Source organism: Reticulibacter mediterranei, from assembly GCF_016587455.1.
The window spans coordinates 230,533-286,780 of the sequence record NZ_BNJK01000002.1; the positions used below are offsets into that span (position 1 = coordinate 230,533).

General features: G+C 54.1%; 57 protein-coding genes (1 of these 57 cut by a window edge). 25 read left to right on the top strand and 32 right to left on the bottom strand.

Annotated features, from left to right (window positions below; translation table 11 throughout):
* The 4 genes from K3T83_RS39200 to K3T83_RS39215 form a co-directional block, all read left to right on the top strand.
* Nucleotides 1–1,815, top strand: partial view of an ATP-binding protein gene (locus K3T83_RS39200; RefSeq protein ID WP_220208581.1) — the 3' portion only. It extends 750 nt beyond the left edge of the window; the window shows 1,815 of its 2,565 coding nt (coding positions 751–2,565); its start codon lies beyond the left edge, outside the window; it ends in the stop codon at nt 1,813–1,815.
* A 76-nt stretch (nt 1,816–1,891) separates the two neighbouring features.
* Nucleotides 1,892–2,416, top strand: coding sequence for a tetratricopeptide repeat protein (locus K3T83_RS39205; RefSeq protein ID WP_220208582.1), 525 nt, complete (start codon nt 1,892–1,894; stop codon nt 2,414–2,416).
* A gap of 176 nt (nt 2,417–2,592) precedes the next feature.
* A complete protein-coding gene (locus K3T83_RS39210) occupies nt 2,593–2,745 on the top strand; it encodes an AsnC family transcriptional regulator (RefSeq protein ID WP_220208583.1) in 153 nt (50 codons plus the stop codon).
* Complete coding sequence (locus K3T83_RS39215; protein ID WP_220208584.1) at nt 2,742–2,909, top strand: hypothetical protein; 168 nt, start codon at nt 2,742–2,744, stop codon at nt 2,907–2,909. Before K3T83_RS39210 ends, K3T83_RS39215 begins: the two co-directional genes overlap by 4 nt.
* A gap of 45 nt (nt 2,910–2,954) precedes the next feature.
* Here the strand turns inward: K3T83_RS39215 and K3T83_RS39220 are convergent, their stop codons facing one another.
* Nucleotides 2,955–3,572 (bottom strand): TetR/AcrR family transcriptional regulator, encoded by a 618-nt coding sequence (locus tag K3T83_RS39220; RefSeq protein WP_220208585.1) that lies wholly within the window; start codon nt 3,570–3,572, stop codon nt 2,955–2,957.
* 372 nt (nt 3,573–3,944) lie between these two features.
* Here K3T83_RS39220 and K3T83_RS39225 point away from each other — a divergent pair, with 372 nt between their 5' ends.
* Entirely contained in the window at nt 3,945–4,541 is a 597-nt protein-coding gene (locus tag K3T83_RS39225) for a class I SAM-dependent methyltransferase (protein ID WP_220208586.1), read from the top strand.
* 36 nt (nt 4,542–4,577) lie between these two features.
* Here K3T83_RS39225 and K3T83_RS39230 read toward each other — a convergent pair whose 3' ends face one another.
* Nucleotides 4,578–5,450 (bottom strand): LLM class flavin-dependent oxidoreductase, encoded by an 873-nt coding sequence (locus K3T83_RS39230; protein ID WP_220208587.1) that lies wholly within the window; start codon nt 5,448–5,450, stop codon nt 4,578–4,580.
* A 104-nt stretch (nt 5,451–5,554) separates the two neighbouring features.
* Nucleotides 5,555–6,262, bottom strand: a complete 708-nt coding sequence (locus tag K3T83_RS39235; RefSeq protein ID WP_220208588.1) for a B3/B4 domain-containing protein — start codon at nt 6,260–6,262, stop codon at nt 5,555–5,557.
* A 118-nt stretch (nt 6,263–6,380) separates the two neighbouring features.
* Here K3T83_RS39235 and K3T83_RS39240 point away from each other — a divergent pair, with 118 nt between their 5' ends.
* The 3 genes from K3T83_RS39240 (at nt 6,381) to K3T83_RS39250 (ending at nt 9,268) form a co-directional block, all read left to right on the top strand.
* Entirely contained in the window at nt 6,381–6,863 is a 483-nt protein-coding gene (locus K3T83_RS39240) for an Lrp/AsnC family transcriptional regulator (RefSeq protein WP_220208589.1), read from the top strand.
* Between the two features lie 104 nt (nt 6,864–6,967).
* Entirely contained in the window at nt 6,968–7,858 is an 891-nt protein-coding gene (locus K3T83_RS39245; RefSeq protein WP_220208590.1) for a DNA-3-methyladenine glycosylase family protein, read from the top strand.
* A gap of 192 nt (nt 7,859–8,050) precedes the next feature.
* A complete protein-coding gene (locus K3T83_RS39250; RefSeq protein ID WP_220208591.1) occupies nt 8,051–9,268 on the top strand; it encodes a double zinc ribbon and FHA domain-containing protein in 1,218 nt (405 codons plus the stop codon).
* Between the two features lie 13 nt (nt 9,269–9,281).
* Here the strand turns inward: K3T83_RS39250 and K3T83_RS39255 are convergent, their stop codons facing one another.
* Together K3T83_RS39255 and K3T83_RS39260 are read right to left on the bottom strand one after the other, a co-directional pair.
* Complete coding sequence (locus tag K3T83_RS39255) at nt 9,282–9,614, bottom strand: hypothetical protein (RefSeq protein ID WP_220208592.1); 333 nt, start codon at nt 9,612–9,614, stop codon at nt 9,282–9,284.
* A gap of 229 nt (nt 9,615–9,843) precedes the next feature.
* A complete protein-coding gene (locus K3T83_RS39260) occupies nt 9,844–10,206 on the bottom strand; it encodes a nucleoside triphosphate pyrophosphohydrolase family protein (RefSeq protein WP_220208593.1) in 363 nt (120 codons plus the stop codon).
* Between the two features lie 211 nt (nt 10,207–10,417).
* On the opposite strand from K3T83_RS39260, the gene K3T83_RS39265 reads away from it, so the two are divergent.
* Both K3T83_RS39265 and K3T83_RS39270 read left to right on the top strand, forming a co-directional pair.
* Nucleotides 10,418–11,014, top strand: a complete 597-nt coding sequence (locus K3T83_RS39265) for a TetR/AcrR family transcriptional regulator (RefSeq protein ID WP_220208594.1) — start codon at nt 10,418–10,420, stop codon at nt 11,012–11,014.
* Between the two features lie 84 nt (nt 11,015–11,098).
* Nucleotides 11,099–11,971, top strand: coding sequence for an LLM class flavin-dependent oxidoreductase (locus K3T83_RS39270; RefSeq protein WP_220208595.1), 873 nt, complete (start codon nt 11,099–11,101; stop codon nt 11,969–11,971).
* A 164-nt stretch (nt 11,972–12,135) separates the two neighbouring features.
* On the opposite strand, the gene K3T83_RS39275 is transcribed toward K3T83_RS39270, so the two are convergent.
* Nucleotides 12,136–13,062 carry a dihydrodipicolinate synthase family protein gene (locus K3T83_RS39275; protein WP_220208596.1) on the bottom strand — a complete coding sequence of 309 codons (927 nt, stop codon included), beginning with the start codon at nt 13,060–13,062 and terminating at the stop codon, nt 12,136–12,138.
* A 296-nt stretch (nt 13,063–13,358) separates the two neighbouring features.
* Nucleotides 13,359–14,666, bottom strand: a complete 1,308-nt coding sequence (locus K3T83_RS39280) for an MFS transporter (RefSeq protein ID WP_220208597.1) — start codon at nt 14,664–14,666, stop codon at nt 13,359–13,361.
* Nucleotides 14,667–14,683: 17 nt separating this feature from the next.
* Here K3T83_RS39280 and K3T83_RS39285 point away from each other — a divergent pair, with 17 nt between their 5' ends.
* The 3 genes from K3T83_RS39285 (at nt 14,684) to K3T83_RS39295 (ending at nt 16,662) form a co-directional block, all read left to right on the top strand.
* Entirely contained in the window at nt 14,684–14,908 is a 225-nt protein-coding gene (locus K3T83_RS39285) for a hypothetical protein (protein WP_220208598.1), read from the top strand.
* Nucleotides 14,909–14,985: 77 nt separating this feature from the next.
* Nucleotides 14,986–15,723, top strand: coding sequence for a FadR/GntR family transcriptional regulator (locus tag K3T83_RS39290; RefSeq protein ID WP_220208599.1), 738 nt, complete (start codon nt 14,986–14,988; stop codon nt 15,721–15,723).
* A gap of 246 nt (nt 15,724–15,969) precedes the next feature.
* Nucleotides 15,970–16,662, top strand: coding sequence for a potassium channel family protein (locus K3T83_RS39295; RefSeq protein WP_220208600.1), 693 nt, complete (start codon nt 15,970–15,972; stop codon nt 16,660–16,662).
* Nucleotides 16,663–16,719: 57 nt separating this feature from the next.
* On the opposite strand, the gene K3T83_RS39300 is transcribed toward K3T83_RS39295, so the two are convergent.
* From K3T83_RS39300 to K3T83_RS39320, 5 genes are all read right to left on the bottom strand, one after another.
* The gene (locus tag K3T83_RS39300) at nt 16,720–17,691 is read right to left on the bottom strand and encodes an alpha/beta fold hydrolase (RefSeq protein WP_220208601.1); all 972 of its coding nucleotides are present in this window, start codon (nt 17,689–17,691) and stop codon (nt 16,720–16,722) included.
* Nucleotides 17,692–18,052: 361 nt separating this feature from the next.
* Nucleotides 18,053–18,664, bottom strand: coding sequence for an HD domain-containing protein (locus tag K3T83_RS39305; RefSeq protein WP_220208602.1), 612 nt, complete (start codon nt 18,662–18,664; stop codon nt 18,053–18,055).
* An 86-nt stretch (nt 18,665–18,750) separates the two neighbouring features.
* Nucleotides 18,751–19,425: a hypothetical protein gene (locus K3T83_RS39310; protein WP_220208603.1), complete on the bottom strand. Its 675-nt coding sequence runs from the start codon at nt 19,423–19,425 to the stop codon at nt 18,751–18,753.
* 236 nt (nt 19,426–19,661) lie between these two features.
* Entirely contained in the window at nt 19,662–20,024 is a 363-nt protein-coding gene (locus K3T83_RS39315) for a hypothetical protein (RefSeq protein ID WP_220208604.1), read from the bottom strand.
* Nucleotides 20,025–20,597: 573 nt separating this feature from the next.
* Nucleotides 20,598–21,047, bottom strand: a complete 450-nt coding sequence (locus K3T83_RS39320) for a nitroreductase/quinone reductase family protein (protein WP_220208605.1) — start codon at nt 21,045–21,047, stop codon at nt 20,598–20,600.
* 219 nt (nt 21,048–21,266) lie between these two features.
* On the opposite strand from K3T83_RS39320, the gene K3T83_RS39325 reads away from it, so the two are divergent.
* Both K3T83_RS39325 and K3T83_RS39330 read left to right on the top strand, forming a co-directional pair.
* On the top strand, nt 21,267–21,866 hold the full coding sequence (locus tag K3T83_RS39325) for a TetR/AcrR family transcriptional regulator (protein WP_220208606.1): 600 nt from the start codon (nt 21,267–21,269) through the stop codon (nt 21,864–21,866).
* Nucleotides 21,867–21,972: 106 nt separating this feature from the next.
* A complete protein-coding gene (locus tag K3T83_RS39330; RefSeq protein ID WP_220208607.1) occupies nt 21,973–23,523 on the top strand; it encodes a hypothetical protein in 1,551 nt (516 codons plus the stop codon).
* A gap of 169 nt (nt 23,524–23,692) precedes the next feature.
* On the opposite strand, the gene K3T83_RS39335 is transcribed toward K3T83_RS39330, so the two are convergent.
* Nucleotides 23,693–25,165, bottom strand: coding sequence for a DNA-3-methyladenine glycosylase 2 (locus K3T83_RS39335; RefSeq protein WP_236065166.1), 1,473 nt, complete (start codon nt 25,163–25,165; stop codon nt 23,693–23,695).
* A 164-nt stretch (nt 25,166–25,329) separates the two neighbouring features.
* Here K3T83_RS39335 and K3T83_RS39340 point away from each other — a divergent pair, with 164 nt between their 5' ends.
* The 3 genes from K3T83_RS39340 to K3T83_RS39350 all read left to right on the top strand — a co-directional run bounded on the left by K3T83_RS39340 (nt 25,330) and on the right by K3T83_RS39350 (nt 27,220).
* Nucleotides 25,330–25,845 carry a methylated-DNA--[protein]-cysteine S-methyltransferase gene (locus K3T83_RS39340; protein WP_220208608.1) on the top strand — a complete coding sequence of 172 codons (516 nt, stop codon included), beginning with the start codon at nt 25,330–25,332 and terminating at the stop codon, nt 25,843–25,845.
* A gap of 13 nt (nt 25,846–25,858) precedes the next feature.
* On the top strand, nt 25,859–26,170 hold the full coding sequence (locus K3T83_RS39345; protein ID WP_236065167.1) for an Ada metal-binding domain-containing protein: 312 nt from the start codon (nt 25,859–25,861) through the stop codon (nt 26,168–26,170).
* An 894-nt stretch (nt 26,171–27,064) separates the two neighbouring features.
* Nucleotides 27,065–27,220: a hypothetical protein gene (locus K3T83_RS39350; protein WP_220208609.1), complete on the top strand. Its 156-nt coding sequence runs from the start codon at nt 27,065–27,067 to the stop codon at nt 27,218–27,220.
* 64 nt (nt 27,221–27,284) lie between these two features.
* Here the strand turns inward: K3T83_RS39350 and K3T83_RS39355 are convergent, their stop codons facing one another.
* On the bottom strand, nt 27,285–27,881 hold the full coding sequence (locus tag K3T83_RS39355; protein ID WP_220208610.1) for an HAD family hydrolase: 597 nt from the start codon (nt 27,879–27,881) through the stop codon (nt 27,285–27,287).
* Complete coding sequence (locus K3T83_RS39360; RefSeq protein WP_220208611.1) at nt 27,871–28,533, bottom strand: TetR/AcrR family transcriptional regulator; 663 nt, start codon at nt 28,531–28,533, stop codon at nt 27,871–27,873. Before K3T83_RS39360 ends, K3T83_RS39355 begins: the two co-directional genes overlap by 11 nt.
* A gap of 148 nt (nt 28,534–28,681) precedes the next feature.
* Here K3T83_RS39360 and K3T83_RS39365 point away from each other — a divergent pair, with 148 nt between their 5' ends.
* Complete coding sequence (locus tag K3T83_RS39365; RefSeq protein ID WP_220208612.1) at nt 28,682–29,896, top strand: cytochrome P450 family protein; 1,215 nt, start codon at nt 28,682–28,684, stop codon at nt 29,894–29,896.
* A gap of 95 nt (nt 29,897–29,991) precedes the next feature.
* Here K3T83_RS39365 and K3T83_RS39370 read toward each other — a convergent pair whose 3' ends face one another.
* The 3 genes from K3T83_RS39370 to K3T83_RS39380 form a co-directional block, all read right to left on the bottom strand.
* Nucleotides 29,992–31,113, bottom strand: a complete 1,122-nt coding sequence (locus tag K3T83_RS39370; RefSeq protein WP_220208613.1) for a trans-sulfuration enzyme family protein — start codon at nt 31,111–31,113, stop codon at nt 29,992–29,994.
* A 260-nt stretch (nt 31,114–31,373) separates the two neighbouring features.
* Entirely contained in the window at nt 31,374–32,744 is a 1,371-nt protein-coding gene (locus K3T83_RS39375; RefSeq protein WP_220208614.1) for an FAD-binding oxidoreductase, read from the bottom strand.
* Between the two features lie 121 nt (nt 32,745–32,865).
* Nucleotides 32,866–33,723, bottom strand: coding sequence for an AraC family transcriptional regulator (locus K3T83_RS39380; protein ID WP_220208615.1), 858 nt, complete (start codon nt 33,721–33,723; stop codon nt 32,866–32,868).
* A gap of 316 nt (nt 33,724–34,039) precedes the next feature.
* Between K3T83_RS39380 and recD2 the strand changes: the two genes are divergently transcribed.
* Nucleotides 34,040–36,262 (top strand): SF1B family DNA helicase RecD2, encoded by a 2,223-nt coding sequence (gene recD2, locus K3T83_RS39385; protein ID WP_220208616.1) that lies wholly within the window; start codon nt 34,040–34,042, stop codon nt 36,260–36,262.
* Nucleotides 36,263–36,265: 3 nt separating this feature from the next.
* Here recD2 and K3T83_RS56630 read toward each other — a convergent pair whose 3' ends face one another.
* From K3T83_RS56630 to K3T83_RS39405, 5 genes are all read right to left on the bottom strand, one after another.
* The gene (locus K3T83_RS56630) at nt 36,266–36,538 is read right to left on the bottom strand and encodes a TetR-like C-terminal domain-containing protein (protein WP_236065168.1); all 273 of its coding nucleotides are present in this window, start codon (nt 36,536–36,538) and stop codon (nt 36,266–36,268) included.
* Nucleotides 36,454–36,873: a TetR/AcrR family transcriptional regulator gene (locus K3T83_RS39390; protein WP_236065169.1), complete on the bottom strand. Its 420-nt coding sequence runs from the start codon at nt 36,871–36,873 to the stop codon at nt 36,454–36,456. The genes K3T83_RS56630 and K3T83_RS39390 overlap by 85 nt, the downstream gene beginning before the upstream one ends.
* 178 nt (nt 36,874–37,051) lie before the next feature.
* A complete protein-coding gene (locus K3T83_RS39395; protein WP_220208617.1) occupies nt 37,052–37,738 on the bottom strand; it encodes an O-methyltransferase in 687 nt (228 codons plus the stop codon).
* Between the two features lie 305 nt (nt 37,739–38,043).
* A complete protein-coding gene (locus K3T83_RS39400; protein ID WP_220208618.1) occupies nt 38,044–38,706 on the bottom strand; it encodes a GNAT family N-acetyltransferase in 663 nt (220 codons plus the stop codon).
* Between the two features lie 235 nt (nt 38,707–38,941).
* On the bottom strand, nt 38,942–39,724 hold the full coding sequence (locus tag K3T83_RS39405) for a hypothetical protein (protein ID WP_220208619.1): 783 nt from the start codon (nt 39,722–39,724) through the stop codon (nt 38,942–38,944).
* 336 nt (nt 39,725–40,060) lie between these two features.
* Between K3T83_RS39405 and K3T83_RS39410 the strand changes: the two genes are divergently transcribed.
* Nucleotides 40,061–41,398: an MFS transporter gene (locus K3T83_RS39410; protein WP_220208620.1), complete on the top strand. Its 1,338-nt coding sequence runs from the start codon at nt 40,061–40,063 to the stop codon at nt 41,396–41,398.
* 69 nt (nt 41,399–41,467) lie between these two features.
* Here K3T83_RS39410 and K3T83_RS39415 read toward each other — a convergent pair whose 3' ends face one another.
* The 3 genes from K3T83_RS39415 to K3T83_RS39425 form a co-directional block, all read right to left on the bottom strand.
* The gene (locus K3T83_RS39415; RefSeq protein WP_220208621.1) at nt 41,468–42,418 is read right to left on the bottom strand and encodes an NADP-dependent oxidoreductase; all 951 of its coding nucleotides are present in this window, start codon (nt 42,416–42,418) and stop codon (nt 41,468–41,470) included.
* A 16-nt stretch (nt 42,419–42,434) separates the two neighbouring features.
* On the bottom strand, nt 42,435–43,406 hold the full coding sequence (locus K3T83_RS39420; RefSeq protein WP_220208622.1) for an LLM class flavin-dependent oxidoreductase: 972 nt from the start codon (nt 43,404–43,406) through the stop codon (nt 42,435–42,437).
* Between the two features lie 315 nt (nt 43,407–43,721).
* Nucleotides 43,722–44,156 carry an RrF2 family transcriptional regulator gene (locus K3T83_RS39425; RefSeq protein ID WP_220208623.1) on the bottom strand — a complete coding sequence of 145 codons (435 nt, stop codon included), beginning with the start codon at nt 44,154–44,156 and terminating at the stop codon, nt 43,722–43,724.
* Between the two features lie 801 nt (nt 44,157–44,957).
* On the opposite strand from K3T83_RS39425, the gene K3T83_RS39430 reads away from it, so the two are divergent.
* Both K3T83_RS39430 and K3T83_RS39435 read left to right on the top strand, forming a co-directional pair.
* Entirely contained in the window at nt 44,958–47,855 is a 2,898-nt protein-coding gene (locus K3T83_RS39430) for an ATP-binding protein (protein WP_220208624.1), read from the top strand.
* Nucleotides 47,856–47,996: 141 nt separating this feature from the next.
* Nucleotides 47,997–49,067 (top strand): Gfo/Idh/MocA family protein, encoded by a 1,071-nt coding sequence (locus K3T83_RS39435; protein ID WP_220208625.1) that lies wholly within the window; start codon nt 47,997–47,999, stop codon nt 49,065–49,067.
* 62 nt (nt 49,068–49,129) lie between these two features.
* Here the strand turns inward: K3T83_RS39435 and K3T83_RS39440 are convergent, their stop codons facing one another.
* Together K3T83_RS39440 and K3T83_RS39445 are read right to left on the bottom strand one after the other, a co-directional pair.
* Complete coding sequence (locus K3T83_RS39440; protein ID WP_220208626.1) at nt 49,130–49,549, bottom strand: nitroreductase family deazaflavin-dependent oxidoreductase; 420 nt, start codon at nt 49,547–49,549, stop codon at nt 49,130–49,132.
* Between the two features lie 211 nt (nt 49,550–49,760).
* A complete protein-coding gene (locus K3T83_RS39445; RefSeq protein WP_220208627.1) occupies nt 49,761–50,666 on the bottom strand; it encodes a class I SAM-dependent methyltransferase in 906 nt (301 codons plus the stop codon).
* Nucleotides 50,667–51,141: 475 nt separating this feature from the next.
* On the opposite strand from K3T83_RS39445, the gene K3T83_RS39450 reads away from it, so the two are divergent.
* The gene (locus K3T83_RS39450) at nt 51,142–51,792 is read left to right on the top strand and encodes a hypothetical protein (RefSeq protein WP_220208628.1); all 651 of its coding nucleotides are present in this window, start codon (nt 51,142–51,144) and stop codon (nt 51,790–51,792) included.
* 29 nt (nt 51,793–51,821) lie between these two features.
* On the opposite strand, the gene K3T83_RS39455 is transcribed toward K3T83_RS39450, so the two are convergent.
* Nucleotides 51,822–52,163 carry an ArsR/SmtB family transcription factor gene (locus tag K3T83_RS39455; RefSeq protein ID WP_220208629.1) on the bottom strand — a complete coding sequence of 114 codons (342 nt, stop codon included), beginning with the start codon at nt 52,161–52,163 and terminating at the stop codon, nt 51,822–51,824.
* Nucleotides 52,164–52,256: 93 nt separating this feature from the next.
* Between K3T83_RS39455 and K3T83_RS39460 the strand changes: the two genes are divergently transcribed.
* On the top strand, nt 52,257–53,015 hold the full coding sequence (locus tag K3T83_RS39460) for a glucose 1-dehydrogenase (protein WP_220208630.1): 759 nt from the start codon (nt 52,257–52,259) through the stop codon (nt 53,013–53,015).
* 7 nt (nt 53,016–53,022) lie between these two features.
* Here the strand turns inward: K3T83_RS39460 and K3T83_RS39465 are convergent, their stop codons facing one another.
* The 3 genes from K3T83_RS39465 to K3T83_RS39475 form a co-directional block, all read right to left on the bottom strand.
* Nucleotides 53,023–54,204, bottom strand: a complete 1,182-nt coding sequence (locus K3T83_RS39465; protein ID WP_220208631.1) for a Vgb family protein — start codon at nt 54,202–54,204, stop codon at nt 53,023–53,025.
* 125 nt (nt 54,205–54,329) lie between these two features.
* Entirely contained in the window at nt 54,330–55,217 is an 888-nt protein-coding gene (locus K3T83_RS39470) for a class I SAM-dependent methyltransferase (RefSeq protein ID WP_220208632.1), read from the bottom strand.
* Between the two features lie 26 nt (nt 55,218–55,243).
* Nucleotides 55,244–56,218: a GAF domain-containing protein gene (locus tag K3T83_RS39475; protein ID WP_220208633.1), complete on the bottom strand. Its 975-nt coding sequence runs from the start codon at nt 56,216–56,218 to the stop codon at nt 55,244–55,246.
* Nucleotides 56,219–56,248 lie beyond the last annotated feature (30 nt).

The following is a 56,248-nucleotide window of genomic DNA, read 5'->3' on the forward strand; positions in this document are numbered from 1 at the left end:
CATGGCGACATAGAGGGAGCCGTCACCGTCACGCGCGACCTCTCCGATCTAAGAAAGGCAGAGTGGGAGGCAGCCGAACGAGCCAGCCTGCTGGAAACAACCTTTAGCACGATGACCGACGCCGTGACCGTCTACGATTTAGAGGGCGAGATCATCCACATTAACCCGGTTGCCCAGGCGCTCTACCAGGAATTTGCTGGCGAGGACATCTCCCACCTTTCGCTCACTGAACAGGTCGCCCGCATTATTGTCCACGACGAACACGGCGAGCCGCTCATGCTTGAGCAGATCCCGTCTGTACGCATATTACGCGGCGAACATCTGGTCGGGAAGCAGGCAGTCACAATACGCGTCACCACGCCAACCGGGAGAGAGATCTGGCTGCACGTCAGCGGTGCGCCCATCGCAACCTCTCAGGGCGTGCGGCTGGGGGTCGTCATCATATTACGCGATGAGACAGAACGCTATGCATTGGAGCAGCGCACACGTAGAGCACTCGATGCTCTGCTGACGATGGCGCAAACAGTCGTTTTTCACCCCTTTAAAAAGGAAGATCCCTCGCCTGAACAGGGATTAGAGGTACTGCAACACACAGTTCAACATCTGGCGAATCTGGCGGAACCGGTCCTCAACAGCAAGCGCATGAGTATTTCACTTATAGACGAACAGACGGAACATAATACTCCTCTTGCAGCAACCGGTCTGCTGGCCGAACAATTAGAGCATTGGTGGAGTGAGCTTTCCTCTTCTTCCGCGAACGATTATCTGACGCCTGCACTATTGCAACAACTCCAGGCAGGAGAGACGCTGATTCTGGATTTAGCCAACCAGCCACCAACCAGCCGCGACTATTACGGCTTTGGTCTTACGCTGGCAATTCCGTTATTAAGCAATAATCGCTTAATCGGTCTGATTGCCATCGATAATGGACAAAGAAGCCAGGGCTATACAAAAGAAGATATAGCGGTCGCACACGCAGTTGCTCAGCTTACCACGCTGGTTATCGAGCGAGAGCGATTGGAGGTTGAGCGCACAGAGGCCCGTGCAAGTGTGCTGGCGCTACAAGAGACCAACCGGCTGATGAACGAATTTCTAAGCATTGCCGCGCACGAAATCCGCACGCCACTAACGACCATTCGCGCCAGCCTTCAACTCTCGCAACGCCAGCTCAAGCGGATCTTGAACGATGAGACCAGCCCTTCCAGCACCGTGAAAAATCGTCTCACCACCATCTCTGAACTGACAGAGCGCGCTGTACATCAGGCCAGCCGCCAGACCCGGTTGGTACGCGATTTGCTTGATGTGTCGCGCATTCAGGCAGGGCACCTGAATCTCCATCCCGAACAGATCGATCTGACAACACTGGTCGGCAGCGCCGTGATCGATCAGCGCACCCAGACGCCCAATCGCACGGTCTTGCTGGAAGTGCCAGAGGGAGAGCTAGCAGTGCAGGCCGATCGAGACCGCATCGAACAGGTAATCGATAATTACCTGTCCAACGCCCTGAAATATTCGGAGGCCGACAAACCCGTGCTGGTGAAGGCCGAGCGCACAGAGTCGGGACAGGCACGCGTGCTGGTACGTGACGAGGGGCCGGGACTGCCTTTCGCAGAACAGCAAGCAATCTGGGAACGCTTTTATCGCGTGCCAGATGTGGAGGTCAAAAGCGGCTCCGGCATTGGTCTTGGGCTGGGATTGCACATCAGCCGGACCATTATCGAACAACTAGGAGGTAGAGTTGGGATTGAGAGCGAACCGGGGCAAGGGTCAACCTTCTGGTTTACACTCCCGCTGCTCATACATGAAACAGATTAATCAACGACATGCAAGAGATTATCTCGCATATGCGAGAATATTACCGGATTAGAGCTTCTTCATGAAAGCAGGGGTTATGCCTGAAGAACATACATTCTTCCAACGCTATCAGTCGCCGGACCCGGTGGCGCTCGCCCAGAAAATCGAGCGAGACAGCGCCGCATTAGTGCTGGCCAAAGACGAGGAGGCGCGGCTCGAACTCATCAGTCGCATCGGCTCTAATTATACCAATCTTTGGCAGGAAGAGAGGGCCGTGCCCATCCTGGAGCGAGCGCTGGCCCTGGCGCAACAACTGGGCAACAATCGCATTGAAATCGTTAATCTCATTAGTCTGGCAACCGCACAGCAATATTGCGGCAACCGCGATCAAGCCGAGATCCTGTTTCAAGAGGCACTACAAAAGATGCAGGAATACAACCAGCCTTCTTATAAGGATGTCGCCTTGCACCACCTGGGACGCTGTCTGGTTGAGCAGGGAAAATTGAGCGAGGCGCTGGATTGCTTCGAGCGAGCGCTTATTCTGCGCAAAGAGAAGGGTGACAGGCTTTTCATCGCCTCCACGCAGCGAGCCATTGATGCGGTCCGGGCCATGCTCTCATAGCAACAAGAGCCAACGATCCGTCAGTTCACGCGCCTCATTTCACCTCCAAAGCTACCTTTCCCGACGATTTGTTTGTCTTTTTATAGATATATAGACAAATCGTATCCGTCAATTCTATACTTAGCAACGAAAGGTCACTTTTTCACATCAGGTGAGACAAGACCAGGGAGGGAGCAATGGACGAGATAGATCGAGCGATTGTACGGCTGCTGTTGAGCAACGGGCGGTTGAGTCAGGAGCAGATTGCGCGTGTGGTGCATCTGTCCAGACCAGCGGTTCATGAGCGGATGAAGCGCCTGGAAGCACGGCAGCAGGTGTACGCATCATGACTGGTTGGAAACGTGTGATGGCTGCAATTGCTCTGCTTCTATGTGGTGCTATCTTTCCCTTTGCCGGAGCCTCTATCCTGCTCCCGGTGGGACTCGCTATCGCCGCCTTCAGTTATCAACGCATAGCGCGCAACAGTAAGAATGCTCGAATTATACGGACCTGATAAATCAAGTCTGTACAACACTTTCTGCTCTTTTTATATATATTTCTACTCAGGCGGGTGAATACCATCAAAAATAAGCGTGGTGAGCACTTCAGGCAGCTCATCCCGACGCTCGCTGATCTGCGTATCGCCTAACAGGGAGAAGATCAGCAATCCCAGCACCGTGCCAGCGATAGAGCGCACTATCAGGGGTGGATCGATGTTGCGTATTTGCCCTTGCTCGATCATGCTTTGATAGTAGTGCTCTCCCAGCGCCACTGTCGGTTCGATAATCTGTTGAAGGTAGATTTCGCGCAATTCAGCATTCACCAGCATCTCCGGCAACACAGCGCGCATCATTTCAGCGTTGTCAAAAATGAAATTCAAGCGTTGCCGGAGATAAGCAATCATAAAACTGCGCGTATCCTGCAATGCTCCCTGCTCAAAATGCATTGCGCGCTGCTCCGTCTCATTTAAGCGATTGAGCAGTCCGACTAATACAGCGGTTTTGTTGGCGAAATAGGTATAAATAGTACCATCAGCGATACCAGCGGTACGGGCAATATCTTTAACAGTGGCGCGATGAAAGCCTTTTTCGGCAAAGACTTTCGTAGCAGCATCAAGGATCTGTGTCTTCCTGGCGTTAATGAGCAACGCCTGAATCGGATCTTGTGTTTCGCTCATCTCTCTCCCTACATGAACCAGGCATCAATTGATTGAATATTTGTTCATGATAGCATGGGCTGGGAAACGCTGTCAAGAGTCCCCTTCATCCAACAGGGCTTTCCAATTCTCCCATCTAGCAGGAGTGCAGAGGGCGGCAGCCCTTTGCTGGGGTGCGGGGTGTCCCCGCAAAAACCTTTTTTCTTCTCTTTTGCGCGCCGCCTGCGGCGGCGCGCGAAGGAGGGAAGGAAACTGGGGACGCCCCAGGCCCCGGCAGGGAGACCCCTGCACCCCTTTGAGCGGAGAACTGGAAAGCCCTGTTCATCCAACCAGTCGGGAGCAATATTCGTATAGTTTAAAGAAGAATTCATACAAAACTACAAGAAGGAGCAAATGATGAAGCTGCTCGATAACGCGTTTGCCCATCCACGTGGGCTGCTGGGACAGTTGGGTGGTGCGATCATGGCGCGCTCCACCCGATCGCGCAATGAGTGGACGCTCTCTCTGCTTACAATTCAGCCGAATGAGCAGATTTTGGAGGTCGGTTTTGGGCCGGGCGCACTGATTGAGGGAATGGCGACAAAGATCACAAAGGGGCAGATCGTCGGTGTTGATATGTCGCCGCTCATGCTTGAACAGGCCAGCAAGCGCAATGCCATTGCCATTCGCGAGGGGCGCGTGAGCTTACAGCATGGCTCGGCCCTGGTCCTGCCTTTTTCGGACGACACCTTTGATAAAGCGCTCTCGGCTAATTCAATCCACATCTGGCCCGATCAACTGGCTGGCATTAAAGAGATGCGGCGGGTACTCAAACCGGGAGGCGAGATTGCGATCGTTCTGCAACCCGTGTGGGCCAGAACGGATGATGAGGTAAAGCACATCGGCGAGGATCTGACGCAGCTGCTTACACAGGCAGGTTTGCACCATACACGCCTGGAATTCAAATCCATGAAGCCGAAGAGCAGTGTGTGCGCGCTAGGTATCAAATAGTATCCGGCGCACACCACTCTAAGTTTGTGTAACAGGCTAACGTTTCGGCGGTCCCTGGCGAATACGCTCTTCGATCTCCTCCTTCGGCCACACATACGGCTCCAGCCACGAATTCCAGGCTTTGAAGCGCCACATGCTCACATCTTCCATCCACCAGTTCGCGCCAACCTCGGCATAGCGGGCAACGATCTCCTCACCACGCGCCGGATCGTCGCCGGGCGTGGCACCAGCTACGACTACATCGAATGGAGCATCGGTTTCGCGATGTTGTCGAATATATGAGACGGTCTCACGTAGCATATCCGGGGTAAAATTGGCGTTGTCACTGATGGGAAAGATACCATCGAAGCGCGCCGCACGACGAAGAGGACGCTTGTGAGGCCAGGTGGCGGCAACCCAGATGGGTACATGAGTTTGTACTGGCTGCGGCAAAAAGACCGTTTCTTCGATCTGGTAATGCTCTCCCTGATAACCAAACTTTTGCCCACTCAGCAGCCCGGTCAGCACGTCCAGCCCTTCATCGAGCTTCGCAGCACGCACTTTATCGTTGCTCTCTTCGCCCAGGAACTCAAACTCTTCATGGGCCGGTGCCCCGAGTCCAACGCCCAGAATCAGTCGACCGTTGGACAGATGATCTATGGAGACAACCTCGCGCGCCAATTTCCAGGGGCGACGGCGCGGCAGAGGCGTTACCATCGGTCCGATACGGATGCGCTGAGTATTCAGGACAATCGCAGCCAGAGCGACCCAGGGATCGGATATCGCCAGACCTTTGTAGGGATTAAACAGTATATGATCCCAGATAAAAAAGCCATCCCAACCAGCATCCTCCGCCTCTCGCGCCAGTTGCGCCAGAGCACGGGGGTGCCAATGCTCATCAAAGTTCGGGAGGCTGACCGCATACAACATGAGCATCTCCTTTCGCCGCAAAAACATTTGAGCCACCCACCATCCTCCACACTCCCTCAACCGCTACTATCGTACCATCCTATTCCTGCCGTCCACTGTCAGGATTATTGCCAGGGCGTGGTGAGATGCTGAGAATCGAGCAGGCAAGAGAGAGCTGTCACACCGAAATAGCGCTGTAGGCCGCTATGGAGAGCATTGCGCACGGTCTCCGCAAGCTCTGCCCCAGCCGTTCCAGGCACCTCGGCCACCAGTACGGCTGAACGGGTGTGAGCGGTGAGCAGGCCCGTCCTTGCTTGCCGCCACATCAGATGGCGCGTCAAGACAGTCTGACCGCTAGCATAGGCAACTTCGCCGACCGGCACCGCATATGGCTCCTCCTCATCAAGCGCCTGAAACTGATCGCCCTCTCTGGTCAACCGTAATTCCAACGGGGAGTGCAAAGCATCGAGATCGAATCCACCGACCGGGACAATATATCCCAATGAGACCGTATGGTAGAAATCGACCAGCGAATTGATAGTAACTGGCTCGTCGCCGCGCAGCACGCGCCGCAGCAAAGCTTCAATTGCGCTGGGATATTTCTTGCTCGAAACGCCCATTGCACGAAACTGCTCACGCCAGGGCTGAATATGTGGGTGGGATTGAGCATTGCCGTAGGGCTGCGCGTCTCTTGCCGCCTGGCTCCAGACGCTACATAGATGGTCAGATAGTTCGGGCAATATGCGACTAGCATCGATATCATGGGCCAGCACCACCACGACTTGCATTCCTGGGAAACGCTCAAAGATCACAGGGGAAACGCAAACAGACATAGGATTGCCTCTTTCTCACATTATTCGTAGATATAATAGCGAGAAAAAGAGAAGCTGTACAGAACAATTGGCAGGTGATATAGTAATAATACTTTACAAATGGAAAGGGAAAATGAATATGACCATCGATAGTCACGCTCTGTTGGACGATATCGGCTGGAGCATTCTTCGTGAGCTACAACTGGATGCGCGGCTCTCTTTTCACGAACTGGGCCGGCGCGTGGGATTGAGCGCGCCAGCTACCGCCGAGCGCGTACGCAAGCTGGAAGATAGCGGCATCATTACCGGCTATGGTGCCAGAGTGAACGCGCAGCGGGTCGGCCTGCCAATTACAGCCATTATCCGCATAACCACCCTCAAAGTAGCTCTCCCACAGCAGCCGGGCGACCTCATCACTATCTTCCCCGAAATGCTGGAATGCCATCGCGTCACCGGGACCGATAGCTATATTCTCAAGATAGTCGTTTCTTCGATTGCACATTTAGAGCAGGTCATCAACCGACTGGTTCCCTATGGAGAACCCGCCACCTCGATTGTCCTCTCTTCACTCGTCTCCGATGAAATCATCAAGCAAGAGGCAGTGAACAATGCATTATTATAATAAGGAACGGAATCGCTCAACGCTGTTGCCATACTGCTGTCACTCTCATCGGCTATACTCTCAACAGAAATAAGCAAGAGAAACAACTGGGGGGAGCAGCAACAATGGCACTTTATAGCAATACTGGAACACTCACGGTAACACCAATCTTTGATTTCGCTCAATCGCTCGAATTTATGCGCGGCTTTTCGCCAACGTCTGACGAACAGATCGTGACAAACACATCGCTAACGAAGGCCATCATGCTTGGGGAACGCTGCATCGCTTTTCGTGTGGAAGATGCAGGGAGTGTGGAAGCTCCAATGGTTCGCTACACACTTTTTTCAGAAGAACCCCTGGACGAAGCTATACAGAAGAAAGCAGTTGAGCAGATATCGTTCTTCCTCAGTCTGCAAGACGATCTGAAATCGTTCTATGCAATTGCTCAACAGGATGAGGACTTCGCTCCCGTACTTCTGCGCCTGTATGGTTTGCGGCAAGTCAAATTCCTGACGCTCTGCGAGATTGCCTGCTGGTCTGTCCTGATACAGCATCGAGCCATGCCCATTGCTCGCAAAATGAAGTACGCGCTGCTCGAACGCTACGGTGGCAGCATTACCGTAGAAGGACATACCTATCGGGCTTTTCCAGCATTTGAACAGCTCGGCGAGGCGAGCGAGGCAGAGTTTGCCGATACAATTAAAAATGCACGCAGCGCGCATTATCTGTATGAAGTCGTCCAGGCACTTTCCCGGCTGGACGAACACTTTTTGCGTACCGCTCCCTATGACGAGGCCGAAGCCACCCTACGAGCAATTAAAGGCATCGGTCCCTGGTCAGCAAACTTCATCCTGCTGCGTGGATTGGGCCGCATGGAGCGATTGGCGGCAGATATGAAACCGCTACAAGATGCTCGTAAAAGGATCTATCAACCCGAAGTCACGCTGGAGCAATTGCAACTACGCTACGGACAATATATTGGTTATTGGAGTTTTTACCTGCGCAACGCATCGTAATAATCCATATCGTATTTGCTCGCTTTACCGCTCAATTCGGAAATAGCGTGATAAAGCGAGCAAATACGACAGGCACAAGATTGCGTTTTGTTATATACTTGATTTTCTTGTTTCACATCCAGTACAATAGGCCTCACAATTACTCTGCATACTTTGTTCAGGCAACACTCAATCGTTAGAAGGGGCCGCGTGATGGAAACACGATTTTATCAGGCGCAGGAGCTTGACATACAGCGCATTGCATTTGAGCTGGCTAACCTGTTCCTTGCACAGGGCTATCAGGCGCAACATTTCGGTGATAAAGGGCATATGGTGGTGCAGCTGAGAAAAGGGGGAGATTTCGCAGCCATTGTTGGCATGCAGGCGGCGTTGACGCTCTCACTACATGGCACTCCTGGCGGCGTGATGGCTGTCATCGGGCAGCAGCAATGGGCCGATAAAGCTGCTGTTGGCGCGGTTGGCATGCTCATTCTCTGGCCGCTTGCCTTTACTGCCGGTGCAGGTGTAATACGACAGGCCAATCTCGTCAATCAGGTGCTTGCCACGCTGGATTCCGTCGTTCGTCAGCAGCAGGCCAACGTCCACATCGGACCGCCCCCGCCCCAACTGGTACAACAGATGCAAATGCAAATGCAACAACAGCCCGCGTATCCACCTCAACCAATGCAGCAACCGGCCTATCCTCCTCCTGGGCAATGGGCCACGCCAACCATCTATCCACCGCAGACGCCGCCTCCTGCCGCCTATCCAGCACAACGAACGCCACCTCCACCACCTCCGCCGGGTCATCACGCTCCTGCTGCTCCAGCTCCATCAAAGATACCATGTCCTCAGTGTCAGGCGCTAAACGATGCGGATAACCTCTTTTGCGCTCGATGTGGGAAGCCAATGCAGAAAAAAGAGGAGGAAACGCTCTGTCCCCGTTGCGAGGCAAAAGTGCCACCAGACGCGGCTTTTTGTACGAAATGTGGAGAAGCCCTCGCGCCTCCTGCACAAGCTGAGATCGCGGCTGCACCAACTACAGACGCAACTGTCGCGGTCAATATGACACCCGCAACGCAACTGGTTCAGCCCGAGCCAGTTGTCCAGGTGTGGGGCACGCTGCAATTTGCCGATGGAGACCCCGTTGAGCTGGCTGGCACGCGTATTACGATAGGACGTGTGAAGCCTGAGAGCAATGATGCAAAACCGGATATCAACTTATACTCCAGTCGTGCAGAGGCCGCCACCGTCTCACGCTCTCATGCCGTTATAGAGTTACAGGGCGACCAGTGCATACTGACCGATCTGACAAGCACCAATCACACGTTTATTAACAAGCAGCAGCTTGAACCTGACAAGCCAACGCCGTTTACGGATGGAGATTCACTTCAGTTTGGCAAAATAGCCTGTATCTTCAAAAAGGCATAACTACTTGCTCTGCCTATTCATCTCCTCGCGCTTTTGCAATCAGCAAATAGATGAGCAGGCAGAGCGCGCCTATCCCACAGCCCAGCATCAAGGGCGAAAACATGTCATACGACGAAGCCGGTTCCCACACGTCCGCCAGATTCGCCAGGATGACCAGCAGGCAGAGCAGTGCATAAATGATATCAGGTTGCCGATCCAGTGACACCTGCTCAAAAGCGACAGGCGCAATCCGCAAATACTTCACGCCAAGATAGAATATATAGCCGCCAACCAGCGTGAGGAGTAGGATAACCATCCATCCGTGAAAGAGCGATATCTGGAACAGTGCCAATGTGCCAATCAACAACGCGCTTCCTCCTCCTGACAATACAGTAAACAACTAGCGTACCATGATCTGTTTCACTTTCACCATCCCTGGTTTCTCAACCATTCATTTACTTGTTTATCACACGTTCTATATCACCGAATCGTTTCTCATTGCGCCGAGAACGGGGCGAGAAAAAGCCGCCAGCGCGAGAAACTGACTATTGCTCTCGGCTGACGGCGCGCTGATGAAGACGGTCACGTTGATAAGGCTACGGCGTACCTCTTTCAGGCATTTCCCCTGTCTCGTTCTCCATGTCTTGCAACTTTGCCAGATTTCCCCATCCCTCCTGAATCAGATCATTCCAGGCCCGTTCGAGGTCGATGTGATAATAATCGCTGATCGAAATCAATATATACAGCACATCGCTAATATCATGTGCAAGACGAACCGTTGTACCTGAACGGGCCGGACGCTTGCCCTCGGTGACAAGGATGCCTCCAGCGAGGGAACCAGACACGCGGCACAGTTCCGCCATGAGCGTCTGAGGACCACTAAAGACCTGTGGGCCAAGCTGGTCTTGAACACTTTTTGTGAAATGCCGGGTATCTTCGATCATCTTCTCAATTTCCATTGTGTCATTGAAACGCCTTTCGCGTCTCACTCCTTTCTTTCGCTTAAAACATACATTCGTTGCTTGACTGTGCAACGTTCATCGCTCATACTAGAGTGCGTCAGCCCCACAAGCAATAATCAACTATTCGTTTGTGTTGATTAATAGACAAAAGAGCAAAACTGCTCAGGAATTCCTGGCGAAACAGGAGTATGCGAAAGGAACACGGGCGATGACAACTGCAAAAAAACACATGGATCGACGCACGCGGCGAACACGCCTGGCCTTGCTGCAAGCGTTTAGAGAGGTCGTGCGAGAGAAGGGCTTCGCGGCAACAAGTGTGCAAGAAGTAACAGAGCGAGCCAACATCAATCGAGGCACGTTTTATCTACACTTCACCGATAAATACATGCTGGTGGATGTGTTTCTGCGCGAGCATTTTCAAGATCTCCTCTCACATACGCTCTCTTCAACTGCTCGCTGGGATAGGAAAAGCCTGCGATTGCTCATTGAGACACTATTGAAGTATTTCGAGAGCAAATACCACCATGAACGTCATCTACCACAGGCCATTGCTCCATTAGTCGAGCAAACTATCCATGACGAATTGAGCAGCTATCTTCTGATCTGGTTGCGACAGAGTCCTTGCGATCCCACACAATGGCGCGTGCCAATGGAGGTTGTTGCTCGTATCGTGAGCTGGGCGATCTTTGGTACAGTTCTCCAATGGAGCCAGGAGGAGTCAACAGCATCAATAGAGCAAATGACCAATCACATTCTCTTCGTCGTTCTGGAAGGAGTGGCACATCTGGCTCCCCTTCCAGAATAGAATAGTTCTTCAATATAATAGAGAGGAGAGCAGGCGTCCCATCCAGCATAGCGAGATGGCGCTTGCATTAATTGAGGAGTTTTCATGATACGTTATGGAGTTTACGTTCCCCAGTTTGGACCTTATGCAGATGTACAACTGCTAGCAGAACTGGCACATGAAGCAGAAGAGGCGGGGTGGGATGGTTTCTTTCTCTGGGATCAGGTGTCGAAAACGACCCTGACACCAACCTTCGATCCGATGATCGATCCCTGGATCGCGATGGCGGCAATTGCGTTGCGCACGAAAACGCTGCGCCTGGGGCCGCTTGTGACGCTATTGCCGCGCCGTCGTCCCTGGATGCTGGCACGAGAAACGGTGACGCTAGATCATCTCTCAAACGGGCGGCTGGTCCTGGGCGTCGGATCAGGGGGAGGCTACTATGACTTTGAAGCGCTGGGAGAACCCACTGACCCTAAAATACTGGCCGCGCTGCTCGACGAAGGACTTGAGGTACTAAGCGGTCTGTGGAGCGGCGAGCCATATCATCACGAGGGGGCATATTATCATATCAAGGAAGCGCAGTTCTTGCCGCGTCCGGTCCAGTCGCCACGCATCCCCGTCTGGGTCGCGGGCATGTGGCCGGCAAAAGCTCCCTTCCGTCGCGCTGCACGCTGGGACGGCGTAGCTCCCATCGGTCGTGACCTGCCGTTGAACGCCATGCTCTCGCCGCAGGAGATAGGCGAGATCGTACAATATATCGAGGTGCAACCAGGATATACGACGCCATTCGAGGTAGTCCACTCCGGCATCTTAGCAGGCACAGATAGGGCCGCTGATCGAGCGCTGGTGGCCGAATATGAGGCAGCGGGCGTCACATGGTGGGCAGAGAAGATTTTGCCGGAGCGCTGGGGCAGCTGGGCCGACTGGCCCCTGGACGCCATGCGCGCACATATTCGTCAGGGACCACCCCGCTAATTTCGCCAATTTCGCTTATTTATTATGAATTTGCACAAGCAAAAGCGGGAACCTCGCCTGGTTGTAGTCGAGCGATTTCTCGCGGGGGAAGCACACGGCAACCCGCGAGAAATCGCTCGACTACAACCGGATGGGGATTTCCCAATGCTGGCAGTGAAAACTCATTATAATAAGTTCGCCGTAATTAATGCCTGACGCACGCGTTCCACCTCTTCGGCATTCAACTGGATCGATGGGCGACCGGTAATATTGGTAGCGATCACGCCGCGTAGCTTGAGAGCGGTTTTGAAGCCCCCCATCGCGGAGGAACCGATGCCCATGCGCGGCAAGCCAACGGAGACGATATCGAAGAGGCGAAACAGCCGCTCCTGTTCGCGGCGTGCAAGCTGCCAATCACCCGCCTGAGCTGCCTGATAGAGCCGCATGTAGCCAGCAGGATCGATGTTGCCCAGGCCGGGAACACAGCCGTTCGCACCAAACAGCAACGCCGCATCGACAAGCAGTTCTGAGCCAGTAAATAGCGAGAAATCGGCACGACCTCCAAGCGCCAGGAGCAGAGCGCGAAAATTGGCCTCGTCTCCGCTACTATCCTTGATGCCGCGAATGACGCCATCTTCGGCCAGGCGCAGCATCGTTTCGCGAGCAATCTTTGTGGAGACTGCCGAGGGGATATCGTACGCAAACAAGGGAAGATCAACGGCAACATGCACGAGCCAGAAATGCTCGCTAATCTCGCTCTGGCTGATCCGGGTATAGAATGGCGCGGTCAACACCAGAGCGTCCGCACCGAGGCGACGGGCAGTTTGAGCATGCTCTACAACGCGTGCGGTGGTCATGTCGAAGATCCCGGCCAGCACCGGCACCTGCCCGCCGACCGTTCGCACCGCCACCTCGATCACCGTCGCACGCTGCTGATCCGTCAGAAACGCCGCCTCCCCGGTGGAACCGAGCACAAAGATACCATGCACGCCGGCTGCTAACTGAAACTCGATCAAACGTTCGAGCGATGCAACATCAACCTCAAATGATGGGGTGAACGGCGTGCTCAAAGGAGGCACGATCCCCCCAAAGTCTTCGGGCAGGTGAGCCATTTTTAGAATCTCCACTTTCTCTATATGTTTTTCAAATCTACCATCGTAATTGCGCAATAATTGGTGCTTGGAAGAGAAGGTTTCCCTCCACCCGTAGCGACAAGGAGCGGTGTGGAGGGGACGTGGGGGCCTTGCGCTTGTCGCTCTCGCCACACCGTTTGTCTGTTTCTCAATCCCAGACCCAACGGCGACAAGCGCAAGGCCCCCACCAAGACCCCCAACACCCCTTGTCGCTACGAGAAACTCAACCTTCTTTGCCTCTGCACTATTCTTCTTTCAATTGACGAAATTATCATTTACCCGGCAGGTTGCGGGTTGTGCGTCTCGTCTATCTGTTCCGTATCATCGCTAAACTCTGCAATTGCGGCAGTTGCGCGACGGGAGACGCGGCCTGGCAGGTTGGAGGCGACAATAGCGATGACCACCAGCGTCCAGAAGAAGGTGAGCGCGGCCAGCGCGTTGCCCAGGCCAATCTGTGATGCCAGCGCCGTTCCCAAAATGGGTGCGACAGCTCCGCCCAGCGCTCCAAGATTATAGCCAACGCCCAGCGCTGCTCCGCGCACCTCAGTTGAGAAATGCTCTGACATGTACTTCGGGTGCAGCCCCGATATGCCGATACTGGTAAACTCCAGTAGAAAAACCAGCGCTCCAAGCAAGAGGATGGCGGAATGACCGAGCCAGAAAATCGGGATAATCAAGACCAGCGAGACTAACAGCGTGTAGATGTAGGCCCGGCGTGTGCCCACCCAGTCGCCCAGGAAGCCCGCCCAGAGCGTGCCTAGCAGATAGCCAAAGTTCGCAAGGAACATAATCTGGCCGACCCCGACTGGATCAAACCCGGTCGTTTTGAGGTAGGTTGGCAGCAGCGATTGAATAGGCCAGTTCATCATAAATGCAGAAAAGATAAAAAAGATAATTGTGAGCAGCACAGGCAACCACTGCCCGGAGAGCAGTTGAAAGAAGGAGATGCCTTTCGCTGTGTTGCCCCGCTCCTTCGCCTTATCCCACTCGGCGCTCTCAGGCAAGTTGGTACGCATGTAGAGAGTGACAAACACAGGAATGATGCCAAGATAGAACAGCCAGCGCCAGCCCCCATGAGTGACGATAAAGGGATAGATCAGCGAAACGACGATGCTACCAACGGTATAGCCTGAGAGCAGAAAGCCGCTCGCCTTGTTGCGAATACGCTTTGGCCAACTTTCCAGCACATAGGTCGCGCTGGCACTGTATTCACCAGCCATCCCCAGGCCAACGATCAGACGGAAAGCGAAGAGTGACCAGTAGTTCCAGGCAAAGCCACAGAGGAAGGTGCCAAGCGCATAGAGCCAGATGCCAGCAATCATCGCTTGCTTGCGCCCGATGCGATCCGCAATACTGCCAACAACGGCCCCGCCGATCCAGCGACTGATAAAAGCCGCGCTAATCAGCGTGCTGGCCGTAACGAGATCGAGGTGAAATTCCTGCTCAATGTTGGTCAGAACATAGGTAATGATGACAAAATCAAAACCATCCAGGGCATAACCCATCCAGGCCGCCCAGAAGCCACGAATCTGTGCCCCCGATAGTTCTTTGTACCAGGGCAGCCTTGCCGCATTCGTCGCCATTGCAGAACCTCCTTCTTTTGAAAAGGCTACTACACACAAATACGTACTTACATCTGCTCGTCCATACGTCAGGACTGCGTGTCGTCATCCCCGTCGTAGTCGAGCGATTTATCGCGGGGCGCTCGTTATGCAATCTACCCCGCGATAAATCGCTCGACTACGACGGGGTTCCCTATTTACGACAACGAGAGCACATGCAGGTCCAGCATGCGGATGAGCATGGTATAATAGAAACGAACTGATTTTCAGTTACTTGTAGGATGTCCTACAAGTTGATATGATTATTGTAACCAATAAGAGGCGAGGAAATCAAGGGTTGATGTCCATCTCAAATACAGGTCTGCGTGGAGAGCTGTTGCAGCAGGCCATTCAGGAGCAGATCAAGCAATTTATCATCGAGCAACACCTGGAAAGTGGGGCCGAACTACCGAGCGAAACGGAGCTTGCCAGCCACCTAGGGGTCAGCCGCAACGCAATCCGGGAAGCGCTGAAGGTGCTGCAAACACTGGATATCGTCGAGACGCGTCATGGGCAGGGATCATTTGTTGGGCGTTTCTCGCTGAATGCTCTGGCGGATGGTCTGGCTTTCCGCATTTTATTCGATGTGAAGCGAGATTTACGTACATTACGAGAATTACTGGAAATTCGTCAGGTGCTGGAATGTGGGTTGGTGAGCCGCCTCGCGGAGCAGGTGACAGCAGAGCAACTTGCCAGGCTCGACGAACTGGTTCAGGCCATGAGTGAGAAAGCGCAGCAGGGCCAGATCTTTCCCGAGGAGGACCGCGCCTTCCATGTTGCCCTTTACCAACCACTCAGCAATCACCTGATGATCCAGATCTTGCAAGCGTTCTGGGACGCCTTTCATAGCGTGCGCGATCTGTTGCCGGGCAATGTGAAATCACCTATCGCAACCGTCAAGGTTCACCAGCGCATCGTTGACACGCTTCAGGCTGGTAACGGCTCCGCAGCGGCAGAAGCGATGGCAGCTCATTTCGCCGAGATTCAGGCCCGTCTCGCGACAGAAAACAGCGCTGCTTCTTCGCTAGAAGATTGTTAGCCCTTGCGCAACCTTCGCACAGGCTTTAGCTGCTACTGGCTCTCATCTTATTCTTTGTCGCACGCTCGGAAGATCTTTTACATGTGCTTGCAGACAAGCTAGCGAATCAGTACAATTATTCGTATTGAGATGATTGTCGTAGATCTCAGTAGTGCCAGGGCTGCTCGTGCCGTGTTTGAGGAGACGTAGCGGCGGGAGTTGACCGTTGATATCCTGATCAATGATGCTGGCTAAGGAGGAGATAAGATGAACAACGCTCCTGTTGAGGCCACAGCTCAGAATACCCACCTGCTCAAGCGCATCTGGAATGACGAAAGCTATGGTCTTGTGCTTGTGCTGATTGTGAGTGTCTACGTGCTTCTCGAAGCCGCTCCCACTACTGCCTTGACACACTTCGTCGCCAACGTGCTTATTGGGACCGGGTTCGTCATCATACTCAGAGTCGCTCGCGTGCGTATCCAGGTCTCTCTCGCTACGATTCTCCTGATTGCGATTGTGCTGGTCTTCTCTCTTGCTTTGAGCGGTGCAGACCGGTCGCTCGTGTTCCCTAAATTCATCGAGACTGTCCTGCTGGCCCTTGCCTCATTAGCCATCGTTTTCAGAATTCTGAAAGATCCCCTTGTCACTTCGGAGACGATCTTTGGTGCCCTGAGTGTCTACCTGATGATAGGGATGTTGTTCGCCTCCGCCGACGCCGTCCTCGGCGACTTTACCGCCTTTTTCGTCTCCGCTGGCAATTCCAGCATGAAGGACTACCTCTACTTTAGTTTCATCACGCTTTCCACGGTGGGCTATGGCGACCTCGTGCCAAAGGGAAACCTGCCGCGCACATTCGCCGTAATCGAGGCCATCCTCGGGCAACTGTACCTCGTGACGGTTGTAGCTCTGCTTGTCAGCAACTATATCAGGCGACAACCGCCACCTCCGCTGACAAGGTGATAATGCCATAACAGTATCATAGGCCCGGTTCCGGTTAGGGTGATCTCTGATGCTGCTCTATTTCATCCATTCTGAGCTAAAATGCTCTTGCAAGTAAATTTTGCGCAAAAAGCGTCTCACAGCCGGAACCGCAACTTCATTGGACAGAACAGTGAAGTGATCGGCGTCGTAGACCGTCACCAGGCGCGCGTGTGGCATCCTTCGAGCGAGTTGCTCTGATTGTGCAAACGGCACCTCGATATCATCGGTGCCGTGCAGCAGCAGCGTCGGCGCAATGATGTCTCGCACAGGGTAATGTGGTAGATCGGCAAACTGCTCCATGTCGTTTTCGTAGCCAAATTCGCGCAATTCACTCAATGAGAGTGATGATAACATTTCGCGAGCATTGCCTATTTCAGCTTCTACATCAGGTGGTAATTGTTTACTGAGCGTGAGCAGTAGATAGAGGGTGGGATCTGAAGCCAGCAAGCGATCTATCACACGCTTGCGCTGCCGCGTTGCCCAGGGTAGGGCGCGATAGGTCTCGTCCTCCGAATAGCTTTGCGAGAGGGCAGCAATCATAACCAACCCACGACAGCGCTCAGGATGCCGCAACGCAAATTGCAGCGCCGATGGGCCTCCACCCGAAATGGCAATGACAACCACCTCTGGGATGTTCAGTATGTCGAGGAGCTGAGCGTAGAGATCGGCCTGTTCTTCGGGCGTTCTGCCACTAACCAGCGGCGTGCGCAGATAACCGGGCCGCGAGGGAGCAATCACGCGATAGTCTTGCAGTTCGAGGAAATGAGCCAGCGCAATGGCCTGGTCGTACCCACCGGGGCTGCCATGCAGAAGCAGCAGTGCCGGGCCTTCTCCTTCCAGGCGATATTCCACTAAACCCTGTGGCGTTTTGATTGACTGACTGTCAGCTTCCAGGCGCTCTCTTAGCTGCCGCCTCCAATGCTGGTAATGCTGTCCAATCGTCGCGGCAGCCGTAGTTGTAATGCCGAGCGCACCTCCAATGAGCAAAGATCTGAGTGGGAAACGCATAAACCACCTCTTAGGATAAAAAGATCAACACCTCCCTCTATTGTACCTCATTGACAGACTGTTCATACTAGTAGCATTGCATGTATAGACTTCTCTATGTAGTCAAGAGAAGAGCATATCCCATCATCCAGCATAACAGCTCGGGATAAAAGTGTGATTCCTCTTTCCAGAAAAGCTATACATGCGTCGATTACTATAATACCTGACCCTTTACAAAAGCGCTTGTAAATTCTTGCTGATTTCCAAAAAAATTAATTTTTACGAACTAACGCGGGAACCCAACATTCTCTGCCCCCTCAATTCCCGGATGCACCAATGATCGCTCCGCTACGAATGGGGTTCCCGCTTTTGATAGGAATTGTCAGTGGCTTTGTAGAAAGCTGCCAACGGACTTCAACTCTTGCAGCCAGCAGGATGTAATCAACAGCAACGGCTCCTGCGGCAGTTCCGCTCTGAGGACGGCAAGGCGTTGCTGCATCGCCTGTATCATCTGCTGCTGAAACCAGAGAACGGAAGCTTTGTCGGCGCGGAACCCGATAAATGCTTCATCGCCACGCAACATGACGTTATAACCTACCTCGCGTGCATTTTGCAGCTTATCGGCGACCATAATCATAAACGCACCCAGCGAAAGATGCTCGACGCGTTGCAGGGCCGCAACTTTCCGCTCACGCCAGGGCGCTTTGCTGGCTCCTCCCGTTCCCGGCTCAGTACATTCTTCGACGAGGGCGAGGACCGTAGCACCCAGTTGCTCCTCAATGCTAGTGCGCGTCTGGTTTCCCTGATCCTCGATGGCATCGTGCAGCAGTGCAGCCGCCACCACCTCTTCAGGCGCGCCGCTCGCCATCACCATTCCCGCAACCTCCATCAGATGACTGAGATAGGGAACGCGCGGCACAAAGGACGCTTTACGAACCTGTTTGGCGTGCAGTTCAGATGCCAGCAAAAATGCGCGAGAAACGAGAGATAGCATGTCTTTTCTTCCTTTCCGACATGTATTAGATATCTATTACATAGCTATGTAACAGATATCTAATACATTTGTCAAGGTGTACGAAGTTATGTGGAGGTTTTTTGTCGCACCCGCTGAATGGCTATTTCCATCGCCTGACACTCCTCTCGATACGAGGTTTCGGGATCGGTCTGTCGCCAACTGCCTGGCGTGGCTGCTCGCTGCGTCCATTTCGCCACTGCCGCAGCCAGCGCCTCTTCGTCCGTCAAATCAGCTCGTTCAGCGTAGCGAGATACTATATCGTTAAAAACGCCCTCGTCGCGATCATAGAGGAATTCCAGTGCTGCATAATAGAGAACGCTACACATTTTGTGCTGTACTTTTTGCATATCACATTCACCACGCCTCATCTCCTCTTCTACCACCGCGAACTCGCTGGCTTTGCGCAAGAGGTCCAGCTGCAACGCTCCCCGTGCCTTGATCTTGCCGATACCGCGCCGTTCGTTCGCAATTTGTATGCCCGCCTTCTCTAGCGCGATGATTGCGGCATGGTGCCTGGGATATTCTGAAAGAAACAGGCGTTGAATGTCGGCGGGATCAACCTTCTCGAACTGTGTGATGAGCCAGCGCACAACCTTTTTGATGTTATCGTTGGTCGGCTTGATATCCAGCGATTCCAGCAGGGTCGCCAGCCGAGCCGCCTCAGCTTTGGTCAGCCGGTACGATCCCTGAATTTCGCTCCCTGGCTTGCGATTATAATCGTGTCGTACTTCTTCTTCCATCTTATTGGCCTCATTCATACAAAGAAAAGAATGCCTCAGAATTCTAACACATTTCCTCGGGTGTGTCGTCACCGCAACAAGAAAGAAAGATGAATATATGAAATTGCTGTGGTCGGGAAACGTTGAGAGCCTCGCCCGCCACCTGGAGGCTCCCACAATAAATCGTCGGACGATGATGGTGAGGAGATCACTGCCGGGGGAAGGTGTGTCAGTTCCCTCCCCATGCTCTGCTGAAGCTAAGGAGTCAATACCACTATATATTCATAGGGGTCTTCGGGATCGAGGCGCACTTTGACAGGGCCGCCAACGTGAATATGCTCCGGCACTTCGGGCAGTGGAGCGCTGGTGAATAAGTAGCTTCGCTGGTTGGCGTCGTTGATCCATTCCGCTTTGATGAAATAGCGTTTGCCAAATTCGGTTATGGTCGGATTCACCAATATTGTTTTCTCTTCTATTTCCAGAACAGTTGCACTGATAGTTTCTCCATTTAGCCCTGTTTGCGGTTCCTGGCTCTCTTGTCCTCTTCTGCGAAAAACGAATACTGCAACAGCCGCAACAATAATAATCAGCACAACAACAACAATAATACCTGCTTCCATAGTGGCAGTTTTTTACTCCCTTGCTGACAATTTGTTTACCTGATGATTTCAATCTGTAGATATAGTATCACAATTAGATCAGGTAACGTTTTCTACCATGTTTTGAAAAGCAGCATGCTATCAACGGCGAAGGACGCTATACCTGGCTTCACGCCGCCTGTCGATCTGCGCTGATAACGTCCTCTGCATCTTCAAACGCGTCTTTGCGTCAGAAACAACGCTCTTTTGTCACAAAGGTTGTGTTTTATTCTCTCACATGATTGTTACACAACCAAACAAAGTAGCACTATCGGGTTGTGTAACAATCGTAACTATCCATACAATTGTACCATTCCCTTTGCAGCAGCATTGTTTTTGCTCATAAACATGATATAGCACAGAATTACGCATCTCTGTGCTATATCATATAGAACGTTAGAGGAAGCAGAAAATCGTTTGGGATTCTCACTTCCCGCATTTCGTAGTGGAGCGATTTATCGCGTTGGGGCAGCCTGTAGTTCGGTTCCACCAACGCGATAAATCGCTCCACTACGAAGCGGGGGAGATGACCGGAGAAGCTGGTTGAGGGACTCTTTATGCTTCACTTTGGCGAATCAACTCGACCACTGGGATCAGGCGCGGATGTGCTTTCTGTTGATACTCAATGAAAACAGGGAAGATGACGGACATTTTCTGATAGAAAGTCTCCCGTTCCTCGCCCTCAAGGATCTTTGGCCGTACGGCCAGGGTCTCTGTTCCCAGTTCAACTGTCACCACCTCGGGATGTGCCAGCACATTGCGAAACCAGGCAGGATGCTTTTGACCTCCAGCATCAGAGGCAATGACGAACAAGCGGTTTTCATCGGCAAGATAGGCTACTGGGTTCACCCGTTCCAATCCACTTTGTGCGCCCCTGGTATGAAGCAGCAAAACCGGCACACCCTTAAAAGGTTCGCTTAATGGATACGTGCCTTTGATTTGCCCGTTATTCTCACGAAAATCTCTGATAATATCCTGATTCAAAGATTGATCTGTCTTTGGCATATATGTTCCTTCTTTTCCTTAACACAATTGACTAGAGAATCCTCTTGCCTGATCTGGCAAGCGTTGTTTACAATGATACTGGGGAAATGCCCGACAAACCATGTGCAAACGCGCCTTTTTGTCGGTTAGGGAACAAAGCAGCCTGACTGTCGGGAAAAAGTGCATTTCATCCAGGCTGGCATCGTGGTCAAAACAAGCAGGAACAGGAGTACTTTCTAAATGGCAACACCTTCGAAAAACGTTGATCGACGCGCCCAACGCACCCGTCAAGTCTTAGAGCAGGCTTTTCTTAACATTTTGCAAGAGAAAGGCTTAACCGCCATGAGTATTCAGGAGCTTACCGAGCGCGCCAACGTCCATCGAGGAACCTTTTACGCTCACTTTGCAGACAAATATGCGTTATTGGAGGCCATTATCCGTGAGGGATTCCGGGATGTGCTGACAGGCATGCTCCCGCCTCAGTCCCAATGGGAGCGAAAGACCTTGTACCTGCTCACCCAGACCACGTTAGACTATTTCAAGAACATGTATCGTACGTGTCCCCCATTGGATATCGTCGATCCTCTCATTGAACAGACCATCCGGGAGGAGCTGGCGACACACCTCGTCATCTGGTTGAAGCAGAACAGAAACACGCAAATGAGATGGCGGATACCAGTAGAGATGATGGCGCAGTTCATGAGTTGGACGATCCTCGGAGCAGCTATTCAGTGGAGCCAGGATACCATTGCAATGTCATCGGAACAAATGACCCACAATGTCGTGCTGATGCTTTTAGAAGGTGTGACACATCAGGCTTCCAACGCCTTGCCAGGGTAACACCTCTTCATACACCGTTTTCGCGAGGCGCAGGGGCTGTTGCGAGGTTGGCCTGGGACGCCTATGCTCGTCTCCTCTGAGCGTGGACTAAAGGAAGGTTCTAAAGATGCCAAAGCGACGTTTTCGCGAAACTCGCGCTACCAACGAGGACCCAAACGCCCGCGATACCTCTGATGAAGAGCGCTCTACCAATTTCCTGCCTCGATATGCACTCAGGCGGACCTACGAACTTCCCTCGCGTTTCGGGCAGGGAGACGGTCGGCCAGTGGAACGAACAAACCCATTCCGCCCTTCTGAACAACCCCGGACCTTCGATGTCATGCGCGCACATGCTCCCCAAAGAAGAGAAGGTGAACGGGGGGAGAGCAGTTCCTCTTTCCAAGAAAGAGATCCATCCCGCCCATTCTTTGTCGGACCCTCACGTGAGACCAGGCAGTCCCGCAGATCTTCTTCGCCTTCCTACCCAGAGTTGACGAGCAGAGCTGGCGAAGAAACAGGACCATCCTACATCCCTGAAAAGCCCCAGGCCTTCTATGTCGGACCCGCGAATAAGCGACCCCGCAGTTCTCCTGAGCCTCTCCAAAGAGAAGACGGCTGGTTGGTGAATCGGGGTATCCAGGAAACCGGCTTATTGCCCCCTGAACAGCACCCCGCGAATCCACTCAGGCGATCTCCCAGATTTCATGCGCTGTCTCTCCATCGAGAAAGCGATCCGAACGCTGGGAACGAAGAAAAAGACCCATTCCGCCCTATTTTTGTCAGGCCCGCGAACAGAGAGTCCGAGAGATTTCCTTCGCCTCTCCACCGAGGAGACGAGCAGCAGGAGAGTAGCTCTAGAGAGCAAGCAAATCCATTGCGCCCCTTCTTTGTCAGATCCATGCATGAGATCAGGCAGGAGAGCAGCTCCTCTATCCAGGAAACAGGTCCATTTCGCCTTGACAGATACAGAACTACCCTGGATCAACTCACTCATAAAGCAAGTGACCGGGGCACACATGTAGAAGTCGTGGGCAATGACATACTCTTCTCCAGGTTTCATCATTGCCAGGGAATCAATGATTTCAATGACAATCAGACGTGCTTCGCCGCAGCCAGTGAAATGTTCCTCCGCCAACAGAACATTAAAGTGAACATCAGAGGCATAACAAAATATCCCACTGAAAACGATCTGCTTCGTTATAGCTATCATCGTCTCGGCTATCATCCTGAAAATAATCGTGGTCTGCAACTCGAAATGATTGGTATCCTCTTACAGGACTTCGGTGTTCCAAGCCAGTGGGATTCCGGGCATACAATGAAAGATCTCGCTCAATGGATAGAAGAAGAAAAAAGCTGTCTCATTGGTGTATGCTCCAAAGATTGGCATCGTCCAGACACAGATCACGCTGCAAGACATATATTCTCCGTTACAGCTGTTGTTTATAACCTCTCACAGCGTTCTCAAAGCAAGACTATTGCAGGGTTCATTGTCGCTGACACAAGCAAAGAAGACTGGGGAAAGTTATTCAGAGATACTGAGCATCTCCAAAAGGCATGGGGAGGTGACGGAAGTCGAGCCATTGTCTCAACCTGGTCATACAGTAGCGGAGGCCAGGTGATTGAGCCAGGGAAAGGGTTGTGGCCGCTCGCCGTCTCCCGCCCGGTTGATGCTACATGATGATTTTTTACGAACAAACCCTGGAAGCTCATTCGTAGTGGAGCGATTTATCGCGTTGGGGCCGCTGCACAGGCACCACTGCCAACGCGATAAATCGCTCCACTACGAATGAGCTTACCGCTTTTGAAAGGAACTTTTCATCATATAAAGTGTAATATATTCCTTTTCATTAGCGAGGCGTTGGGACTGTTGCGAGGCTGGCCCAGAGGTGATGTGTTGCGTAGGCGCGCCAGGGACGCCACGCTTCGGCGCGTTTCTCGATACTTTTGCGGTCGGCAGGCACGCCGTGTCGCTCAAGGGCGCGTTGCAGGCCAAGATCGGTAAGCGGGAAGGCGTCCGGGTCGCCCAGTGCGCGCATCGCAATATATGATGCTGTCCAGGGACCGACGCCGGGCAATTGCAGCAAGCGGCCAATCGTCTGCTCTCGCTCTGCGCTGCGGTCAAGCTCCAATCCTTCCTCGGCAACGGCACGAGCAAGGGCTCTGAGCGCCACAATTCTGCTCTTCGTCAGGCCCAATCCCTGCAATTCAGACGATGCAACGGTCTGGGGAGCTGCAAAATAATGGGTAAGCGTACCCGATGGCTGCTCTAATGGCTCGCCAAGCGTGCTAACGATGCGTCCGGCCAGTGTGCGTGCGCCCGCTACAGAGATCTGTTGCCCCAGAATCGCACGCACCGCCAGCTCAAAGCCATCCACCGTGCCAGGGATGCGCAATCCTGGGCGCGCGGCCACCAGCGGAGCCAATAGCGAATCGGTTGCCAGCACATCGGTAACAGCTGCGGGGATCGCATCGAGGTCGAAGAAGTGGCGGCAGCGCTGGACAAGCATGCTCAGGTCGCTGAGATCGGACAATTGCAAATGTAGCAGGATGGCGTGCGTCTTCTCAGCTGGCTCCAACTCGATCACGCCACGCGAACGGGGCAGAACAACCGTACGCCGATAGCGCCGCTCAACGACCTCCTCGACGCCTGTAATAGCGCGCTTTTGCAGATATCCCAGCAGCGTATCGAAATCAAACGGCGGGCGATACTGCAAACGCAGCGTCAATTTGCCCTCGCTGCCCTGTCCCGAGAGCGTGCGGCGACGAAACGTTGACGGAGTACAGCCAAACGCGGCCTGCATTGTCTCGTTGAACTGGCGAATGCTGGCAAACCCTGCGGTAAAGGCGATGGTGGTAAGCGATAGATCGGTCTGATCGATCAGCAAACGGGCGGTTTGGGCGCGTCGAGTGCGTGCTAAGGCCAGTGGACCGACTCCAACCTCTGCCACCAGTTCGCGGTGCAGATGTCGCTCGCTAACAGCCAATCGGTTAGCCAGTCCCGCCACACCATTAGTATCCACCACGCCATCGGCAATCATACGCAGCGCACGCGCCACCAGATCGGCCCGGAGATTCCACTCGGGCGACCCTGGACTCGCCTCAGGGTGACAGCGGCGACAGGCGCGAAATCCGGCCGCCTCTGCGGCTGCCGCGCACGAGTAGAAACGGACATGATGTGCATGTGGCGTTGGTGCCGGGCAGATTGGCCGACAATAGATGCCGGTTGTTGTAACTGCTGTGAAAATGCGCCCATCGAAGCGGGGATCGCGGCTACAGATGGCGCGATAGTACAGGTCAAAATCGGTCGAGATCGTTTCCATGCCCCTATCATACACGTCCGGCGAGCGAATCGCTAGCGAATTTCGGACATGATCGTCGGATCGCCGCCATTGGATTGGCCGCCACCAGCAATGAAGATGTCCGAAAAGCGCCAGCCAGCGGGAACGAGTGGTGATACGATCATGGTGTATGAAAGGAGATGGCGATGAAAGAATTACAGTTCGACGCGTTCGACTCGCCTATCGGAACGGTGCTGCTCGCGACAGATGGGGAGCGGCTCTGTGCGCTCGATTTTGGTGATTGTGAGCAGCGTATGATGAAGCTGTTGCAGCGACACTACGGCTCTGTGGATCTTGTGCCAACCAGCAATCCAGCGGGTTTCAGTGATCGTGTGCGCGCCTATTTTGCCGGAGATTATCACAGCCTGGACGCTATTCCGGTCAGCACTGGCGGCACAGACTTTCAGCAACGAGTCTGGAAGGAGCTGAGATCGATCCGCCCTGGCACGACCACAACCTACAGAGATCTGGCGATACGCTTAGGGAAGCCGACCGCCTGCCGTGCTGTTGGGGCGGCTAACGCGCTCAATCCTGTTGGTATTGTATTGCCCTGCCATCGAGTCATTGGCACCGACGCCTCGCTCACCGGCTATGCGGGGGGATTGGAGCGCAAACGATGGTTATTGCAGCATGAACGTGCTATACTTGATCTTCGAGCATAGAGGACGCGATATTATGAAGCTCTACACATTGATCGGCCCGGATGGGAAGCCATACCAGAGCGAGACAAAAGGACAGTTTGGGGGTCACAGGAGAAACAGGGGCTACGGTCGTCTCGATTGTCGCAGCGCCCTGGCCTACATAGCGAAAGGTCAGTACGTCAGGCATCGCGTCTTTTTCGCAGACGAGGCCACCGCCATAGCGGCTGGCTACCGCCCCTGCGCCGTCTGCATGAGCGAACACTACAAAATATGGAAGCAAGCCTCGACGCAGACCACCACCCGTAAAGAGGCGCTGGCCCACTATCGAGAGCTGCTGGGCCTCTAGGGGAGGGAGACAATTAATGCATCCATGAACTCCTCTGGGGTCGAATCGGATATGGCAAGGGCGATGGCTGGTCCTCGCCCGGCTTCACACACCGCGATGGCGGCACGGAGGGCGAGGACCAGCCATCGCCCTTGCCATATCCGGGGTGATAGAGGGTGCGAAGTTGAGCGAGCTTCTGCGCCTCAAGAGCGGTCCAGTAGCGGCAATGAAATTGCTGCCCTTTTCCAGATGTCCACCTTACGACGCCACTCCGCTATATCATTCCTACCAGTTGCAAGAATCTCTCAAAATGAGCTTCGTCCCTGGGTAGAGCAACATTCGCACTGCTTGCAATCGTGGTGGGTGTGCCGCCAGAAAGATTGCCTACCACGATTGACTGGTTCTCGTTGTGATTGAAATCGGTCTGGAGCAGCGCGTAGGATTGGTCGTTATGGGCGATTTGTGGTGCCCATTCCCAATAACCAGTATCTCGACACCCAGGATCGTTGGCACTCGTAAAGCGTGTCAGGCCACGGAACTGGCATTTGTTGAGAATGGGTTTCTAGAAGCCTCCATGTCCATGAGACGGGTCATAAGCACTTTTTGGGAGTCGGGATGGATCGTTGTGCGAGCGGGATGGCAGATCGCTGAGAGGATCTTCCCATGTATTGACCTCAGCAGCGTTTCGTTTGAACACCTCAGAGAGACAATAAATCGGCACAGCGAGAACTCCTGCAAGAAACAAGCCTATGATACTGCCTACAATCCCTCCTAAAAAAAAAGCCGATCAGTATTCCTAGAGCAAGAATGAAGAGACAAATGCGAGCAACGTTTGACATGATCTGTTGTCCTTTCGCTAGTGAGAGCAGCTTTTCATTGAATACCCCTCGTTCTATAAACGCAGAAGAGAACAGAATGTGGAATATCGCCAATCTACTCATTTGCAAAAAGGTGTGGGGCACCTGGAGTAATACGCTGGCCGTCGTGGCCCAGGATCAACGGCTCACTCTCCACATCAACCGGCAAGTAATTACCTGTTTTTATCGAGCCTCAATCCGCATAACGCTCTAAGGTACTACGTTCTGTATCTTTGATGGACGCAAGTACACAGTGTATCGCGGCGAGAGCGCCTGCTTCACTTAATGAACCGCTCCATCTTTTCTGTGAAATCCGCGAAGTCGTGGTACACTTCGGCCTGCAAACCGGCGCTGCGGGCGGTCTCAACCTTGCCCGCAGTGTCGTCCCAGAAGAGGATCTCATTTGCGTGGATATCTTGTAACGCTTGCAAAACCGATTGGAAAAAGCGTGTGTCGTGTTTGATGTAGCCGATATGGGCAGAGGAGAACATACCGTCAAAAGCGTTGGCAAAACCCATGTGTTCGAGCAGGTAGGCGGTACGATATTTCTCCTGATCGGTTGCGATGTAACAGCGCAATCCATGCTCTCGCAAGCGCTGTACCTCCAACATCAGCGGCTCATTGATGCTGTGCTCACTGCGAAACCAGTAGTCCAGGAAATCATCGACGCTCCCTCGCCAGCCCCATTCGTGAAGCAGGGGTGCCAACTCTTCTTTGAGATCGGCGTTCCCCACGAGACATTCGCGGAAACGGCCCTGAAAGAAAGGACGCACGATCTGCTGTGTAATATCGTAATCACGCTCCAGGCAATGACTGAACGGCCCTCCATTGGCGAGGACGCCATCGACATCAAATAGCACAACTTTAATCGCCAATCATTTCCTCCCTATTGCATTGACCATCTGATCGTGGAATATCGATCCCGCAGGCGTGGGCGTATCCATACAGTCCGTAGCTCAGGAACCAGCTTGCCATCTGCTTTGGTGTATAGCTCTTTTCGCTCTCCAACCACCATGTAATAGCCCCGAGCAAAGTATGTGCAAGCAGCACAACCGGGAGTTCAGGAGGCATTCCTGCATTTTCTAGCTTGTCAGAGCCGAAAAGTCGATCATGATACAGCTTTCGCTCTAATATCACCGTTACCGCATAATCGCGCACTCTATCGGCAAACCACGAGCTACCATTCTTTCCCAGCAACGCTCGATAAAGATCAGCATGTTCGGCAAAATGTGTAAATAACTGCACCCAGATATCCGCCGGATTTTCAGGATCTTGCACGTGAAATTTTTTCTGCTGGGGTTTCATATTATTGATTAGCTCGTTTACCATCTCCTCAAAAATCTTCGCCACCAGATCATATTTGTCTTCATAGTGACGATAAAATGTGGCTCGGTTGACCATAGCGCGGTCGGCAATATCGCCAACCGTGATGGCATCGAAGCCACGTTCCGCAATCAGCGCGATCATAGCCTCCTGGAGCAATTTATGTGTGCGACGAATGCGTAAATCTGTTTGTCCGTGCGTCATTTTTCCCTCTTTGTCGCATAAGTAACATATCGCAAGTTTTGATGCTTGATCGTGTCTTGATCTCTGGTTACACTGTTATTGTAACAGGCTACAACCTTTGCAACAAGTTATTGCTTCATCGGTGAAAATCAGAAAGGTTACATACAATATGTCTCACTATACATGGAACGATTTTACCTCGCCAACATTTAAAGAGAACCCGTTTCCCGCCTGGGAGGATCTGCGCACAACGGAACCGCTGTATCGTTTCCCCGTCACGGAAGGGCAGTACGCCTGGATGGTGACGCGCTACGAGGATGCACAGGCAATCCTGAAAGATCAGCGCTTCATCAAAAACCGGATGACGCTGCTCTCAGAAGAGGAGAAAGCTCAGATAGACAGGTCTTCGCCAACGCTGAAATTGTTGAGTTACAATATGCTGGCGGCAGATGCACCTGATCATTCTCGTTTGCGTCGTCTGGTCTCTAAAACTTTTACGCCTCGCATGATCGAAGGGTTGCGAAATCGCATTCAGCAAATTACCAATGATCTGCTCGATCAGGCACAGGAGCGCGGAGAGATGAACCTCATCAATGATTTTGCCTTTCCGCTGCCTGTAACCGTCATTTGCGAGATGCTGGGCATTCCGGCAGAGGATCGTCAGCAGTTTCGTAAGTGGAGCAACGCCATTCTCGATCAATCTGGCCCCTTTGATGCTGATCGCCAGGCTCCGCCCGAGGTCGAGGAATTTACGAACTACGTACGTCAGTTGATAGCCACGAAGAGCGAACATCCTGACGATGGTCTGGTGAGCCAGCTGGTGCGAGTTGAAGAAGATGGCGACCGGCTCTCAGAGAACGAGCTGATCTCGATGATCTTCCTGCTGATCGTGGCGGGGCATGAAACGACGGTCAATCTGATCGCGAGTGGCATGCTGGCGCTTTTGCAGCACCCGGATCAGTTGCGTCTGTTACAGGATAACCCATCGCTGATCGTCCCGGCCATTGAAGAGTTGCTGCGCTATACGGCACCGGTTATCATCGGCACGGGCCGCTGGGCGAGCGAGGATATCGAGTTGCACGACACTCTTATTCCAAAGGGCGATATGGTGCTGGTCTCGCTGATGGGCGCGAATACTGATCCCGCGCACTTTGCGGCACCGGCAGATCTCGATATTACGCGCGAAGAGAACGAGCATATCGCCTTCGGTAAGGGTATTCATTTTTGTCTGGGCGCGCCTCTCGCCCGGCTGGAAGGACAGGTCGCCATCAGCACGCTGCTTCGTCGTTTACCTGATCTGCATTTGCAAGGTGATGCACAAGAACTCAAATGGCGACCGGGCCTGATCCTGCGCGGCTTGCAGGAATTGCCGGTCGCTTTTTAACCCATCTCCCGTCGTAGTCGAGCGATTTATCGCGGGGAGAAGCTAGTACGTGATTCCCGCGATAAATCGCTCGACTACGATAGGGATGCTCGTCCTCACCGTGCGGCAGAGCGTATCGCCGAGTCGAGATCCGCCCACAGATCGTCGGCGTCCTCGATCCCAACGCTCAGTCGGAGGAGCGAAGGGGGAAGGTGTCCCTGTCCTGGGATTGCAGCTCGTCGTTCCATCGTTGATTCCACTGCTCCCAGGCTGGTGGCATGGCGGATGAGCCTGACGTTTCGGCAGACATTATCAGCAACCTCAGCCCCTCCAAGCAGATCGAACGAAATGATGGTTCCGAAGCCCTTGAGCACGCGCCTGGCTGTCGCATGCGTTAGATGTGAGGGCAAGCCCGGATAGCGGACACGAGTGACTAGCGGGTGCCTCTCAAGCTGCTGTGCAAGCATCATGGCTGTTTGCTGTGCCTGCTGTAACCGAAGCGCGAGAGTTCTCGCACCCCGGACGGCAAGGAAAGCTTCGAGCGTTCCTGGTGTCGCACCAGTAAGCTCACGGGACTTCCTCAAAGCATGCCAGAGGGCATCGTCCTTGGTCGTGGCGACCCCTGCTAATAGGTCGGAGTGGCCACCAATGAACTTGGTTGCTGATTGCAGAGACACCGTCGCACCCAGGTCAAGCGGCTGTTGATTCAAAGGTGTGGCGAAAGTGTTGTCCACTGCAACAATTGCACCTGGCTTGCGTGGTGCAGCGCAAACAGCCTCCAGATCCGCGACAGTGAGCAGTGGGTTCGAAGGGGATTCAAGCCAAATGAGGTCAGCGACCCCGCAGGAACGAATCCAGCCAGCTGTATCATCCACCGCCACGCGTTGCACTGACCAACGCTGTCTTTCGGCACCTGCTGTTGCTAAGCCTGCAACTCCTTGATAGCAATCATCAGGGAGTACCACAATGGCACCAGCCGCTAGCTGATCAAACACTGAGGCAATGGCGGCCATACCAGATGCAAACGCCACAGCTTTTCCAGACTCAAGCCCGCCGACGACTTCTTCGAGTGCCTCCCAGGTCGGAGTACCATCATCACGAGAGTATTCACGCCCCCCGCCGATGATGAAGTTCGATGCGGGGATCAGCGGGACGTTCAGCGGAGCGCCGGGTTCGGAAGCGCGGCCTGCTGAGACGAGCCACGATTGCGGTTTGATTCCAGGTGGGTGCCTCTCCATTGTTTCTCATGCCTCCAGACAAGAAGACTTCTACACCCTTACTGTACTCGCCCTGACTCCGTTTGGCAAGTCCTCTGTGAACCTGGGTGGGCTTTTTCCTTTAATGCGCTTGTATTGCCCGTTTCCCGTCATCTCCTTGCTAAACTCTAGCATATTGGGACGTTCACCGAGGAGATCGGGTTAGCAAAATCTTGACACCTCCTGTTGTACAGCTTGGTGCGGAAGATGGCGGAGAATCGTCTCATGTCGGTATTTATCCTCTACAACATGATATGTCCGATTGTCGAATGGAACACATCCTCTGGATCATATATCCGCTTGAGCGCAAGCAAACGCTCATAGTTGGCCCCAAAGGTGAGCGGAACACGCTCCTGCTCTCCCTCATCCAACATATTAATGTATCCCCCCTTGAGCGCATACGGTGCAAGTGCATCTGAACTTGCCTGCGCCCACTGCCTATGCCTCTGGTCCGCTTCTGGCGACTGTGGCTCCCAGCCTGCAACGATTTCGACCATCAGATGATCCTGACGTGGCGCAAAGGCGGCCGCAGATGCGGATACGCGACTGGCAGCCCCATGAAAGTGATGAATCGAGATTGCAGAAAATGGGGAGGAAAACCGCTGTACGGACTCGACGAGTACCTCAATCGTCTCGGCACGCAAACCATCCAGGGACCGGGTTTGGCTGAAGTAGTGACGGCCTTGAGGGAACATGGCATCTGCACTGTGAACGAGCGCATCGTAGGCGATCGGCTGGATCTGATCGGCCAGCGGTTTGCCAAAGGCACGCAGCGGTGCGAGCACTCGTTCTCCTGCTTCCAGAGAACCACAATAGGTGGGGGAGAGAAACAGAACAGGCATGCCGCCTGGCATCTGGATGACTCCCAGTTGAATCGTCAGTTCATCGGGGGCCGTCGTGATAAACTCGTTATAAAAGTGGAATACCGCTCTGGCTTGATCCAGAGGATAGAGCAGCAAGCCAGCTAATACCGTGGTGACGGGATGGAGGCGATACTCCAGAGAAACAACGACACCGAAATTGCCCCCACCACCACGCAGTCCCCAAAAGAGGTCCGCATGCTCTGTGGCGCTTGCCGAAATGTACTGCCCATCGGCTGTCACCACTTGCGCCGACAGCAAGTTATCGGTAGTCAATCCATACGCCCCCATCAGAGGACCATACCCTCCGCCCAGAGTGAGTCCAGCCATCCCAACGCCGGAGATGGCACCGGTAGTCGTCGCAAGCCCGTACTCTTGTGATGCGTCGATGAGATCGCCTATGGTTGCTCCGCCCTGAATGCGAGCCGTATGTGTCTGCGGATCAATGGTGACCTCTCTCATCGGAGAACAATCGATCACGATGCCGTGTTCGCGCAAAGCTCGTCCTGCAAAATCGTGTCCACCTCCACGGACAGAGAGTGGGAATCCATACGAACGGACCCAGCGAAGAGCGTGAATGACATCCTGCGTATTGGCACAGCGAACGAAGGCAGCCGGGCGGGTTGTGACGCCTCCATTCCAGATCTGGCGCACCTGTTCGTAGGTTTCATCTTCGGGGATGATGATCTGACCAGTCAGGAGTGCCGCAAGGTCTTTGAAAAAAGCATGATCAGAGTTCTGAAGAATTGTCATTTCTTTCCTTTTGCTCAGTCTTTTGACTTTCAAAGGTGATGTGATGCCAGTCTCCCAGGTAGAGAACACTAGCACGCTGCATTGACGTGCTTCCAGTCTACCCGAGCTTCTTGCAGAGCGACTAGTACAATCTTGCGGTTTTGCGGTAGATTCCTGGGGTCATCAAGTAGCGCCGCTTAAAATGCCTGGTAAAATGAGTTTGATCAAAAAAGCCGGTTTCATGGGCCACATAGCTCACGTCGAAGCCTTGCGCCAGCAACGTTTTGGCACGCGCCAGGCGCAGTTGCATCTGATAGGCATGGGGAGGCAAACCAACAGCCTGGCGGAAGATCCGCGAGAGGTGAAAGGGACTCAGGTGAGTCTCTTTAGCCAGCTCTTGCAGCGCAATCTCCTCAGTGTAGTGCGCTTGCAGGTACTCTTTTGTACATCTGACGGCCGGGTGTTCCCTGCCCAGTTGAGGCAATGCTTCCGCGTTTTCGGCATGGGAAAGCAGCAACGGAGCAAACAGGTGCAACAGCATCTCCTCCTGTTGCAGACGAGAAACAGGAGCCAGCGATCCTCTTGCCAGGTCGCGCATAGCCCGGCTCAAAGACGGATCAAAGAAGGGGTGGCTGGGGAAATGGGGCAAGGACTGCTCCCTGTGGAACAGCTCGGTGGCGAGCCGTTGCAGCCAGGCCGGATCAATAAAGAGGCCATGGAAGGTGCAATCTTTGGAATGGCAGGTCCAGCTTTCTCCAGGCTCGATCACCAGAAGCGTCCCATCACCATCCTGATGATTGACACGAGTGTTTCGATACTGGTGGTGGGCTGCACCTGACTGCATGCAGATAAGCAGATACTCCTGAGTAAAACGCTGGCAAGAGGGGATAGAGACGGCACCGGCTTGGAAGAGTTCGAGCGGCTTGAGCCGCCAGGGTCGCCACGCCGTGATGCTGCCCTTGTGCACCTCACGCCCTTCTCTCGCTTCAAGCGGTCTCATCGACGCGTTGCTCCCTTCCCAGGTTTCTGGACAGGTATACTCATACTCAGCTCCTTCTTGCCAATAAAAAGAGGGTATGCCTTTGCGAACAGCGTCATTATAGAAGGAAAGGCGACATGCTGCTATGAAGTGTCTCACAGTTGTGGGAGAAGGCACTCCACGGAGACCCTCGCCTTCCCTCTACGATCCATCGCTCATTCCAAATAGCCGAGTATGCAAAGGCTACGAAGGCCATCTCTTGAGATGGTTTTGGTCTCGCATGCTAGATGTGCTATAATAAAACAATATGAACTAGCTTGCATAGAGGAATAGATCGTTGACACGTTCATCATCTGATACTTCTGCTGCTGGCACCCCACCATTGGAGACGGTGCAAGGGATTGTAGAGCGAGTGACATTCCACGCTGAAGATTCCGGGTACACGGTGGCACGTCTCAAGGCTGCCGGCATGCGGGATCTGGTCACTATCGTTGGGCGCTTCCCCGATATTCATGCTGGTCAAACGTTGCGCCTGCAAGGGTACTGGCGCGATCATCCCAAATACGGTCAACAGTTGCAGGTCGTGCGCTCCCAGGAGACCAAACCCGCCACGCTCACTGGTCTGGAAAAATATCTGGGCAGCGGCATGATTAAGGGCATCGGACCCGTGACGGCAAAACGCATCGTGGCCTGCTTTGGCCTGGAGACGCTCGACATCATCGAGCAGCAGAGCCAGCGCTTGCAGGAAGTACCCGGCATCGGTCCGGCACGCGTCGCAATCATAGCCCGGGCGTGGGAGGCTCAGAAAGCAATAAAAGAGGTCATGCTCTTTTTACAGGGGCATGGCGTCTCGACAACATACGCGGTCAAGATCTACAAACACTATGGCGACAAGGCAATTGAGGTCGTCTCGGAGAACCCCTATCAGCTTGCCACCGATATTTATGGCATCGGCTTTATCACCGCCGACACCATCGCCCGCAACCTCGGCATCGCCCCCGATTCCGATTTTCGCTACACTGCCGGGCTGCTCCATCTCCTGAGCCAAGCGTCGGAGGATGGACATTGCTTTTTGCCACGCACGGAGTTGATCGAGCGAGCGGTACAACAGCTCTCCCTGCCTGAATATCCAGTCGATCCCGAGCGCATCAACGGTCTGCTCAACAAGATGGCGGAGGCGCAACAACTGGTGATCGAGCCGGTTGACGATGGGCAAGAGAACTGCTATGCACCCGCCTTTTACCATACCGAAGTCGCGCTTGCCCGCCGCCTGACCAACCTTGCCCGGCATCCCGTCGAGATCGATGCGGCACGTGTGCAGCGCTGGATCGATGGCTATACGCAGAAAAAGGGGATCGTGCTTTCTGACGAGCAGCGCAAGGCGGTGGAGCAGGCGGCCTCTTCGCGCTTGCTGATTCTTACGGGTGGTCCGGGCTGTGGCAAGACCTTTACGACCCGTACGATTGTTGCGCTCTGGAAGGCGATGGGCAAATCGATCATGCTGGCCGCACCGACTGGACGAGCAGCGCAACGATTGGCAGAGATGACCGGGCACGAGGCCCGCACGATTCACCGCCTGCTCGCCTTCGATCCAAGTACCATGCAGTTTCGTTACCGCGAAGACAACCCACTAGAGGCCGAGGCGCTGGTGATCGACGAGACCTCGATGCTTGATCTCTTTCTCGCTCACTCCCTCTTTAAAGCGATCCCGCCAGATGCTCAGGTCTTGCTCGTCGGCGACGTGGACCAGTTGCCCAGTGTCGGACCCGGCATGGTCCTGCGCGACATTATCGAGAGCGAGCAGGTTCCCGTCGCCCACCTCACCGAGGTTTTTCGACAGGCGGCGACCAGCCATATCGTGACCAACGCTCACCGCATCAATCGCGGCCAGTTTCCGCAATTGACCCCGACAACTAAGTTTAACGCGTCCGATTGTCTCTGGCTTGAAGCGCCCGAACCGGCGTTGGGAGCGGAGGGCATTCGCCATCTGGTTTGCGAGTTTCTGCCCACACGCGGCATTGATCCGGTTCAGCAGGTACAGGTGCTTTGTCCCACCACGCGTGGCGAGGCTGGAACGCGCGCCCTCAATACGTTATTGCAGCAAGCGCTCAATCCTCCGCGATCCGACAAAGTGGAGCTACAGCGCGGAGGCGGGGTTATGCGAGTCGGTGATCGGGTTATTCAGCAGGTCAACGACTACCAGCGCGAGGTCTTCAATGGCGATCTGGGAACAATTGTGACCATCGATCTGGAGGAACAGGAGGTCACGGTTCGTTTCGCCGAGCGCACTGTCACATATGACTACGCCGATCTTTCGGAACTGGCGCTGGCCTGGGCGATCACTATTCATAAGGCGCAGGGCAGCGAGTATCCGGTGGTGCTACTCCCCATCTTCACTCAGCACTATATTCTGCTCTCGCGCAACCTGCTCTATACAGGCCTGACGCGTGCCAAGAAGCGAGCGATTCTGGTTGGGCCAACAAAGGCCATCGGTATGGCTATCTCACGCGTCATGGATAACGAACGCTACACAGCCCTCGCCGCTCGTCTGCGCGCCTGAGAGCTAGTGCCACGTATGAGCATCTTTGAGGATCGCGAAGATCATATGATATACGCGTGTCGCGATCTGCTCTGGCGTGTACGGCCTGCCCTGCTCCAGCCACCAGCGAATCGCATCGACAACCAGCCCGGCGATCAGGTCCGTGAGAAAACTGCGCTGCATGCTGCTGAAGTTTTTATCGGCGTATGCTATCAGCGCACGTTCGTTGAGTTTTTCGGCGATTGATGTGCGCATCTTCGCCACAAACCATGAACTGCCCTTTTTCCCCAGGAGCATGCAATAGAAGCGCTCATTTTCCTCGATATGCTCAAAGAAACTGACCCAGCGCGGCGGCGTTGGTGAGTGCTGCGGATCGTAGCGCGTGATGAGATCGTGCGGGGAGAGCCGAGATTGCGGGTTAAGGTCTGCATCTCCTCCTCAAATATCTGCTCGATCAGATCGTATTTATCCTGATAATAGCGGTAAAACGCGGCCCGGCTCACCATCGCGCGAGCGGCAATCTCGCCAACGGTGAGGGCATCGAATCCACGCTCTTCTATTAAGGCCATCAAAGCATCACGCAGGAGCTTACGAGTCCGCCTCGCACGCAGATCGCCAGAGTTTTGAGACATGCTTTGCTCCTGCTATAAAAACTCATTCCCCAACCTGTAACGTTCCCCCATGTCGTACGGGAAGGGTCTTCTCCTGGGTGCGCATCCCGTCTATGGCAGGGGCGATGGCTTGTCCTCGCCCGGCTCCACTCCCCCACGATAAATCGCGCGACTACGACACGGGGATCACCAGATTCACTTATTCTTCCAGTACAACGGAAATCGAGTATCCATCGATACCATTATTCATATCGTCGTGGGAGAGCGCGACGCTGACGAGGCGGGGATGCTCTAGAATTATGCGCGTGTAGGCGGCAACCCCGGCTGCGCTCTCGTTGGGTGGCGGTGTCTGAAATGCCTGTCCTCCGCGCACGATATTATCGGCGATGATGAGCGATCCCGCCCGGCTCAGGCGCAGCGCCCAATCGAGATATTGCGGATTGTGTACCTTATCGGCGTCGATAAAGATCAAGTCGAAAGGGGCTTCGGCAACGAGCGCTGGCAATAGATCGAGGGCCGCGCCGATACGAATCTCGACGCGGTCACTGATACCAGCTTCGGCAAAAGTCGTTCGGGCCGTCTCTGCATAATCAGGCTGGGCCTCCAGCGTAATCAGTTTGCCACCGGAGGTGAGGCCACGTGCCAGCCAGACGCCGGAATAGCCGGTCATTGTGCCGATTTCTAGAATTTTGCGTGCTCCACAGGTCAGGGCAAGCACCTGGAACAGCTTGCCCTGTAAGGGCGTAATCTGCCCGCTGTGATGATATTGCTCCTGCGTTCGCGTAATGTTGTTGCGCAACGCCTCGTCTTCTGGTGCAAAACGACTCTCCAATTCACGCATGATAGCAGCGCGTGCTTGCTCATCACCGGGTAATGCTAAACTCATGAATCCTCTCTTTAATGACATAAGACAAACGCTTGCACGTCGTAATTATTGGGGCATCCGGTAAATATGCCGGGAAGAGAGGAGTCCTCCCACACCCGTAGCGACAAGGGGTGTGTGGTGGGGTCGCGGGGGCCTTGCGCTTGTCGCTCTCGCCACCAGAGCCAGGGAGGGCGACAAGCGCAAGGCCCCCGCCAAGACCCTCCAACCGCCCCTTGTCGCTACGGGAAACCCAACATGCTTTGTTCCCTTACCATTCCCCCTTCAATTGCCCGGATGCCCCAATTATAAAAATCACATGTATTGTATCACGAGATTGTGGCGATGCGTGCGAAGGGACGGTAGCCAGCTGCTTTTGCCAGATGGAGGGAGGCGGTATTGGTGGCCAGCGCGCTATACAGCGGGACCAGCCCCTCGCGCCTGACCAGATCAGCCCAGACCAGCGTTGCGGCCAGCGCGAATCCCCGGCGACGAGCCTCTACATGCGTCTCAATGCCAAGCTCACAGGCTTCTGTGGTGCGACGAGAGCTATGGGCCAGACAGAGCAAGCGTCCCTCGTGAAGAGCGCCAACGAACGGCTCCTGCTCTGGCTGAAAATCGTCGTCGGGCGCGTCGGGATAAAACAGATGGAGCAGCGGATGCTCAGAGGGAAGGAGAGGGCGCGCGATGCGTTGGGCCGCCTCCAACGTGATGTGCGGCGTTGCGGTCTGGACCAGCGCCACTTCGCGGTGTACGCCGGGCTGAGGCACATGCTGTGAAGTGAGCGCCTCGTCGATCTGTAGGCGCAGGATTTCACGTTCGGGCAGGGCAATATCGGGCCGCCAGATGGAGACGCGCTCCCCGGCCACTTCCGTCACCAGCAGCTTCCAGGGCGGTTGCACGCCGTCGCGCGCTAGCTCAAGATCATGGGTGAACCGAACATACCAGACGGCCTCGACGTGTAAGCGTAATAATGCAAGAGGTGAGAACATAACAATCCTTTCTGAAATAGAGGTGTCCCGTGAAAAAAGCCAGAAAAACTCCTGGAATACGTGATTTTTTCCATCAAAGACCTCCAATCAGATGAATTGTTAGAGCAATACACTGCTCTGTTTATCATACATGGTTCCTTATCAGATAGCAAGCCTATCCTGTCAGGCTTCAGAACGCGACAAGGAAGGACCGGCAGCACCCTGGAAATCTTCCCGTATCTTGAGATACCAGGTGCTATTGCTCCAGCGTTGAACGTTCTAAAGCTTCAGCAAGTAGCCTCTCTTCTTCTGCCTGTAGGAACGCTTGTGTGGTTTGCCACTCTTCTTCTGCCCGTCGGCTCGCTTCCATGATTGCCCTTCCAGAAGTTGCCGGGTTCGGTTTCCATGCTCCTGGCTCAATCTCCGGCCCCATTCCCCAATAATGTCCACGACGGTCCAGATAGATATTGATCGGTTCTTTTCCTTCTCTAACTACCTGATGGTCATCACCTTCTATGCCATGACTATAATGTATAATAAGACCTCTATTTTCCCCGATATATTTGGACATCTTGTCCAGGATTGCCTCTCCAAGTGTACTGAGATCTAGCGGTTTGCCAGGCATCACAGCTTCAGGTGGCAATTTGGAATCTTTTATCAAGTCCGATCTCACTTTTTTCGTTGTCTCTACTCCCTTCTGAATGGACAGATCAGGCTTGTCCGATATCAGGATAGCATGAATGCCACAATTGCTTCGTTCGTTTGTAGTGGCAAGAAGCTTTCGGTTATGAAATTCCTCGGGAACATATTCTGCTACTTCCCCTTCCCTTCTTATTAATTTTGCCTCTTTTTCTTTACTTCTACCAAAACCTTCTCGAAGGCCACCTGTACGACTTGACTCAGCTCTATATTGACCCAGTCCAGGGTCGTGCATTGGCATCCACTTTTCTTCCTTCTGTCCTCCTTTTTTGCCTTTATCGCCTTCTTTGGAGGGATCAGATTCCCTTGGAGTAAAGTGCTCTTTAAAGAATTTTTTCACGCTTCCATCCTTTTAAACGCTTAAAATGTTTTCTACGTAACTGATAAGATAGCAATTATATCATAGGGTCACAGCGATACATTGTAGAAGGGATCGAGGGACGATATAAAGGATGAGCTTTAAGAGACATGGAAGTTGAGATAAGCGTAGAAAATGGGGGTAGGAAATTATCGCCAAAAAAAGATATAATGGTAATGCAGCCATATACGTACTTTCAAGTAATAGCAAGTGGGGTGATTGGCGGCTGTATAGGATGTGTCGTTTCTGTAGCCGTTCCTCGTAATAGTGTCATTCCAATTGTACACTGCTGTACTGGTTATGAGAGGAAATTCACTGATGAGTGTATTTACTCTGCTAGGATCGCTCAACCGCGATCAGCGCAACACCTTTCTTGCCAGCTTCCTGGGCTGGACGCTGGACGCCTTCGACTTCTTCCTCGTCTCCTTTGTCACGTTGCGGATCGCGGGCGAATTCAAGGTGGCTCTTTCCGCCGTTGTCTTTACCACAGCATTAACGTTGATGCTCCGTCCCGTAGGCGCTCTCATTTTCGGTATTCTTGCAGACCGTTTTGGTCGCCGCATTCCACTGATGGTCGATATCATCTGCTATTCGATCATTGAACTATTGACGGCCTTTTCGCCTAATTATGTCGTCTTTTTAATCCTACGTGTATTGTTCGGTATTGCAATGGGTGGCGAATGGGGACTGGGTTCCTCGCTGGCGATGGAAGCGCTGCCTGCCCGTGCGCGTGGCCTCTTCTCCGGCATTCTTCAGCAGGGTTATGCCTGTGGTTATCTCTTAGGCGCAATCGTGTATTATCTGGTCTTCACCATCTTTCCGTCTGTTGGCTGGCGCGCTATGTTTATCGTCGGCGTGCTGCCCGCGCTCCTGGTCGTCTTTATCCGTACAAAGGTGCCAGAATCGCCGGTCTGGACGCAACGCCAGGAGACGCTGCGCGCTCAACAAGGTAGCGCGTGGTCGGGGATGGTCGAGGCCATCAAGAACCACTGGGTGCTCTTTATCTATGTGATCCTGTTGATGACAGCATTTAACAGCCTGTCACACGGTACACAGGATAACCTACCAAACTTCCTGCAAGCACAATTGAAGCTGGGCGTTGCTTCAACCTCGACCATTACGGTCATCTCGAATATTGGTGCCATCATTGGCGGCACGTTGTTTGGCTACTACTCGCAGCAGTGGGGACGCCGACGCGCGATCATCATCGCCTGCGTGCTGGGCCTGATCATGATACCGCTCTGGGTCGGCTTTATCAGGATTCCGGGCCTCAATCTGCTGGCTTCAATCGCAACTGGTGCCTTCTTGCTGCAATTTATGGTTCAGGGAGCCTGGGGCGTGATCCCGGCCCATCTTAACGAACTCTCGCCCACCGACGTACGCGGCACCTTCCCCGGGTTTGCATACCAACTCGGCAATCTGTTTGCTGCACAGATCGTCTTCTTAGAGGCGGTAATGGCAGAAAACTTTGGCACGAAGGGGACGCCCGATTTCGCAATCGCGCTGGCGATCTTCTCGCTGGGCGCGTTCATTGCAGTCATCATCTTCACCGCCATTGGTCGCGAGGCCCGACATGTCGAGTTTATCGCCAGCGGTGAGCAAGAGCCAGTGCTCGAAGGCTCATCATCTTCGACGCTGGGTGATGCCATCTCTTAGGCCGTTTCTTCTCCGATTCCGATGAGATACAAGGGAGAGGAGCATGCGCTTCTCTCCCTTGTTTGTGCTTCAAATGGCAAGCACAATCTTTCCCCGCACATGGCCGGCTGCGCTACGCTCATGTGCCCTCGCAGCCTCTGCCAGTGGCACAACTGTATCGATGGCGACCCTCACCTGACCAGCATCGATCAGTTTGCCAATCTCCACAAGTTGTGCGCCGCTGGAACGTACCTGCATAACAGGGCCAATCGTCGTCACTATCGAGACGCCAGCCTGTGCCACTCGCTCAGGGGAAAACTGGTTTGCGGAGATCGGTATCAACGTGCCGCCCGGCTTGAGGACGGAAAGCAGGGGATCACCATTCATGCCACCAGCGGTATCAACCACAAGGTCAACGTCGTGAACCGCGCCTTCTGGCGAAGTGCTTGTGTAGTCGATAAACTGATCCACTCCTAACTCGTGCAAAAAGGCCGCATGCCGTCCCGAAGCTACTCCGATGACTCGCGCCCCCTTGCTTTTCGCCAGTTGGACCGCGAAATGACCAACTCCACCAGCTGCCCCGGTAATCAGGACCGTCTGACCTGCCTCCATTCTGCCATGCACAAACAGTCCTTGCCAGGCCGTCAGCGCCGCCATCGGAACCGCCGCCGCCTGAATATGATCGATGCTCGTCGGCTTGAGGGCGAGGTCCGCAACTGGTCCGGTGGTATATTCTGCATATGTGCCAGCTGAGGGCGAGGGGAAGCGCAGCAGACCATACACAGCGTCGCCCTGTTGAAATGCAGTCACATCCGGTCCTACCTCCTCAATGATGCCAGAGACATCCCACCCTGGAATAAAAGGGAGAGGAACCTCTCGTACGCGCCTCGTCAGCCCCGATACGGCCTTCCACTCAGCTGGATTCACTCCCGCCGCCTGCACACGAATGAGCACCTCACCAACTCCTGCTGTGGGACGTGGTACGTCCTGATACGTCAACACCTCCGGGCCTCCGAACGTGTGGACCTGTATAGCTTTCATTTTGATCTCCTTCTCATCAAAGCGAACCAACAAGGTGTAGCAGACGTTGGCGCTCCTGCACTTCGTCTACAATAGGAATGAGTTGCAGTTGAATTTCATCCAGGCCGCTTGCCAGCAATTCCAGCACACGACGGCGCACGCTCGCTTCGTCGCCATAGATCACCAGCGAACGTGCCAGCGCGTTGATCGACGCCTCATCACCGTTCGCCGCGCCCGCAAAACCAGCCCGGGCAAACATATGCGCATATACACCCACACGACCGTACATTTGCACTCGGCTGCGAGCTGCTGCCAGCACCGCCGCTTCATCGGTGCTCAGCGCAACCAGCACATGCGCGACGAGCGGTGGCGTGGTGCGATTGCTGGCCTCGGCTCCAGCACGTATGGCAGGGAGCGCGACCTGCAAGAGATACGGAATTGGAGACATCCAGGGAAGTATACCATCAGCGATCTCTCCCGCGAGCCGGAACGACTTTGGGCCGAGCGCCGAGATGAGCAGTGGAACCTGAGCAACATGCGGCATAGGGAGCGCTATATTGAAGAATTGGCCCTGATAGCTTGTGTTGCCCCCCCATAAGATGCTGCGCAGCGCCTGTACATAGTCTTTGAGATAGGACAGAGGCGAGGTGATCGCCAGACCATACCAGTCCTCTATAGCGATGCGGCCACCGGGACCGATTCCCAGGCGCAGACGTCCCGGAGCCACATCTTGCAACGCCAGGGCTTGCCGTGCCATTATCAGCGGATGGCGCGGATAGGTAGAAACAATCGCGGTGCCAAGCCTGATGCGCTCAGTCTGCGCTGCGGCGATGGCAAAGAGCGTCAACGTATCGGCGTGATACGCGTCTCCCATCCAGATCTGTTGCACACCAGCTTGCTCGGCTTCGCGTATGCGCGCAAGGGCTTCCTCAGTTGTGGTGGGGGAGAGCGTCACTCCTACACGATCACGAATCGACCGCTCTACTGAAATATCCTGTTTTTGCTGCATAAGCTTTTATATACCTCTTTTTCACAATAAAAGATATCGGGATGATCCCCTCAGGCAACCTATCGCGTTCTTTTACTGCAATCTATATAAGTGCAGTATAATGGTAAACTGTGATAATGTCAAGCACAGTTTTTAATGATTGGCGCATTCGGCAAACAGAGCGGTCAACGTTACCCGGATATGGCAGGGACGATGGCTTGTCCTCGCCCGGCTCCCCAAGGGTCAAGGGCGAGGACAAGCCATCGTCCCTGCCATATCCGATCCGACCTCCGAGGATTTTATGGATGCGCCAATTGTACAAGTTAGGTGTAATCTTTAATTCATATTGAGAGGGTTGGGGGTCTTTTCCATCAGCGAGGCGATTGTATAGCGCTCTAAGAGGGCGAGGAAGGAGTGCTCAATCTCGCAGGTAATCTCACTGAATGCTTGCTGAACCCGAGCATTGCTGCTGATATCTCTGCTGGCGCTTCCCTCCACCTGGCACACGCCTCTGGTCGCGCGGTAGACATCGGCCAGCGTGATGCTCTCGGGAGGTCGGGCGAGCCGGTAGCCGCCATCTCTACCCTCGCGGGCCTCCACGATCTGCGCCTGGACAAGCGAGACCATCACACGCCGCAAAAAGGTGGCGTGTGCTTTGAGTTCCTGGGCGATGGTGGCGCTTTTGCAGAGTCCATCGGTTTCGGCAAGCAGCACCAGCGATTGTACCGCAATGCGAAACCAGCCGGTGTTGGCGAGCAGATGAGAATCCATAGGTTATTCCTCCGTCCTAATTGTAATCAAAATAAGTGCAGTTTGCAAGCGGACAGTGCTGCCTCGTGTTGTGTCACATATTTTACATGTAGATAGATGGTCAGTGTTTGTAGAGTCATCAACAAGTGAAATACAATCAAAAAAGTCCTATAGGATAGATGATACAATGAGAGGACAGGAAGAACCCATGAAACCATCTCGCGAAACTCTTTTGATTGTACTTAGTGGCCCTCTTAGGGCAATATCAAATCATGCAGAAAGGAATAATGCTTTCTCTGTACTAATGGCGGCCCGACAATCAGAGAAAGTTTTAACGTGTGATTGCAAATGGATATAGACGTTCTTATTCCTAGAAGTGTTTTACGGTATGTATAAGTGCTTTATGGAGTCGTCCATCTTTAACCCATAAATGGTTGATGTGCGACAAAATGGTATTATAATTTCTGTATATTCTGTTTTTTACAAGTATCTCCTCTCAAAATGGATTTTGATGATGGATGGTAAACTCCATTATGCGCACAGGGCTTTCCAATTCTCCCATCTAGCGGGAGTGCAGAGGGCGGCAGCCCTTTGCCGGGGTGCGGGGTGTCCCCGCAAAAACCTTTTTTCTTCTCTTTTGCGCGCCGCCTGCGGCGGCGCGCGAAGGAGGGAAGGAAACTGGGGACGCCCCAGGCCCCGGCAGGGAGACCCCTGCACCCCTTTGAGCGGAGAACTGGAAAGCCCTGATTATGCGCAGTCCCTCCATTTACCCGCGCGTTCGTCTCTGCTACAATACAAATAGCTTGCGTAAGGAGGGTTCTGGTGCGTCCATTGCCGACTGGTACGGTGACATTGCTTTTCACGGACATCGAAGGATCGACCCGGCTGCTACGGCGACTGGGGCCGCGCTATGCCGAAGTGCTGGCCGAGTGTCGCGCGCTTTTGCGAGCGGCTTTTGCACAATGGCGGGGTCATGAGGTTGATACACAGGGAGATGCGTTTTTTGTCGCTTTTACCCGCGCCATCGATGCGGTTTCAGCGGCCCTCACCATACAACGCACGCTGCATGCGCATCAGTGGCTGGATGATGCGAAGGTGCGGGTGCGCATCGGGGTGCATACTGGAGAGCCACAGTCCACAGATGAAGGCTATATTGGCATGGATGTGCATCGAGCGGCTCGCATCATGAGCGTGGCACATGGCGGGCAAGTGCTGCTCTCGCGCACAACCAGCGATCTTATTAAGGATGAGATGCCCGACGCCGTGACGCTGCGGGATATGGGAGAGCATCACCTCAAAGATATCGCCGGGCCGACGCAGTTGTTTCAGCTAGAGATCCCGGGAATCCCAATCGACTTCCCGCAGTTGCTGACCGCGCAACCCCAACGACTTCTGCATCATTTCCCATCTCAACTCACGCCGTTTATTGGTCGCGAACAGGAGCGCAAGAAGATCGGAGAGCTGGTGAGCCGCGTCGATGCGCGGCTCATTACGCTGGTCGGGGCCGCTGGTGTTGGGAAGACGCGCCTGGCCGTGCAGGTAGCAAGCGAGTTGTTCGCACACTTTCCAGGTGGCCTCTTTTTCGTGGCGCTGGCACAGGTGAATGATGCCGGTGGCGTCCTGCCTGCCATTGCTCAGGCGCTCGATCTTCAGGAAGAGCAGGGACGCCCACTGCTCGACTGCCTGCAACAGGCACTTCATCTTCGGCGCACGCTGCTGTTGCTGGACAACTTTGAGCAGGTGCGCAATGCCAGCCTCGACATTATTCGTTTGCTCGCTGCCTGTCCGCTCATGAAAGTATTGATTACGAGCCGCGAAGTCTTGCATGTGCAAGCCGAGCAGGTCTTTGACGTGTCGCCGCTCTCGCTGCCCGCCGCTACCCATTCCCAGGAGCCTGCGGCCCTGTTGCAATGTGAAGCCATCGCGCTCTTTGTGCAGCGCGCTCAGGCCGTCAAGCCCGGCTTTCAGTTGACAGCGCTCAACGCGGCGGCTGTGATGAATATCTGCACCCGCCTCGACGGATTGCCGCTGGCGATAGAACTGGCGGCGTCGCGCGTGCGTTATTTTCCTCCCCAGGCGCTCCTGACGCGGCTGGAACATGGTCTGGGCATACTCAGCGGCAATGCCCACGATATTCCAGAGCGCCAGCAAACGTTACAGCGGGCGCTGGCGTGGAGCTATGAATTGCTGGATGCCAGGGAGCAGGAGGTGTTTCGGCGGCTCTCCGTCTTCGTCCAGGGCGGAACACTGGCTGCAATCGAACAGGTGTGCAGCGCCGCCGGATCTATCCCGCTTGAGATGCTGGCTGTGCTTGAGGCGCTCGTTGACAAAAGTTTGTTGCTGCAACAGGTACAATCTGACGGAGAGATGCGCTTCTGGATGTTACGAACGTTGCGCGAATACGGGTTGGAATGCCTGGAACTAGCGAATGAGGGAGAGGTGACGCGCACCGCCCATGCTCGCTACTATCTGGCCTGGATTGAGCAGACGACCTCGCACTCGTTTTCTGCCGAACGCATGGGGGGGCTGCATCTCGTCGATCAGGAGTACGACAACCTGCGCGCCGCTCTGGAGTGGCTGCTGCAATATGCGGAGGCCGGTCAGCAAGAACTGGCGGAGGAGGCGCTGCGCTTTTGCATCGCCCTGTGTCTCTATTGGGAGATTCGCGGCTATTTTAACGAAGGGCTGACGCTATTTAAGCGGGCACTGGCCGTGGGAACAGAGGCGAAAGCCTCGATTCTGGCCGAGGCGCTCTATATGGCCGGTTTTATGACGCTTGTACAGGAGGGCAGCGAGCCAGCCGAAGCATTGCTGAGCAGAAGTCAGCAGCTCTTTCAGGCAAATGGCGATAAGCTGGGGATGGCGAACATTCTGCGCATGCAGGGCGCTCTCAGTAGCATGCGTGGCAGATATAAGATTGCTCGTCAGTTATTGGAGAACGCGCTGCGTCTGTATGAAGAGCAAGAGAATAAAAAACGTGTTATGAATGCCCGCGAAGATCTTGCGCAAATCGCCCTTGCGCAGTGCAATTACGAGCAGGCACGCATGTTGCTGGAGGAAAATCTGGCTGAATATCAGTGGCAAGAAGAACATTATTTTACCGCTTATTGCTTCTATGATCTGGCATGCGTCTATTTCTTTTCACAACATGATCTCGTAGAGGCCCAGAAGTTGGCGGAGAGGAGCCTCACCCTCTTCAAAGCGCACGGCGACAGGCGTTTCATGGCCTTCGTCTTCTGTTTGCTAGGACAAATCCATATCGCTCAGGGTCAGGAGAGCGAGGCGCGTTCGTTGCTTGAAGAGAGCCTGCTGACCTTTAAGTCTATCGAGGATCGTTCGGGCACCGTCGAGGCGCTGCTCGCCCACGCGCGTCTCATGATGCGGCAGGGCAGCTATCAGGAGGCGCAAACCGATTACAGCGAGGGTTGCAAATTAGTGCGCGCGCTTGGCGAGAAAAGGTTGGCGGCTGAATGTCTGGAAGGGATTGGTGAGGTGCTGGTGAAGCTGGGCAAGCCCGAAGAGGCCGCGCAGGTCTGGGGGACAGCGGCAGAGATTCGCGCAACCATCGTGGCCCCCATGCATCGCATCTATCGTCCCTTCTATCGCGAATCAGTCTCGGCGGCGCGGCTCTGGCTGGGCGACGAAGCGTTTCAACGTGCCTGGGCAACTGGACGGCGGTTGCCGTTGGAACATGTGCTGATGCGTCTGGTAGAGGCGTGAGACGGATATCACCGCCTGCTCTCTCCTTGAGTTTCCCCTCGTTTCTATTGTAGACTATATTCTTGTAGATCTATTTACTCTTACATGGGATGCACATGACGTGTTCCAGTTGATATCACAACGGGAAGTGAGAAGAGAAGCGTGAAAGACCCTTTCAATATTGCTATTATCGGGTGCGGAAATATTGCTGGCGGGTATGCGAAGACCTTGCAACCCTACAGTCATATTCGCTTGCGTGGTGCCACCGATATTGACATCAAGCGAGCGGAGGACTATGTGGCGGCGTATGGCGGTCGGGTCTACCCGACACTTGAGGCGTTGCTGGCCGATGAAGAGGTTGATCTTGTCGTCAACCTGTCAATCCATCATGCGCATTTCGTGGTGATCCGGCAATGTCTCAATGCTGGCAAAGATGTCTATAGCGAAAAGCCGCTCTCGTTGACCTCTGAGGAGGCGCAAAGTCTGGTTGCTCTGGCACAGAAGCAAGGCAGGCGCTTGAGTTGCGCGCCGAGTACCATTCTGGGCGAGGCGCAGCAAACGGCGTGGAAGACAATTCGCGAGGGCAAGCTTGGCACGGTACGTGTGGCTTATGCTGAGGTCAACTGGGGGCGTATCGAATCCTGGCATCCCGCGCCCGGCCCATTTTACGCGGTGGGAGCGCTCTTTGACGTTGGCGTCTATCCGCTCACCATTCTCACCACTATCTTTGGTCCGGCGCGGCGCGTCACCGGCTTTGGCAAAGTGCTTTATCCCGACCGCGTGACGAAAGAGGGCGTCCCCTTCCATATTGACACGCCTGATTTTGTCGTTGCAGCCGTCGAGTTTGCCAATGGAGCGGTTGCGCGCCTGACCACCAATTTCTATGTCGGTCACCATAGCAAGCAGCGCGGCATCGAATTTCACGGCGATCTCGGCTCGCTCTATTTAAACGATTGGCAGAACTTTGACGGCAAGGTCGAGTTTGCCGAGTTCAACAAGCCGTATGAGGTGGTTCCATATGTGAAGGAGCCGTATCATGGCGCAGAATGGAGTCGTGGCCTGGTAGAGATGATAGCGGCCATCAACGAAGATCGGCCTGCACGCATTACTGGTGTGCAGGCCGCGCATGTGGTTGATATCCTCTGTGCTGTGCAAAACTCCTTTGAGCAAGGTAAGCCGGTCGAACTCGCTTCAACATTCCCTCAACCGGAACCGATGGAGTGGGCGCGTTAGGATACATAAATAGGAGGAGCAGCAGCGGCGCATCTATCGCTGCTGCTGCTCTTTTTTGCTGGCTATGATTGACGACGGGTGAGTAGGATCACCGGGATCTGGCGCGAGGTCTTCGCCTGATGATCGTCGATGAAAGGGAACGAGGCCAGCGCCTTTGCCCAGAGCTGCTCTCGTTCAGCGCCCTCTACGACACGGGCAGTGGCTTGAAAGGTCTCGCCGCCAAGCTCAACCGTGACCTCGGGATGGGCAACGAGATTGTGATACCAGGCAGGATGACGCGACGCGCCCATATCGGAGGCGAAGATAAGCAGGCGATCGCCATCGGTCAGATAACCCAGCGGTGCGACGCGGGGCTGCCCGCTTTTCGCTCCAATGGTCGTGAGCAGGAGTATGGGCATATGCTCTAAACGGCCCCCAGGCTTTCCTCCGCTCGCACGGAACTCCTCGATCACGCTACGATTATAAATAATTTGACCTGTCATGGTTTCTCCTGACTACAGGTGCATCCACGAAATCCTCCCGGGGAAGGCCGAATATGGCAGGGGCGATGGCTTGTCCTCGCCCGGTGGCCGCATCGCGTGTGTGCAGGTGGGCGAGGGCAAGCCATCGCCCCTGCCATATTCGTGTGACGTTTCCCGCCTTATTTGTCGGATGCACCAAATATATATTTTGTTAAGAAAGCAGGTTATGCCCTTATTCTTTTGCTGGCTTCTGTCCCCACGCACTCAAGAAATACCAGAGGCCACGAAAATCTTCTGAAAGCATTTCAATCTGGAATTGCTCATAGAGCGCATCTATCTCTTCATTTGTAGTAACGCCCATTTTGAGCAGGAAAGGTTTCATCAGCAGCCAACCGGTACGAAAATTGCTATAGTTGGCGTGGTAAGCAGTGGTGCCCGACGAATAATTCAGGACGTGTGGCTGCTCGATCACGCCCAGGCAACCGGCCCTCTGGAGCAAGATAGACAACATGGGAGTAATGCCAATATTGCTCGATTCGCGCCCGGCCCCGAAGCCTTTCCCCGCTCGATAACATGCCTGCGCCGCGAGTGTGGTGAGGCGTTCGAGGGCACGACTATTGGTAACGCCTGTTGCGGCCACGTCCGAATCGGTCAGACGAACCATGCCGCCCGGTTTGGTGACGCGCACCATCTCTTGAAGCACCTGCGGCCACTGTTCACGCGAAAGGAAACCAACCATGAAGCGCGCGTTCACAAAATCGAAGGAATCGTCGGGGAATTTGAGCGGCTGTGTTACGTCCATCTCTTCAAAATAGGCGTTTTTCAAGTGCTGCACCTCCGCCTGGGCCTGCGCATATTCGATCATGGTGTGGCTGATGTCGATGCCGAAGACCTCGATTGAGGGATAGGTAAACGCGACCTGCTGCACCCAGCCGCCCGGTCCACAGGCCACGTCCAGCACACGTTGTTTGTCGATTGACTCAGGATTAGGTTTGGGATCAGGATCATAGAACTCAGGGAAGAGACCTCCCATCGCTCGCGTCGTCATATGGTCTTGATCGAGCAACCGTGCCATTTCAGCACTGCTCTCGACATCGAAAACGTATTGATTATGTATCTGATGAGGCTGTCCCATCATGTATCACCTCGCCCGCTTGCTAATATTGCTCATCCGTTTCTAAGCAGCATAACAAGCAGCGGCGGCGTTGTCAAGAAGCTAAATAGACGTTTTCAGGGCTTTCCAGTTCTCCGCTCAAAGGGGTGCAGGGTCTCCCTGCCGGGGTCTGGGGTGTCCCCAGTTTCCTTCCCTCCTTCGCGCGCCGCCGCAGGCGGCGCGCAAAAGAGAAGAAAAAAGGTTTTTGCGGGGACACCCCGCACCCCGGCAGAGGGCTGCCGCCCTCTGCACTCCCGCTAGATGGGAGAATTGGAAAGCCCTGTAGACGTTTTTGTGAGAATAGGTGTAGAGATATTCAATCGCTTGTGCTTGAACAGGCTTTGGAAGCGTTCTGATTCTCTGCGACGAATTTGCGACGAATTTGCGACAGATAGTAGATCCTTCTGTAGAAAATGAGATCTATAATATTTCTGGAAGAATATTGAGAAAGAAGACCGCTATGATTGAAATACCAAAGAAGCAAGCAGACACAGCGTCTTTAGGCGAGTCGCGCTGGACCTTGCGAGTCGGATATGCAGCCTGCGCCTGGGGTATATGGTTTGTCATCTTGCACGCCTATGTATTCGTTGGGGGAGGAGGATCTTTCAATGTGCAAAGTCAGTTTGCTCGCAATCCCTGGATATATGTCCTGTCCACTTCACTCTCGATCCTCTTATTTACTGCCGCTGCACTGTTTCCGCTGGCGTTGATCTGGCCGTTTCGCTGGCTAAGTCAACCGCGTATGCAGATTATCACCCTCGCGTTAGCATATATCGGGATGATTGGATTTGCCGTTTATGAACTGGTTTTCGCGCAGGAACTCGGTGCCAGCCTCTTCAGTTTCGGCGTGTGCCTCATAGGTGTGCTTGTGGCCTTTGTGCGGCCACACAACCTGAGCGTCGCACATTGGATGGTGCTGGTTGCTACCTGGACAATAGGAATTGGCATGATCCTCTATGGCAGCTCTTATGTGTGGTTTGCCTTTTTACAGTCCTCATTCGAGAAAGGGCTTGGCTACTTCTTGCTTGGGGGCGTAAATTTTACCGTTGAAGGCATCCTCTTTGTGGCAATTGCCTATCTGACAAGCCAACGTGGACGTATCAGATTGTGATCCAGTTGTGTCAGTAGTGAGACGACACGCTATTGAGGAGTGGAGGCAGCAAGATAGCTGGCCTGGACCGCTACGAGGAAGCGGGCTAGCGTCTCCCGATTGACTACATAGAAGACCTGCTTGCCCAGGCGATGCTCCTCGATCAATCCAGCTTCGCGCAACTCTTTGATGTGATATGAGAGCTTCGAGGTAGAGATATTGCCCAGCTTGGGCCGCACATCGACATAAGGACAAATGGCATGAGGGAGCGCTGGATGCGGATGCGATATACACGTCTCGTCCCGCCCCCGTGCCAGGATATCAAGAATCTGCAAACGAATCGGATCGCTCAATGCGCCCGCCACCTGCACCAGCATTTGTTTCTCTTCCATACGATTCAGTATAGCATATTTTTCTTGACATTGCAAAAAAAACTGGATTATAATACCCTCACAATCCAATAAAATTTGGAAGGAGAATTTAATATGAACAGATTTAAAGGTAAGGTTGTGCTGGTGACAGGTGGAGCTACTGGCATTGGGGAGGCTGCGGCGCTGGCATTTGCGCGTGAGGGAGCGAGCGTGGTGATTGCGGGACGGCGCGTGAACGAAGGCGAGAAGGCCGTTGATCGGCTCAAAGCGACGGGAGCCGAGGGATATTTTGTGCAGACCGATGTGACGAGAGAAGCGGAGGTGGAGCGACTGCTTGAGACGATCAACTCGCGCTATGGGCGACTCGATGTCGCCTTCAACAATGCCGGACATGAGGGCAAGCAGGCGGTAGTGAGCGAACTGGATGAGACTGCCTGGGACGCGGTGGTCACGGTCAATCTTAAGGGAGCGTGGTTGTGTATGAAGCACGAGATTCAGCAGATGCGCAAACAGGGAGGCGGTGCTATCGTCAATATGGCGACAAACCTTGCCTACGTTGGCAGGCCCGGCACCGGAGCGTATAGCGCCGCCAAAGCCGGAGTGCTGGCTCTGAGCAGGATTGCCGCGCTCGAAAATATCCAGGCCGGCATCCGTATTAATGCCGTGAGTCCCGGTCCGGTTGGCACGCCGATGGCCGAACGCCTGTTTGGTTCGCTGGAAAATCAGCGCAAACGGCTTGAGACTGCCTCCCCGCTTGGCCGCGCGGGAAAGCCTGAAGAGATTGCTGCCGCTGTTCTCTGGCTCAGTTCATCCGAATCCGCGTATGTCGTCGGTCAGGATATCGTGCTGGACGGCGGCATCAATATCCAGTGAAGCGGCTTCAGCGCATAGTTCCTTCGGGCCACATCAGCAAAGCTGGCCCGAATCCCTGCTCACCGTATTGTTCGGTGAACCACAGCGTCCCGTTGCTCTGCACGGTCAGCCCATCGTGAGGATGCGCGCTGGCGTCGTGAATGAGGCGAGCGTGAACCTTGCTGGTGGCGGGAATCAGGTAGCCAACGGTCGCGTTTAGCGAATCCGTGAACCAGATGCGATTCTGTCCATCGGCAGCGATGCCCGAAATATGCGTGCAGTTATATTCGCGCCGACAGGGAAGAGCAACAGAGTATTGTGTAACCTTCCCCGTCGTTGGCGAGAAGCGAGCGACGTTGCCAGAGAAGCCCTCACTTACCCAGATGTTGTTCTGCATATCGGCAGTAATCAGGTGCGGGCGAGCTTCTGCATTTGTCGTAATCACGTATTCTTTGAGTGAGACCTGGCCCGAAAGGGTGGGCGTGAAGGTGCCGATCTTGCCCTCGTCCGAGCGGTTTTCGGCGAACCAGATGCGGCCCTGATGATCCAACGTGATGCCATAGGGGCGACTGTCAGCTATCGGCAGCGGCGTTTCAGTCATGCGATGAGTACGTGTATTGAAGAACCCAATGTTATTGCCGGTTATTTCGGTAAACCAGAGGTTGCCATTGGCATCGAAGGCGAGATCGTAGGGGGCGCTACCAGGGCTGGTCCGCCATTGCTGGAAGCGTCCATCGTCCGGGTCGAATTCGGCGATGGCATCGTTGGTTGGTTCGGTAAACCAGACATCACCATCAGGCGAGACCTGAATGAAAAGGGGACCGGAATAGGCTGAGGGGCCGATCCCTTCCGGTTCCTGGTAATTGGCAATCAAGCTACCATCCGAGAGGGCATATTTGCCGATGGTTGTAGGAAAGGCCGTCTGGCAAACGGGGGACATCTCGCAACCCGGCTCTGCGACCCAGACGAAGCCGCGCTGTTCATCTAAAGCGACACCCCAGGCATTCGTTTTGGTGGCCACCCGGTTGCTCAGTTTGCTCTGCGTACGCTGTAGAAGTTCTGGCTGCTCGCTAAGGAGCCTGCGCAAAGCAAGCTTGGGAGCAGGTTGGGGCTGCATATGTTGAACTTCGCTACAGAGAAACGTGAAAAGACTGCCGAGAATAATGATCAGTAATACGAGGCTCACGCTGTTGGGCGGGTGACGTTGCAAGCTTGTTTCCTCTCTTCCATCCGATTCGGATTTACGCCTTCCATATTCATTGTAAAGGAAGAGAGGAAATTTCCCGATAACCGCCACTCCTGTCGTAGTCGAGGGGAGATCACCAGATCACACCGTTAATCGGTCGCCTTCGTGCCCCAGGCCGAACTGAGATTCCAGAAGACGTGGAAGCCAGGCAGTTGCATCTCCACCAGCATTTGTTGATAGAGATCTTGATAATCGGGGCTGCCACAGTCCCACTTATCGATTAATGGGCGCGTATTCTGAAACATATACATCGCATCTTGATAAATACTTTCACCGGCTGCTGTTCCCGCGACAAATTCCAGGTGGTATGGCCTCATTTGCACCTGCTGGCATCCGGCTTCAGTGAGCAGTTCATCCAGTCTGTGCGCCACACCCCAGCGGCGCGGATTATCGCTATAACCAGCCTTCTCACCAGCGCAGAGCAGCATGCCCAGCATCCTTTCATAGGTCGGACTACTGCTGGTCGGGCCGCCTGTCTGGTCTGAGCCGCTCTCAGTGACGCGCACAGTGCCACCCGGACGCGCCACGCGCAGAAGGTCGCGCAGAATGGACGACCACTCATTTAAATGCAGGAAGCTGGAGGCAAAGCGCATATTGACAAGATCGAACGTGTCATCTGCAAATTCAAGGGGGCGCATCGCGTCCATCACCTGAAAATCGACCTGACGCGAGAGCCGCCGGGCCTGGGTCTGAGCGCGCGCATACTCGATCATACGCCAGCTAATGTCGATGCCCGTAATCTGCATCGTAGGATAGTGAACCGCCGTTTCCAGCACCCATCCTCCCGGTCCACAGGCCACATCCAGCACGCGCTGAAACGTTTCTGGCCGCTCCAGCCCTGCCAGCACACCGTCCATACCGGCTGTAATAAACTGATCTTGCAACAGCAGGCGAATCATCTCTGCCTCATCGTGCTGGCTCTGGACAAAATAGGTGCTGGGATTATCCTTGCCGCGCGGGTCAATCGGGGTTGGCATCGCTTCTCCTCCTCTTAATGACTACTCTACGATAGATCGAGAAACGCCTCTTCAAGCTGCTGCCAGGCGCACTGTTCCGCCTGGACCCGTGAAAGCAAAGCATTTTGTTGCATGAGATGTAATACGCGCTCTTGAATGGTTGCGAGATAGGGTCGCTGCATATCGCGTGCTGGCATGCTGCGCAGGCGTATGCGGTCTGGTGGATAGAACTGGTGTGTTTCAAAGGCCAGACCAAGCAGGTGAGCGTAGATTTGCAAGATATATTGCAGGCGCGGCGAGAAGAAGTCGGGCTGTGGGCTGGATACCGTCAGACAGCCGGCCACGTGGCCGCCGCGTTGAATGGGATAGGCGGCGGCGCTCGACTTGTTCGATGGACGCAAAACTGGCAAATGCTGCTCTTCTCTCACATTTTGCACAATACCGGCCTGACACAGACTGACGCTATAGCCGGAGAGCGATTCGGCTCCCATGAAAAAGCGCGCGCCAGCTTGTAGAAATTGTTGCTGATGGGTCGTCATTTTTATAATCTCGCGCACACTCTGCACCGGCGCGTCGGGAGTGGCGGGGGGCGTACATTGCGCTACCATTATGAGCAGATCGAGATGGTTCGGGTCAATCGTTGCCTGGAGTTGCAAAAAGATGAGGTGAACAATGGAGATGAAATGGAGGTTATGAGGTGTGTTGGCGTTGGTTTCGAGCAAGCGAACCAGGAAATCGAGCGGGAGATCCTCTGCCAGCCGCCGCGTGTTGTCCAGCAGCGGGAGATGAAAGTCAGGCCGCGCTTTGTAGATCGCCATGAGCAGGCTAGATTGATGCTGGGGCAGCGCATCGAGCAGGCTGGAGAGTCGCTTGCTATCAGGTTCTTCTGTCTCTCCACTGATCCAGCGTGCCAGCGTGCGTGGAGCAATATCGGTACGCTGCTCGATGAGTCGCCTCGTAGCCGAATCTCGCAAGAGTTCTTTAAGTAGCGCGCGAAATGCGCTCCAATCTTGTCCTGACATATATTTCCTCGCCCGTTCTCACTGTAAGTA

Excerpts from the sequence above, each read along its gene's own strand:
- K3T83_RS39310 (WP_220208603.1), bottom strand. The coding sequence starts at position 19,425 with ATGGAAGAAGAAGTACGACACGATTATAATCGCAAGCCAGGGAGCGAA.
- K3T83_RS39260 (WP_220208593.1), bottom strand. The coding sequence starts at position 10,206 with ATGGAAATTGAGAAGATGATCGAAGATACCCGGCATTTCACAAAAAGT.
- K3T83_RS39445 (WP_220208627.1), bottom strand. The coding sequence starts at position 50,666 with ATGATGGGACAGCCTCATCAGATACATAATCAATACGTTTTCGATGTC.
- K3T83_RS39450 (WP_220208628.1), top strand. The coding sequence starts at position 51,142 with ATGATTGAAATACCAAAGAAGCAAGCAGACACAGCGTCTTTAGGCGAG.
- K3T83_RS39245 (WP_220208590.1), top strand. The coding sequence starts at position 6,968 with ATGGCACTTTATAGCAATACTGGAACACTCACGGTAACACCAATCTTT.
- K3T83_RS39290 (WP_220208599.1), top strand. The coding sequence starts at position 14,986 with ATGTCCATCTCAAATACAGGTCTGCGTGGAGAGCTGTTGCAGCAGGCC.
- K3T83_RS39265 (WP_220208594.1), top strand. The coding sequence starts at position 10,418 with ATGACAACTGCAAAAAAACACATGGATCGACGCACGCGGCGAACACGC.
- K3T83_RS39425 (WP_220208623.1), bottom strand. The coding sequence starts at position 44,156 with ATGGATTCTCATCTGCTCGCCAACACCGGCTGGTTTCGCATTGCGGTA.
- K3T83_RS39350 (WP_220208609.1), top strand. The coding sequence starts at position 27,065 with ATGTGGAATATCGCCAATCTACTCATTTGCAAAAAGGTGTGGGGCACC.
- K3T83_RS39455 (WP_220208629.1), bottom strand. The coding sequence starts at position 52,163 with ATGGAAGAGAAACAAATGCTGGTGCAGGTGGCGGGCGCATTGAGCGAT.
- K3T83_RS39270 (WP_220208595.1), top strand. The coding sequence starts at position 11,099 with ATGATACGTTATGGAGTTTACGTTCCCCAGTTTGGACCTTATGCAGAT.
- K3T83_RS39230 (WP_220208587.1), bottom strand. The coding sequence starts at position 5,450 with ATGTTGTATGCGGTCAGCCTCCCGAACTTTGATGAGCATTGGCACCCC.
- K3T83_RS39335 (WP_236065166.1), bottom strand. The coding sequence starts at position 25,165 with ATGGAAACGATCTCGACCGATTTTGACCTGTACTATCGCGCCATCTGT.
- K3T83_RS39410 (WP_220208620.1), top strand. The coding sequence starts at position 40,061 with ATGAGTGTATTTACTCTGCTAGGATCGCTCAACCGCGATCAGCGCAAC.
- K3T83_RS39240 (WP_220208589.1), top strand. The coding sequence starts at position 6,381 with ATGACCATCGATAGTCACGCTCTGTTGGACGATATCGGCTGGAGCATT.
- K3T83_RS39375 (WP_220208614.1), bottom strand. The coding sequence starts at position 32,744 with ATGACAATTCTTCAGAACTCTGATCATGCTTTTTTCAAAGACCTTGCG.
- K3T83_RS39400 (WP_220208618.1), bottom strand. The coding sequence starts at position 38,706 with ATGTTCTCACCTCTTGCATTATTACGCTTACACGTCGAGGCCGTCTGG.
- K3T83_RS39225 (WP_220208586.1), top strand. The coding sequence starts at position 3,945 with ATGATGAAGCTGCTCGATAACGCGTTTGCCCATCCACGTGGGCTGCTG.
- K3T83_RS39210 (WP_220208583.1), top strand. The coding sequence starts at position 2,593 with ATGGACGAGATAGATCGAGCGATTGTACGGCTGCTGTTGAGCAACGGG.
- K3T83_RS39220 (WP_220208585.1), bottom strand. The coding sequence starts at position 3,572 with ATGAGCGAAACACAAGATCCGATTCAGGCGTTGCTCATTAACGCCAGG.
- K3T83_RS39470 (WP_220208632.1), bottom strand. The coding sequence starts at position 55,217 with ATGCCAACCCCGATTGACCCGCGCGGCAAGGATAATCCCAGCACCTAT.
- K3T83_RS39365 (WP_220208612.1), top strand. The coding sequence starts at position 28,682 with ATGTCTCACTATACATGGAACGATTTTACCTCGCCAACATTTAAAGAG.
- K3T83_RS56630 (WP_236065168.1), bottom strand. The coding sequence starts at position 36,538 with ATGCTCCTGGGGAAAAAGGGCAGTTCATGGTTTGTGGCGAAGATGCGC.
- K3T83_RS39390 (WP_236065169.1), bottom strand. The coding sequence starts at position 36,873 with ATGTCTCAAAACTCTGGCGATCTGCGTGCGAGGCGGACTCGTAAGCTC.
- K3T83_RS39475 (WP_220208633.1), bottom strand. The coding sequence starts at position 56,218 with ATGTCAGGACAAGATTGGAGCGCATTTCGCGCGCTACTTAAAGAACTC.
- K3T83_RS39380 (WP_220208615.1), bottom strand. The coding sequence starts at position 33,723 with ATGAGACCGCTTGAAGCGAGAGAAGGGCGTGAGGTGCACAAGGGCAGC.
- K3T83_RS39420 (WP_220208622.1), bottom strand. The coding sequence starts at position 43,406 with ATGCAGCAAAAACAGGATATTTCAGTAGAGCGGTCGATTCGTGATCGT.
- K3T83_RS39215 (WP_220208584.1), top strand. The coding sequence starts at position 2,742 with ATGACTGGTTGGAAACGTGTGATGGCTGCAATTGCTCTGCTTCTATGT.
- K3T83_RS39360 (WP_220208611.1), bottom strand. The coding sequence starts at position 28,533 with ATGACGCACGGACAAACAGATTTACGCATTCGTCGCACACATAAATTG.
- K3T83_RS39235 (WP_220208588.1), bottom strand. The coding sequence starts at position 6,262 with ATGTCTGTTTGCGTTTCCCCTGTGATCTTTGAGCGTTTCCCAGGAATG.
- K3T83_RS39345 (WP_236065167.1), top strand. The coding sequence starts at position 25,859 with ATGAAGCTCTACACATTGATCGGCCCGGATGGGAAGCCATACCAGAGC.
- K3T83_RS39250 (WP_220208591.1), top strand. The coding sequence starts at position 8,051 with ATGGAAACACGATTTTATCAGGCGCAGGAGCTTGACATACAGCGCATT.
- K3T83_RS39300 (WP_220208601.1), bottom strand. The coding sequence starts at position 17,691 with ATGCGTTTCCCACTCAGATCTTTGCTCATTGGAGGTGCGCTCGGCATT.
- K3T83_RS39395 (WP_220208617.1), bottom strand. The coding sequence starts at position 37,738 with ATGAGTTTAGCATTACCCGGTGATGAGCAAGCACGCGCTGCTATCATG.
- K3T83_RS39415 (WP_220208621.1), bottom strand. The coding sequence starts at position 42,418 with ATGAAAGCTATACAGGTCCACACGTTCGGAGGCCCGGAGGTGTTGACG.
- K3T83_RS39460 (WP_220208630.1), top strand. The coding sequence starts at position 52,257 with ATGAACAGATTTAAAGGTAAGGTTGTGCTGGTGACAGGTGGAGCTACT.
- K3T83_RS39205 (WP_220208582.1), top strand. The coding sequence starts at position 1,892 with ATGCCTGAAGAACATACATTCTTCCAACGCTATCAGTCGCCGGACCCG.
- K3T83_RS39280 (WP_220208597.1), bottom strand. The coding sequence starts at position 14,666 with ATGGCGACGAATGCGGCAAGGCTGCCCTGGTACAAAGAACTATCGGGG.
- K3T83_RS39370 (WP_220208613.1), bottom strand. The coding sequence starts at position 31,113 with ATGGAGAGGCACCCACCTGGAATCAAACCGCAATCGTGGCTCGTCTCA.
- K3T83_RS39320 (WP_220208605.1), bottom strand. The coding sequence starts at position 21,047 with ATGCCAAAGACAGATCAATCTTTGAATCAGGATATTATCAGAGATTTT.
- K3T83_RS39330 (WP_220208607.1), top strand. The coding sequence starts at position 21,973 with ATGCCAAAGCGACGTTTTCGCGAAACTCGCGCTACCAACGAGGACCCA.
- K3T83_RS39340 (WP_220208608.1), top strand. The coding sequence starts at position 25,330 with ATGAAAGAATTACAGTTCGACGCGTTCGACTCGCCTATCGGAACGGTG.
- K3T83_RS39295 (WP_220208600.1), top strand. The coding sequence starts at position 15,970 with ATGAACAACGCTCCTGTTGAGGCCACAGCTCAGAATACCCACCTGCTC.
- K3T83_RS39325 (WP_220208606.1), top strand. The coding sequence starts at position 21,267 with ATGGCAACACCTTCGAAAAACGTTGATCGACGCGCCCAACGCACCCGT.
- K3T83_RS39315 (WP_220208604.1), bottom strand. The coding sequence starts at position 20,024 with ATGGAAGCAGGTATTATTGTTGTTGTTGTGCTGATTATTATTGTTGCG.
- K3T83_RS39275 (WP_220208596.1), bottom strand. The coding sequence starts at position 13,062 with ATGGCTCACCTGCCCGAAGACTTTGGGGGGATCGTGCCTCCTTTGAGC.
- K3T83_RS39305 (WP_220208602.1), bottom strand. The coding sequence starts at position 18,664 with ATGCTATCTCTCGTTTCTCGCGCATTTTTGCTGGCATCTGAACTGCAC.
- K3T83_RS39440 (WP_220208626.1), bottom strand. The coding sequence starts at position 49,549 with ATGACAGGTCAAATTATTTATAATCGTAGCGTGATCGAGGAGTTCCGT.